Raw genomic sequence first — 53,533 nt, forward strand, 5'->3', positions numbered from 1 at the left:
GTCCGGGAGTCCGGCTCGGCGTCCGGGAGTCCGGCTCGGCGGAGGAACTCGATCAGGTCGTGGTCGTCGTGGGCCAGGCCGAGGATGTGTCCGTACGCGGTGACGCGGCGGCCGGGGCGGGGGTGATCGGGGCGTGCTGGATGGCGGCCGCGGTCTGGTCGGCGAGCTCGATGAGCCCGGCTTCGACGGTGCGGATGGTGTCGAGGACGTCGATGCGGAGGGGCGCTGCGGTCCAGCCGATTTGGTCGGGGCTGCGTTCGAGGGCGCGGAGGGCGGCGGCCCGGTAGCCGGCGGCTTCGCGTTCTTCGTCGCTCTGGGTGCGGGCGGAGATGATGCCGATGCCCATGGCGGGGGGCCAGGTGGTGGGGCGGGTAGCGAGGGCGTCGTTGAGGTCGCGCCAGTGGTAGGCGACGGTGAAGAGGTGCTGGTCGGTGCTGGTTTGGGTGGTGTTCATCGTGCGCTCCGTGGCGGGGTGGGGCGTAGGGTGATGATCACCGTGGGGCGCGCCCGTCCTGGACAGACGTTGTGGGCGCGCCCTTCTCCATGCTCAGCTCTCGGCGGGGTCTGTGCCGGATGCGCGGCGGCAGTCCGGGTAGTCGAGGGACAGGTGGTAGCGCGGTACGAGGTACTCGTCCTCCCCGGGTGCCGGCATGGGGCCGGTCCAGGTGATGCCTTCGCCGGTGATCGGCTGGCCGCAGTGGGCGCAGGCGCGGGGACGGCTGTCGATGTCGGCGATCCACGCGGCGCAGACGGCCGCGAGCTGGATCAGCTCGGCGCGGATCTTCGCGGGGTCTGTCTCGGCGCCGACCTCGTACGCCTCCTCCAACATGATCGTGGTCCAGGAAAGTTCGGCCGGGCTGGCGTTGACCGTGCGCATGGCCTCGGCCAGCTTGGTGCAGAGGCTGACGTTGGTGCTCGTCGATGAACCGTCGGGGTGGTGTTGATCGCCGAACTTGGCGAGCTGGGCCTGGCGCTCGGTGTCGATGAGCCGGGCAAAGCGGAGCAGGCGGGGAGTAGCGAAGCGGAGAGGGTGGTACGTCGTCGATGCCGGGTCGGTGTCGTCCATGTGGTGCTCCTCGAAGGTGAGCTGGTCGGGGCCCGCGGTGCGGCGGCCGCGGGGCGGGTGGAACTTCTCGGCGCAGACGGGGCCGATGCCGGCCGCCCTCGACTCGGGGTCGAGGAGCGGCCGGTGGCACACCCCGCAGGTATCCGTCATGGGGCGAGCGACCCCGTCCAGCTGGCGAGCTCCTCGGTGGTGGCGGTGTGCGCCTGGACCAGGTGATCGCGCTCACGGAGCAGGTCCTGCACAGCGGTCCAGCTGGTGCGGGGGTCCGCGGTGGGCAGCAGCGCCCGGATCTCGGCGAGGCGGACCTCGGTCAGCTCAGGCACCGGCGGTCTCCAGCTGCTGGGTGCGGAGAGCGGCGCGCTGATCGGCCTTGCACCGGCCGCAGTAGGAGCGTCCGTCTGATTCGTACTTGCCGTGCTCCGCCTGGTCGTGGCCGTGGACGCATTCGGCCGGGCGCTTCTCACCGCCGGTCAGGTAGCGCAGCTGCTCGCGGGAGAGCTGGCGGCCGGGCTCGTCGTCCACGTGGGTGGGTTCGACGCAGTGGTTGAACCCGCACTCGGCGAAGGCGTATCCCTCCGGGGCGCGGCCGGTACGCAGCCGGAACGCGATGGCGGCCGCGGTATGGCACTGGCCCTTGTACCGGAGAATCGGAGTACGAGAGGACGATCCGCGCTCTCCCTTCCACGCGAGGTGACCGCCTTCGACGGGCCGCGTCTTGCCCCGCCACTTCTGTTCCAGGGTGAGCGGCTGGCGCTGGTACGCGGGGAGGCCGAGGTCGCGGCGGATGCGGCCGACGCGGTGCTTGTCGACACGGAGGGTGCGGGCGATGCCCTCGTTGGAGAGCGTGCCCTGGCGGAGGAGGGCGGTGATCTCGGTGTCGGTGGCGTTCATCGAGCACCGCCCGGGTCTGCCGTCACGTCGGCGTGAAGGTGGTCGTCGACCGTGGTGGGGGCCGGGTCGTCCTCGTCGTCGTGGACCAGGTGCCAGCGCTTCGTGGGGTAGTCCCACTCGATGCGTTCGTCGCCGGTGCTGTTGCTGATGTGTCCGTCCAGCTCGATGTGGAAGAGCACATCGGCGTCGACGAGGGCGTTGAGTCCTTCGACGGCGCGCTCCCAGGGGCCGGCGGGCGGGAGGCCAAGCTGGATTCGGGCGGCTGCCGGGTAGTGGCCGGTGGCGTCGAGCAGCTGCTCGGCCAGGAGGCGGGTGGTGCGGCGCTCCTTGTCGAGTGCGTCCTCGAGGGCGCGGCGGGCGCGGATCGTCTCGATGTGGGAGTCGATCTCCTCGACGATCAGGTGCTCGGCGTCGAGGCGGGCGCGGATGGTGGTGAGGTGTGCGTCGACCTCGGCGGTGAGGCGGCGGCGGGTGGTGAGTCCGAACATGGTGGGTTGCTCCTGGCTGTGTGTGCCGGGGGCGGGCGCCCTGGTGGCGCCCCAAGTCCGGTCGTGCGGGTGGGTCAGTGCTGGCGGATGATGCCCGCGGCGCGGGCGGCGGTGAGCCAGGCGCCGTACTGGCTGGTGATGCCGTCGTAGAGGTCGGCGTCGGACACGGTCAGCGGGTCGCGGGCGTGGAAGAAGGACGCGTTGTCGACGGCCCGGCCGGGCAGGTCGTCGAGCGTGCTGAGGAAGCGGATGTTGTGGCCGAAGCCGACGAAGGCGAAGAACAGCGGGGCCTTGGACGCGGCGCGGAGGGCAGCCTCGGCGGCGTCGCGGCTGTCGGGTTCGCCGTCGGTCTGGAAGATGACGAGCGCGGGATCCGTGGCGCCGGACGCCGCGTGCTCGGCCAGGACGTAGCTGATCGCGGCCTGGTAGTTGGTGCTGCCCCAGGCGACGTGCGGGTGGGTGCGGTTGATGACCCCGGTGTAGCTGTCGAGTCGGACGTCCTCGGGCTGGTCGACCCGGGAGCCGAAGTAGATCAGCGGGACCGACCCGTCGTCGTCGAGGTTGGCGGAGAGGCCGAGTGCCTGCTCGGCGAGGTGCTGGACGGCGCCGGACTGGTAGTACGGGTGCATGCTGCCGGAGTGGTCGAGGACGAGGTAGACGGCGGCCCGCTCGTTGCCGAGGCCGTGCTTCTGCAGGGAGACGGCTGCGGTCTTGGCGAGGGAGACGAGGCCGGGGGCGGTCTTCGAGAGATCGATCACTGCTGCTCCTGAGTGGTGTCGTGCTGGGTGAGGATCGCGGCGTACTGGTCACGCTCGGCGGTGTACTTCGCCACGTACTCGGGCTTGTCGTGCTCGGTCCAGGTGTCGATGTGGTCCTGCGCGTTCCGCACTGCGACCCTGCACGCGTCGGCGATCGCGGCCGACGTCGACCAGGTGTCGTCGGTGATGAGCGGTGCCCCGGCGTGGACGTGGTCCCAGACGTAGCTGGTCACGCTGACCAGGCGCATGAATGCGCTCCGGTCGTAGAACGCTGCCTTGTAGAACACGGCAACGCGGCGGCGGCCCTGCTCGTCGATGACGTACGACCACATGTCGTGGTCTCCGGCCTGCCGGGTCCAGCCGGTGGGCAGGGTGGCCGGGAGGAACAGCGGGTCGGCCGGGTCCGGCTCGCCGAAGGTAAAGCCGACGGCCTCGAACGCGGCTCGGCCTTCGTCCATCTCGGCCGGCAGGCGGTCGGAGTTGAGCAGCTGCTGCTTGCCGGCCTTCTCCTGGTCGCCGATGAAGGCGTCGTTGCCGCCGGTGATCAGGGCCGAGGCGAGGAACGCGACGGAGGTGACCCCGTTCCTCATGCTCGCGGTGGTGTTCTCGATCACTGCTTCTCCTGGCTGGTGGTGGGTGGCGGAAGTTGGTCGAGGGCGTCGCCGATGTCGTCGGCGATCTGGCGCCAGCGGACGGCGAGGTCCGGGGCGGTGGTGTCCCGGACGGACGCGGCGACGAGGAGGGCCTCGACGATTTCGGATGCGTCGCGGGTTCCGCCGGGGAGGCGGAGGAGCGCGGCCATCAGTCGTTGTCGCAGTCGTCGTAGTCGTCGTAGTGGTGGTGGCTGTGGCTGCCGCCGGTGGTGCTGTGCTGGGTACCGGGCTTCGGCTTCGACGGCTTGGGCTTGGAGCCGCTGCTCCTGGAGCCGGAGCCGCGGCCGCCGCTCGTGCCGCCGGACGGCCGCTCGGGAGCGACCTGGGCGACGGCCACGGGGTGGGTGCCGGCGGCGTTGTCACACGAGTCGTCGGCCGGGCTGCACGCGGTGAGCAGCGAGATGGCGACGCCGAGCGCGGCCACGGTGGGGATGATCCGGTTCATGGTGGGTGATCTCCGGGTTAGAAGGGGGGCTCGTCGCTGTAGCCCTTGGCCTTGTCGACGGCCCAGGGGTCGTCGGCGGGGGGCTGCTGTCCCTGGCGGGTCTGCGGGGGCCGGGCCTGCTGGGCCTGTCCGCGCGGCTGGCTGCCCGCCTGCGCCCCGTTCGTGCTGGTTGCGGCCTTGGTGACCTTGGCGGTGGCGAACGCCAGCGACGGGCCGATGCTGCGGATCATGAGCGCGGTCCGCTCGTGCTTGACCCCGTCCTTCTCCCACGACTCCGTGCGCAGGTCGCCGGTGACCACGACCTCCATGCCCTTGGTCAGGGTCTCGGCGACGTTCTCCGCCAGGCGCTCCCAGGCAGTGCCGCGAACGTAGAAGACGTCGCCGTCCTCCCACTGCTGCGTCTGCTGGTTCAGTCGACGGGAGTTGAACGCGAGGGGGACGGAGCAGACCGCCTTCGAGGACTGGGTGAAGCGGAGCTCGGGGTCGTTGGTGAGGCGGCCGACGCCGGTCAGGGTGGGCAGTGCCATGAGCTGGTCTCTCTTTCGTGAGGGGCTATCGGGGGGTGCTGACCGGAGTGGACTCGCCCGCGGGGGTGTCCTTCTCCGTGGCGCAGGAAACGGGGTCGGGCTCGTTGCATCCGAGCTGGGCCCGCAGGGGGCCGGTGTGCCGTGGGTTCGTGCAGGGCGGCTCGGCCGCGGCGCGACGCTGCTCGGCGCAGCTCTCGCAGAAGTCGCCGGTGCTGTCGCACTGCCAGCGGAGCGTGGTGCGCACGTGGTTGCGGACGACGTCCAGGCGCTCGGCCTTGGACATCGTGTCGGCGACGATGAAGTCGCCCTCGAAGGTGACGCCGCAGGTGTCGCAGTACACGCCGAGTCCGCACGGGTACTTCTGGCCGGTCGGGGTGCCCTCCTCAGCCGAGCCGAAGACGATCGGGTTGCAGTTGCTGCAGCCCCAGGTCTTGTGCTGGAGAGCGGGCTGCTCGGGTACGCCGGGGCAGGCGCTGATCCGTTCGCTGAGCGTCATCGGTTCCTTCTGCGGTTGCGGTGGTCGTCGAGTCGGGTGACGCCGACGGGAAGGGCCAGCTGCTCGCGGCGGGCGGGGCAGGTGGCGATGTGCGGGAGGTGGAGGCGTTCCCACCCGGTCAGCGGGAGGTCGTCGGTCGGGCGGCGGGAACGGAGGGTGCCGGTGCCATCCCGCCAGACCGCGGCGTTCCCGGCGGGGTCTGGGTCGGGATCGACGGCGAGGTTCCGGCCGGCCTCGGTGCGGGTCCAGCGGATCGGGTGGTGGCAGTCGGGGCAGTGCGCGGCTGGTGGGGCCATGGCTGTGTCCGGTTGTGGGTGCGGGTGTGTGCCCGGTCGGCGGCGGTGGTCCGCTCCGGGTGGGGGGTGGCCAGTGCGGTGCGAAGGCTCGGGAACTGGGCCATGCAGGGGCTGCCGGGGGCGGCGGTGCATGCGGGGCAGGTGGCGGTCTCGATGACCCAGGTGATGCGGCGGACATCGTGGGTGGCCGCACGACGCACGGCCCCGGTGGCGGGGTTCGTGCACAGCTCGCCGGCCGGGGCGCTGCACCAGGAACAGACGACGTTGAGCTGAGGGAAGCGGGCGCTGGCGGTCATCAGGTCACGTCCTCGTAGGTCGGGGCCGGCTGCTCGGCGGAGGCGGCGAGCGTCGCGGCGGCGTCGCGGATCCGCTGCTCGGCGGCCAGGTCCTCGGCGGGGTCGGTCGGGGGCAGGCCGGCGGCGAGGCGGCGGGCGTCGTCGAGGCGGGCGGGGTGCACGTCCTGGCGGCGGCGGCCGCGGGTCGTGCAGCTGGTGCCGGGCAGGGCCTGGCAGATGCGGCAGCTGATGGCCCGCGGGTTCGTAACGCCGGCCGTGGCCTTCGGGATGGCCTGGCCGACGGCGGCGCGGACGGCTGCTGCCCGTCCGGTGTACGGGCCGGACTCGCCGGGCGGGAGCGCGAGGCGGTCGGCGGTGCCGAGTGCGGCGGCCGGGGTACGGGGCAGGAGGACACCGTCGGCGGCGGCCTTCGTCAGCGCGCGGATCGACCGGGCGGACTCAAGTCCGGTCTCTGCCGGGTCGCCGTCGTAGACCAGGGTCGCGGCCTCGATGCGGTCGGCGCGGCGGGCCTTGATCTCGGTGATGATCTCGGCCGGGCTGATGAAGGGCTGGCGGGCGGCGACGGCGATGACGGCGCGGCGGGCGTCGTCCACCGAGTACGGCTTGAGGATCTCGCCCCAGACGTCGGGGGTGAACTCGCCGAACTTCTGCGCGGGGCAGGCGGCAGCGACGTACTCGGCGATGTGGATCGCTTCTTCTTCGGTCACTGGGTGGCTCCTTCCTTGCGGGCAGCGGCGCGGGCCTTGGCGCGGGCGAAGAGGTCGCCGTTGGGCGGCGCGGGGTGGCCGGGACGCTGCGGCGTCTGACCGGCGTTCATGACCTCGTTCACGACGCTGGCGAGCGTCGAGGGGTGGAGGCGCTTGGTCATCCACAGGGCGATGCCACGGCGGATGGTGTCGGGGTGGATGCGGTCGTCATCGAGGAGGACGCGGATCTCTCGGGACATCTGGCCGATGACGCGGGACGGCGGGCGGTCGGTGCAGCGCTCCAGCCACTCGCCGACGATCGTCTGCGCGGTGACCGGCTCCGGCCCGGTGGGCTCCTCGATGACCTCGCCGTCGACCACGTCTTCGGGTGCGGCTTGCGGGTCAGCTGTGACGGAGGGTTCGCCGAACGAGAGAGGTCTTGTAGAGAGAGGAGAGAGAGTAGGCGTCCGGGATTCCCGGACACTGACGTCCGGGATTTCCGGACACTGAGACTCGTCAGTGTCCGGGTTTTCCGGACACTGGGAATCCGGCTCAGTGTCCGCAGAATCCGGACGCTGAGACTGGTCAGTGTCTGGGATTTCCGGACACTGAGTTTCAGTGTCCGGAGAACCCGGAGGCTGAGGAGCATCGTCAGTGTCCGCAGAATCCGGACCCTGGTCAGCGTCATCCACGTCCGGAATCTCCGGACACTGAAGGGGCAGCAGCCGGTACTTCGCCGTCCCGTTCTTCTGGCCGGCGGACACCTTCTCCAGGCAGCCCTTCTTCACCAGGGCCTTGATCAGCTCGTAGACCTGGGGGCGGGTGACCTTGCCCCGCCGGAGGTTTTTCGGAGACTCGACGCTGGACCAGGTGATCCGTGTCGTGTCCCGGGCGTCGTCCGCCAGCACCGCGAGGAACAGCTTCTCTCGGTGCGTCAGCGTCGTCGGTGCGTAGTCGAGCACCTCGACGTACAGGCGGCTGCCCACGTGTCTCCTTCGGGTGGTGCGGGGGTGCGGCCGGCTGGGGTTACCGGCCGCACCAGGGGTGGATCAGCGGGAAGCCGGGGCGCCGTTCAGCACGGCCATCGGGACGTCCGAGTCGATGAGCGTCCGGATGTCCTCGAAGGCCGCGGTGAGGGTGTCACCGGGGCGCTCGATCTTGAAGCCGAGGCGGAGCTCGCCCTTCGCCTTGTCCAGGCGGTACTTGAAGCGGGCGGTCACCTTGAAGGGCTCGCAGCCCTCGAAGGGGCGCAGGGCCAGGGTCAGCGTCGCCGGGATGGTGATGTCGCCCTTGTGGCCGGCCTTCCCGGTCTGCTCCTCGACGTAGGAAAACTTCCGGGCGCCGGAGTCGAGCCGCTGGGACGACTGGAACTCTGCGCTCGTGGTCACCTCGAAGGACTCGGCGAGCTCCAGCATGGTGGCGGCGGTCGGCTCGACCAGGTCGACGAGGTTGTCCTCAATGAACTCGGCGAACTGGCCCTGCGGGACCAGCTGGCCGTCCATGGAGGTCCACGCCCGCCAGGCCGAGGTCTCGCGGAGGCCGAGCGTCAGCCGGTGGCTGCCCCAGCGGGCGGCCGCGCCGGTGTGCGCGTCGAGCACCGCGGTGATGGTGCGGCGCTCAACGTCCGCGTACACCTCGGAGTAGTCGTCGCCGTGCTTGTCGAAGTAGGCGAGGAACGAGTCGACGTCCCGGACCGTGGCGTTGCCCGTTTTCCGAGGCGGTGTGCCGGTGTGCTCCGGGCCGGTGAGGTCGACCTGGTGGAGGCGGTCTCCGACGGCGAGGGCGTAGACGTGGCCCGGCTCCAGAGCGGTCGGCTGCGCGGCGCGCTGCGCCACGTCGATAACGGCCTGGGTGCCGTCGGCCCGGCCGTCGATGAGGCCGTCGAGCTTCTGGGTGTGCGAGGGGTACGACATCAGTTGGCGCTCCTGAGCTGGGTGGCGGTGGTGGTGGGCTCGACCTCGCGGAGGCCCGTGATGACGGGCTGGCGCGGGTCGGTGCGGGAGAGGTTGCCGTCGTCCGTCGCGAAGAAGATGCTCTTCGGGCGCTCGGTCTTCGGGAGCCGGGCGGCGACGGTGTCCGTGACGGTGAGCGTCCGGCCGTCCGTCCCGGCGATCGGCTTGATGTCGATCTTCAGCGAGAGCGAACCGGCCTTGCCGGTCTCCCGGATCGCCTCGATCAGCTCGTGCAGCTTCGTGCTGAGCTCGTCATGCAGCTGGCCGCCGGACTGCTCCTGGAGGAACGAGGCGAACGGTCGGACGACCGGCTCGGTCTCCTCGGCGACGGGCTTCGTGGTGGTGCTCATGACTTCCTTTCGCGGACTGCTTGCTGTGCTGCGCGGTAGGTGCGGGCGGAGGCGCGGCGCTTGCCGGAGGCGACCGCCCGCTGGTCGAAGAGCGCACTCGCGCTCTGGGGTGACGGCGTGGACCAGGCGCCCGCCGGCCAGCCCGGCCCCGGCGGCGACTCCGCCCGACCGGCGAGTGCGGCCGGGGTGTGGAGCGGGCACCGGGGACCGGTCAGGTACGGGCGGACCGCGTCGAGCGCGCGGCAGTACCGGCGGACGTCGCCGATCCAGTGCCTGCACTCGGGCGGGGTCTCCGTCACCGGGGGTCCTCTCGGGGTGGTGGGTGAGTAGGTGGCCTGGTGCGCGGCCGGTGTGGGGTGGCACGGCCGCGCACCAGGAGTCAGGCGGCGCGCTGCTGCTTCGGCCGCGCGCCGGGGAGGCGTTGGCTCAGCGCATACCGCTGCTTGCCGGACAGGCCCCCGCGGATTCCGTACCGGCCGGACTCCCCTCGGCCGGCCTCCTCCGCCATGGCGGAGTCCAGGCAGCCGGAGCGGATCGGACAGAGGAGGCAGGTCTGCTTTGCTGCGCGCCGCTCAGCGTTGGCGGTGGAGTCGTTGCCTTCGACGAACCACTTCTCGCGGTCGCAGCCCAGGCAGAGGGCCTTCGCCCACTCGACGTCGGTCATCGGGTGCCGTCCTCTCCCGCGTGGGTGGGGGCGTCGGGCCAGATCGACCAGCAGTCGATGAGGTCGGCCGACGGGCCCCCCGGGGCGGTCTCGATTCGGGCCTCGGCGATCGCGGCGCGAAGCCGGTCGACGCCCTCGACGCACCCGGCGGCGAACAGTGCCGGCTGCTCGTCGGCGTCGTCGGCCTGCAAGGCGACGCGGCACAGACCGACGGCGCAGAACAGGGTCCCGGCCCAACCCACGGCGAGCACGATCCCGACCCACTGAGCGATGCTCATGCGGCCACCGCCGTGACGCTGTCGACCCACGCCAGGGCCTCGCAGTCGAGGACCTGCCGGGCCCGGGTCACGGCGACGTACGCGAGGCGCCCCTCCTCCTTCGGCAGGAGGACATGGCCCGTCTCCGGCTGCGGCTTCGGCGCCCGGAAGTCTGAGTGGATCCGCACCCGGTTCCACTCCCGGCCCTTCGCCTTGTGGGCGGTGGACACGACCAGCTCTGCCCGGTCCTCGGCCACCAGCGCGTCGGCCGCGGTGAGGATCCGGCCGGTGCCGTGCTCATCGATGAGCCGGACCAACACCTTCAGCGAGCCGTCCTCCTCCTCGGCGTACTCGCGGACCGCATCCCACGACGGGAATCCCAGCAGCTCGGGATGGTCGGTGGGCTGGCCGGACTGCAGGGATTCCGCAGCCCAGGCCAATCGCTTGATGTCCGACCCGCCACCGACCAGCGCGACACTGCGGCCGGCAGCCAGGCCCTCCAGCACGATGCCCATCGCGCCGCCGTTCGTACGGCACAGGATCGCGTCCGGATCCGCGACCGGCCCCACGGTGGAGTCCGCCTGCTCGTAGCCGGTGAGGCGGAGCGGGGCGCCGATGACGTGCAGCCACCGGTTCGCCTCGTCCGCGATCGCCGGGCCGAACCGGAACGACTGGGAGAGCGTGAGCTCCGGGGCGCCGAGCTCCCGCACGAAGGTGGCGAGGGCGTCGTTCGCGCCGCGCCAGCTGTAGATCTGCTGGGCGGAGTCACCGACCGCGATCCGCTGCGCGTGCTCCTGGTCCAGGAGGACGGCGGACAGGACGTCGTTGGTGTCCTGCGCCTCGTCGAGCAGCACCACATCCGTGGCCAGCTTGGGCCCGGACAGCGCCCACATCTTCAGGTAGTGGTCGTGGCTGAGCTTGAGCACACCGGCCTCGTCGCAGAGGTCGGCCCACGCGGCGTGCGCGACCGGGAGGACCAGGCCGAGCAGGGCGCGGCGCGGCTCGTCGGTGGTCAGGCCGTCGTACTGCGGGACGTGTCGCGCCAGGATCTCGGGGTCGGAGCTGTGGCACCAGCGGGTGATCGTGTCGAGCACGACCCGCATGATCAGCTTCGACGTCATCGCCTTCGGCGCGGTGCCGGCATCGGTCGGGATCGCCGGGGGCGAGCCGATGATGCCGAGGATCTTCCTGACGTCGAGGGCCTGGCCGGCTGAGTGCGCGGTCTGGCGGGGCATGTTGAGGCGGGGCAGGTGCCGGGCGTCGAATGCGAGGCCGTGACCGGTCTTGCACAGCACGGTCGACGGGAACGAACGGGCCGCGTCGGCGGCGATCGCCTTGTTGTACGCGACGTACGTCATCCGCCGACGCGGGTCCGACTTCGCGATCATATTCAGCGTCGAGCTCTTGCCACATCCGGCACCGGCCTGGAGCACCAGGTCGATACCGTCGCCGTACGTGTCGATGGCGTCGCGCTGTTCCGGGGTGGGGTCCACCACTGGGGGTCCTCCTCTCTGGGGTGGTGCGGGCCCGGCCGGGTGACGGCGGCCGGGCCCGCGGATCGTGGTGGATCAGGCGGTGACGGACTGCATGGCAGCGACGTACAGCTCGTCGCCTGCGGCCTTGATGGCGTCGTCCTCCAGGCGCTGGACCATGGCGGCGAACTCGTCGGCCGGGTTCGGCCTGTCGCCGTAGGCGCTGAGCGTGTCGAGGAGCGTCGCGGCCTCGTCGAAGCTCAGCTCGTTCGCGGACTCCACCTGGCGGCCGATGATGAGGCCGGTCGCGTGCAGCCGCTGGTCGCGCTGGTCCTTCGCCCCGAGGCCGACCTTCGCGAAGCAGGCGTGCATCATCCGCATCTGCGGCGCTGACACAGGCGACGTGCCGGACGGTGCAGCAGGCCGCTCGGGCTGTGCAGCACTCGGCGCGGGCGAAGCCGAAGCCGCTGCCGGCGCAGGGGCGGCGGGCTGCGGGCGGAGAGCCGCCCCGTACTCCGCGATCACCTCACCGAGCGTCGACGGCTCCCCCGACTTCGGGTGCAGGAGGTCAGCCCCGAGGAGGTTCCGCGCCTTGGCCTGGCCGTGCAGCTCCAGCGCACGGCTATACGTCAGGCCCGCGCCGATCAGCTCGTCCGTGATCGCGGTGATCGGGTCGACGCCCTGGCCCAGCTGCTCAAGGATCACCTCGGCGAAGTCCTCGCCGGGGTGGTGCACGCTGACGTTGTAGAGCGGCTCGTACCGGGTCTTGGTGACGGTGCCCGTGCCCTCGATCATGTCGATCACGACGTCGAACTCGTACTCAGATCCCTCACGCTGGACGGTTTTCACACCGATTTTCGTGACGGTCTTGCCCTCCATCGAGTAGTCGTTCTTCGTCCGCATCGTGACGATGACGTGCCCGGGGAAGTTCAACAGGGCATCGAGCATGTCCTGTTCGAGGTCGTTGACCGGCGCCCAAGCAGTGAACTTGCCGCCCCTGTTCGTGGACTTCTGGGACTCTGCCTCGACCCGGGCGAGGAGGCCGCCCTTCCCCGCCCAGAAGTGCGACCAGGAGTCGAGGACGAGAACGGAGATCCGGGCTTCCTCGGCGGCGCGGACAGCCGCGATCAGGTTCTCGGGTGAGCAGAAGGCCATCGGCATGTGGCCGAACTCGTGCCCGCCCAAGTCGGGGCGGCCGGGGACGACGGCGTACTTCTTCGCGGAGCCGCGCTCGGTGTCGACGACGCCGATGCTGCCGCCGTCTGCGAGACGCTCGGCCATGCGAAGCGCGGTCTTGGTCTTCCCGGACCCGCCGGGCCCCTGAAGGGCGATGCGCGCCTTGGCGGTTTCGCGGGTGGCGGGGGCGAAGGTGAACGTGCTCATGCGGTGCTCCGGTTGTCGCGCTGCTGCGGGGTGTTGGTCAGGCGGCCGGTTGTGGTGGCGGTGATCAGCCAGGCGGCGGCGTCCCTGGCTGCGCCGTACCGGGCGGTGCGGCGGCGGTTCACGGAGTGGGACTCGTTCGGCTTGGCTCCGTACTGCTCGGCGGACCGGGCGAGGAGGCCGGCGGCCAGTTCCTCGCCGAGCTCGCGCCGGAGGTCGGCAAGCAGCTGGGCGGCGTCGGGGGCGGGCAGGCCGCCCGCGACGAGACCGCGGTACGCCTGCGAGTACGCGCTCACTGGGCACCGCCGACGCGGAGCTCGGCGAGCGCGGACCCGTACGACGCGCAGTCCCAGGAGCAGAACAGCCGCGTCGGCTCACTGCTCCCGACGACCTCGATCACGACCCAGCCCGGGATGCGGCGCACCCCGCCCGGCCGCGCGCCGCAGCCGGCAGTCGTGCACCGGGCCGTGGTCTGCACGGTCGGCGGCGGCTTCGGCTCGCCGGTCATCCCCATGTTCCAGGCCTTCGCGGTCTTGCTGGCAGCCATCAGGCACCGTCCTTCTGGGCGAGGAGGAAGTACCGGCCGTCGTGCGGGCCATGGACGGTGAGGAGGTCGAGCGCGGCGAGCTCGTGGAGGCAGGCCCGTGCGCTCGTGCGGCGGCCGCGCTTCGGGTAGCCGAGGTCGGCGTAGACCCGGTCCGCCTTGCCGGTCGTCCACCGGTGGGTGGGCAGGTCGCGGATGTGCGCGAGCAGCTGCTGCGCCTGATAGCTCAGGCCGCTGCTGTCCGGCGCCGCCGCAGTAGCCGACTTCGAGCTGATGGGGGCGGGCAGCTTCCCCGTCTCCCGCAGCGTCTCCAGCCACGTGGCCGGGTACGACAGATGCCGCCACTGGATCTTCATGAACTGCTGCGGGCCGCCGTAGCCCGTGGTCTCGACGGTGACGTTCACCGCCTGCGCGACGTCGGCGACGCCCGGCAGGTCGGCGCGCACCATGTGGTTGGTGCCGTGCGCGACCGTCGGCTCCCAACCCGCGGGCAGCCATCCGCCGATCTGCATGTAGCTGTGCCCGTAGTAGTCGGGCGCGAGCTCGGTCAGCGACCAGCCGGTGAGGGTGACCGTGCCGTCGAACAGCTCCACCGTGGCGGCGGTCATCCGTGCTCACCGCCCGCAACGCTCTGCAGCTCGCGGACCGGCGACAGCGGCCCGGAGAACTCGACGATGTTCGCGAGCGAGCACCGCTCCGGCCGGCCGTCGACCGACAGCAGCGGCATCCCCTCGGACGTCTCGCCTTGGAAGTACCAGGTGTCGCCCTTGATGTCGCGGTACGGGACCGCCAGGTCGTAGACCACGCCGCCGTACCGGCACGGCCGCTTCGACTGCACGGCCGCCGCGACGTCGAGCTCGGGCACGTCGTACGCCAGGACGCTGAGAGGCACCCCGCCCCACGACGTCCGCCCGCACGACACGTAGTCGAGGCCCGTCACCTGCGCCTCGGTCAGCCCGAGCGTCTCCATCCACGCCACCCACCGGGCAGGGTCCGTGATGTGGAGACTCATGACGACGGTGTCGCCGTCGACCGTCACGCCGGTGACGTCCGGCTCGGCCGCGTACTGCGTGACCATGGCGGCGGCCAGCTGACGGGCCCGGCCGCACGCGTTGTCCCACGCACGGGCCTGGTCCTCCAGGCCGGCGGCCGACTCGGCCGAGCTTGGGGCCGGCGGAGTCACCGGCACCCAGCCCTCCGGGGTACGACGCAGGACCGCACCGTACGTACGCTCCGGGTCGACGAGCAGGTGCTGCTGGTCGAGAGCGTGGGCGATCGCCTGCGCAACGTCGCCCGTACCGGAGAGCAGCTCGCGGACAACCTTGATCGTCTGGGGCAGATTCTTGTTCATGCGGCCACGACCATCTGGCGGCGCATCGTGGCGATCGCCCTGTACGCGAGCATCTTCACTGCCGTCGGCGTACGGTCCGCCCGGTCCGCGGCGTCCTGCACGGAGAGCCCGTCCAGGTACCGCAGCCGCACCACCTCAGCCTGCGCGTCGGTCAGGCCCGCGAGTGCGGACTCAACGGTCCGGCCGGCCTCGGCGATGGACAGGACCCGCAGGCCCTCCTCCTCCGCGCTGGCCTCCGACGCGAGCGACGGCAGAGTGCCCATCGACAGGGCGTCCCCCACCGAGATCTCGCACCGGAACCGTGCGGACTTGAGGTAGTCCACGATCAGGTTGCGGGCGATGGTGACCAGCCATCCGGCGAAGGGGGTTCCCTGCCAGACGAACGTTTCGATGCGGCGCAGCGCTCGGAGGAACGTCTCCTGGACCAGATCCTCGGCGAGCTCGCGGTTGCGGACGCGGCCGAGGAGGTACCGGTACACCTCAGGGCGGTGCTCGTTGTAGAGGGAGGCGAAGGCCTCCCGGTCGCCAGCTCGGGCGCGGGTCAGGAGCTCCGGCTCCTGGTCCGTCCCCGGCGGGGTGATCTTGGGGCTAGCCTGTGTGGTCAAGGCCTGCCTCCATTTCTCTGGTGATGGGGTTGGTCTGTTGCGGGGTCGGTCCGGGTGCATCCGGTCGGCCCCGTTGTGCGTCAGGCGGGGATCTGCTCGCGGTGCTGGCGCATCGCGGCGAGTACGGCCCGCGGGTCGAAGCGGCGGCTACGGCCGACGTAGATCAGGCCCGGCCAGATGTGGCCCGCCTGCTCCGCCTCCTTGATCTGCCGGTCGATCCACGACATCGACTTCCGCAGGAAGTCGGCGAGCTCGCGCTGGTCGAGCAGCCGCTCGGGCAAGTCGGTGGGTGCCGACTTTCGCGAAGCTCCGATACGCGGTACGCGTGTAGATGTAGATTCGTTGAGCGTCAGAAAGACCGTCTCGAAGAACGCGTCGACCTCCTGGTCGAGCGCCTGGGCGATCAGGCCGGCGGCCCGGTCGCTGGTCTCTTCGCGGGCGGTCTTGCCGGTCCCGACGATGAAGCCGACGTATGCGGGGCTCAGCCCCTTGCCGGTGGGGTCGAGCTCCCTCGTTCGGGCGGCGAGATGCGGGATGTCCAGCCCGGCCGCCCGTATGGCGGCGCGGAGCGGGGCTCCCTTGTCCAGTCGTCGCATGGTGGTGTCCTCCGGCGCATGGCCGAATAGGGGTGCCGCTGGTCGGGGTGACCTGCGGTGTCTACAGTCTGCATGTAGATGCATATCGAGTCAAGGGGGCTTGTTGGGGGTGTCGCGACGCTGAGCGGGGGCGCACGGGGGTGCTGTAGATGCGCCGGGGCACGGTCAAATACAGGTCACGGTGCCCGCATCTACTTGCGGATGTAGATGCGGATAGTCGACACTCACCGATGTGACTACAGGCCCGAGCAACCCCGGCGACGATGCCGCCGAGGACCCCGCCCCCACCGGCGAGGACCTGGCAGCCATCCTCACCCGTCTCCTCGAAGAGACGGGGCACACCCAAAAAGAACTGGCGGCCCAGGCCGGCATCAAATACCCGACCTTGAACGCATGGGTGAATCGCACGCGCGGCACGTCGCGCATCGATGCGGATGACCTGCGCGCCATGGTCAACGTCCTCCGCCTCTGGCGGGCAGACGTGACCCCCGCGCAGATGTTCAAGGCGGCCGGGCGCAGAGTGCCCGGACCCAGCAGCGAGGAGCGCGAGCAGCGACTGCTCCGTCTCTACCGCGACCTGCCAACCGATGGGCAGCGAGCGCTAATCCAAACCGCCGAGGCGATGCGTGCTGCCAGCAGAAGCTGACTAAGGGTTGCCTAAGACAGGGGGAATAACTTCTTCCGATTGCATATGCCTAAACCCCTCCACAACTTCTACACACGAAGGTAGATTCGACTACCCGCTGTCCTCCCGTAGCGGCTCAACGCAACTGCGCAGCCCTGGGGGATACCTGTGTGCACTCTCATCGCCGTGGCCGACTCCCAGTCGGAGACCGCCATTTGGGACCCGGACGAGATCACCATCTCCGTCCAAGGGGGCACCCACCCACACGACCTGATCAGAGACCTCGCGGCTCTCCTGGCCGACCTCGGCGCACCCACCACCACCGCCACCGGCGGCGGCCTCGCCTGCTTCTGCGGCGACCCCATCACCATCCCGCACGAAGCGCTCGCCGCCGGCACGCTCTGATCAGGAGTCCGCCGTGCAGAAGACGCAGACCCGCAACCCGCGCCCCAACCCGTCCATGCGGTGCGGCTGCCCGCCGTGCCTCGCGAAGTACCCCGGCAACCGCGAGCCCACCGACGAACACATCGGTTCGTGGGAGGCCCGGTACACCGACCCGCAGGGCAAGGGCCGCAGCAAGAACTGGGCCGACGAAACTGCGGCCATCGAGTTCCTGGAGCAGACCCGCACCGAGATCCGCCAGCGCACCTGGCTGGATCCGGCCCGCTCCGAGATCACGCTCTGCGCGTGGCACCGGCTGTGGTGGCCGACGCAGACCGGTGAGGAAACCACCCTCGACCGGGACGGCCGCAGCTACCGCAACCACATCGAGCCCCACTGGGGTGCGCTCAAGTTGTACGAGTTCAGCTGGCTCGGCATCCAGACCTGGGTGAACCAGCTGCACGACGAGAACGGCGGACCGCTCGCCGCGTCCTCCGTGGTGAAGGTCTTCCAGATCCTGGACCGGATGCTCGAAGCGGCGAAGCGGGACCGGCGCGTCCCCTTCAATCCGGCCGAGGGGGTCAAGCTGCCGAAGGTGAAGAAGAAGCACCCCGAGGATCGGCGGCCGCCGTCGTACGCACAGCTGTGGCTAATCCGCGCGCAGCTTCCCGACTACATGCACACCCTCCAGATCGTGGCCCAGGAGACCGGTCTCCGCTGGGGCGAGCTCGCCGGGCTGCGCTGGTGCAACGTCGACTTCGGCCGCCGGGTCATCCATGTCCGCGAGGTGCTCACCGAGGTGAGGGGGAAGATCAGGCGGAAGGTCTACCCCAAGTCGGACGCTGGCCTGCGCACCGTGCCGATCACCGGCCTCGCGCTGCGCGTGCTGCGCGAGCTCCTGGCCGACGAGCCCGACGCCAGCACCGCACGATCCGAACCCGAGGCCGGTCTCTGCGTGAACGAGCTCGTGTTCCACGGGAGGAACAAGGTCCGGCGCGGATCGAAGAAGGCCGGGACCGCGGGCGAACCGTACCGGGCGCCGCTCCGCCGCTCCGCGTTCCGTCGCCTGTGGACGGACGCCCTCACCCAGTCCGGCGTCGGCCGGAAGAAGACGAAGAAGGTCACGGTCGAGGAGCGGGACCCCGAGACCGGCCGCGCGCGGAAGGTGCAGAAGGACCGCACGGAGTGGTGGCCGGCCTTCCACGACCAGCGGCATTCGTTCGCGTCCCGGCTGCACGACCGCGGTGTCCCGGAGGTCATCGCGCAGGAGATCCTCGGGCACGAGCGCGCGGGCAAGGTCACCTGGCTCTACACCCACGCCGCGGCCGACTACGCGGGCCAGGTCCTCGCCGCCCTGGAGGACAAGAAGCCGGGCCGTACCGGAGCGAAGAAGCCTCTGCGCCTGGTCGCGTAGGTCACATAATCCCTGCCCCTGCTGGGCGTTGTCCCCTACCGTCCCCCTATGCATATGGACGTCCGAAGGCTCGCTCACTCATCACAGAAGTGGATGGCGGCCGCATTTGCGGCGCTCTCTGAAGGACCGTCGTCGGAAGACCTGGCGGTTCATCACGCAGGTGTGGCCACCGAGCATCTCCTCAAGGCATTCCTGGTCTCGCTCCATCCAGCACTGATAGCCGACGGCAGGGATTTCGAGTCGGTCCTCTACGCCACGGGACATGGCGCACTTCTTCAGGTGCGAGGGTCCCAGGTCAAGACGATCCAACTGGGCGAGGCGTATGTCCGCGTGGAGAAGATCCTGAGGGGCAAGATCCCTCCGAAGCCCAAGGTCTGGCCGCTTGCCGATGCGCGCAACGGCGTGGCTCACTGCGGGTTCCACGATCGGACCGAGGTGACCGCGGTCTTCACCAGCTGCCTGAAGGTGATTGATCCGCTGCTCGCCGAGCTGGGGCTCGGGTCGCGGTACTGGGGTCCCTACAAGTCGATGCACGACAAGCTGCTCGACCAACACGTCGAGGCCGCGCGCATTCGATTGGAAGGGAAGCTGGTCAAGGCGCGTAGCACCTTCGAAGATCGATACGGCTATCTCGACGACAAGGAGCGCGAGCTCGTGCTCGTGGCGATCGCCAACGTCGCCTCGCCCGAAACCATCGAGCACGATGAGCCTGCCGCCTGCCCTGCCTGCTCGACGCAGGGATGGCTCGGTGGAGCTTCGCATGTTCCCGAACACGCGACCACGGTCTACATGACGCCGGAGGTATTCGATTGCCGGGCGTGCGACCTGCATCTGCAGCTGGAGGAGCTCGACCTGTTGAAGGAGCCGCTCGGAGGTGACATCGACCTGAAGGTGTCGCCCGAGGACTACTACGCGGACTACGAGCCGGAGTGGTCACGCGAGGACTTCGAAGACGATGGACCGGACGAGGACGCGATGGTCGATGCCTACATGAACCGATGACGCTCGCAGTCGCCGGGAGCCCGGCAGCGCTACCCCGGGACTACCCCAGGACTACCCCAGCAGCCGAGTAAGCCAGGGGAGGGTCTACGAATGCTTGCGGATGTAGATTTCTGTAGGGCCAGGTGAGGCGGGTACCGGCGGTGACCTGGGGGTCTCCTCCATATAGGGCCGGGTCCTGATAAGGATGAGGCCACAGGTTCAAATCCTGTTAGCCCCACAGCGGCGTAACGCCAGGTCAGAAGGCCGGTAGATCCTCAGGATCTACCGGCCTTCTGCGTATGTGGGCCACGGTGCCGATACGGCGCGCGCCCCAATCGACCAAGGTGTGGGGGACCGCGCGGAAGCCGTGACCGGACTGCTCTCCCTGGTAGACCTCGGGATCTCTCCGCTGCCGTCGCTGACCGCCTGCGACCGGGGAACGGGCAAGCGGTGGCTGGTTCCGGTCGTCAACGTCGTTCTCGGTGCGACGTTCCTGGACTGGGCGGTGGCCCTCGTGCCGGCCCCGCGCAAGCCCAAGGTCCCGTCCGCGGCGTGAGGCCGGTCCCGCAGGACACCCGCCGGGCCTGACACCGGTCCGCGGGGCAGCCTGCGGGCATGAAGAAGGCCCCTGCCGGGGATCCGGTCCAGGGGCCTCGCGTGGTCGGGCGCGGTGCGCTCAGGGTGGCAGGGGGACGCCGTCCCGGGCCTGGGCGTTGCCGAGGGCGGTGCGSGTGCCGTGGGGGGCGCGGGCGGTGTCCAGGGTGTCAGGGGCGAGCGTCCGGGCGGCGGGCGAGGAACCGTGGGCCTCGGCGCGGATGCGCTGCTTCATCGTGGGCGGCAGGGCCCGGTCACGCGGGAGGGTCCATCGCACCGAGGGGGCGGTCGGAGTTGCGGCGGTCCGGGCGCTGTGCTCGTGGCTCGTGGTCGCCGGCTCCGTGACCGTGGCTTCCGTGGCCGCCGCGGTGGAGCTTGCGAGGCCCAGCGACGCGAGTAGTGCGAAGAACGCGGTGATGAAGGCGGTCCAGATGCTCTTGGCCTTGAAGGTGCTCATGGCCCCTCACTTTCAGGTGGTCCGGTTTGCTTACCTTTCTGATGATGTGGATCCGGCTCGCGATTCCGTGGAGCGACGCCACCGATATGCCGTTCTTCAGATGAACACCACTCGTATGGTGCAACCGGTGCGGATATGAGGCGTCCGGGCGTCGCGCCGGGGTCCATCGGCACCCCCGTCCGCCGATGCACAGTCCGGCGATGATCGCTCTTCTGTAGGCGCCAGTTGGGTTGCGGGGAGGTCACCGGTCGATATCGGCCGATGTGTATAGTCGGGCAGCAGAACTCCCCAATGCCAAGGAAAGACGAGGTCGCGCGGTGAAGAAGCTTCTCCTGGTCGCACTGGCCGCCATCGGCGGGCTCCTCGTGTACCGCCAGATCCAGGCGGATCGCGCCGAGCAGGATCTGTGGACGGAGGCGACTGACTCCGTGCCCGCAGGTTCGGGTGTGTGAGACAGAACAGCCTGTCGCGGGCCCCGGTCGCAGATGCGGCCGGGGCTTCGTGCTGTTGCGGGACCGTGACACCTGTGCCCTTGAGTTCCCTTAAGCAAATCAATAACTTGCTTGAGCAAAGGAACCGGGGTTCGGGTCGAGGGGGCACGGGTGACCGCACGCATTCACCACCGCACCGCGCGGGTGGGGACATTGATCGGCGGGGCGCTGTTCGCCCTGGTGGCAGGCGCGCTGCCGGCCCTGGCGGACCCGCCGGCCGCCCCTGACGCACCGGCCGCGGCCCGGTCCGACGGGAGCGGCAGCCTGGTCATGGTGCTCGACTCGTCCGGCTCCATGGCGGACGACGACGGTACGGGGCACACCCGGATGGAGAGCGCCCGGACCGCCGTCGGCACGGTCGTGGACGGGCTGCCCGACGGCTATCCGACGGGGCTGCGCGTGTACGGCGCCGACCGGCCGCAGGGCTGCACGGACACCCGGCTCGTACGCCCGGTGCGCCCCCTCGACCGGGCCGCGACGAAGCAGGCCGTGGCGGCGGTACGGCCCCGGGGGGACACCCCCATCGGCCTGTCGCTCCGGAAGGCGGCGCAGGACCTGCCGCGACCCACGGACGGCTCCATCGGCACGCGCACGATCCTGCTGATCTCCGACGGTGAGGACAACTGCGGTACGCCGCCGCCGTGCGAGGTCGCCGAGCAACTCGGCAAGGAGGGCGTCGGGCTGCGCATCGACACCGTCGGCTTCCAGGTGAAGGGCGCGGCCCGCAAGGAGCTGGAGTGCATCGCCCACGCGGGCAACGGCCGCTACTACGACGCGCCGGACGCCGAGGCGCTGGCCCGTCAGCTCCAGCGCGCCTCCCGGCTCGCCGCCGACGGCTACCGCCTGCGGGGCGAGCGGGTGACGGGCGCGGCCACCGCCGACCGGGCCCCCGCGCTCGGGCCCGGGCAGTATCTGGACACCATCGGGCCGGGTGAGAAGCGGTACTACGCGGTCGACCTGGACGCCGTGTCCACGGCGGACTTCGCGGCGACGGCGGTGCCGCAGCCCGGCGCGGCCGTGGACACGTTCGACGCGTTGAGCACCAGGATCGAGTACGACGAGCACGGCTCCTGCGGGACGCACACCGCGCGCTTCCTGCAGAAGGAGGGTGCGGTCCCGCTGACTTCGGCGGTCGCCCGGATCCGTTCGGCGGAGGGCACCCGCACCTGCGACCGGGCCGGCCGCTACCGGCTGGTGGTGGAGCGCGAGAGCAAGCAGGGCTCCGACGCGGCGCGTTGGCCCCTGGAGCTCGTGTACGGGGTCGAGGCGCCGCCGGCGAAGGGTGTGACAGCCGCCCGGTCGCAGCCGGAGTACGGCCGGGGCGGCAAGGAGGCCGTCCTGCCCGCGGGCGATCCCCGGGACGTACGGGGCGGCACCGGTTTCAACGACGCCGAGACGATCGGCGAGGGCGTGTGGCGCGACCGGATCCTGCCGTCCCAGACGCTCTGGTACAGGGTTCCGGCGGGCTGGGGCCAACAGGTGCGCTACGACGTGGAGTTCGCCAACGAGCCCACGGTGGACGGCGGCACGGCCACGTATTCGTACGGCGCGACCGAGCTGTACACGCCGGCCCGCCACCCGCTCACCGGCGGTGGCGAGTTCCACCCGCGCGCGATGTACAACGGCCGCCCTGCCGCGGTGGCGATGGGCGGGGTGCCGGTCGCCTGGACCAATCGCTACGAGGACCGGACCGATGTGTGGCCGGTGCACGCCGAGGGGGGTTTCTACCTCGCGGTGACGCTGGGCGCGCGGGCCGCCGAGATCGCGGAGAACCCGCGGATCGGCATGGTGCTGCGGGTGTCGGTGCTCGGCGACGAACGGGCCGGCCCGGAGCACGGCGCCCCCGCGGTCAAGGAGGACAAGGCGGGCGATTCGACCGCGTCCGCAGACAGCGGTGGTGCGGGAGGGGCAGGATGGACCGGCATCGCGGCTGCTGCCGGGGCTGCCGTCATGGCCGCGCTGGTCGCCGTGTTCGTATATGTACGCAGCCGCCGCGGGTCAGCCGCACGGACGACGAGGGGAAGCGCGTGATGAGGCAGCGCAGCAGGGGCCGGGTGACGCTGGCCGCGGTCGCGGCGATGTGCGCGGTGGCGGCGCTGCCGGGACCGGCGTGGGCGGACGGTGAGACGGCTGCGTACACCTTCGATCCGGGTGCCGAGGCGGTGGCCGGCGCGGTGGTGAACACCGACGCGAAGGCCCTCGAGGCGGGCTCGGTCTACAAGAGCTCGATCAAGGCCGGCGAGAAGCTGTACTACCGGCTGAACCTGGACGCGACGACGAACGCGTACGTCTCCGCCGTCGCCGTACCCGCAAGCGGCGGCAAGGTCGCCTACGGGGACGGCATCACGGTGAGCGTCAGGGACTCCTCGGATCTCCGGTGCAGCTCCGAGGACGCCCGGTTCGAGTCCGCGGAGTATCCGCGTCCGATCGCCGCGTACGCCTACCGGGTCGTGGAGAAGGACAGCAGCATCTGCCAGGGCCCCGGTACGTACAACGTCCTCGTCGAGCGGGAGAGCAAGGCCACCTCGGGGCCGGAGGACTGGGAGCTGGAGCTGCGGTACGCGACGGAGCCCGAACTCGCCGACGACGCCGCGATGCCGACCGAGGCACCGGAGGACTGGCCGTCCGCGTCACCCGCGCCGCCCACACCGGCCACCGACAACCGCAGGCAGGGCGGAACCGGTTACTACGACGCCACCAGCCTGGAGACGGGCGAGTGGAAGGACGAGATCACGCCCGGGCAGACCCTCTTCTACCGGGTTCCGGTGGACTGGGGCCAGCAGATCTTCGCCACGGCGGGCCTCGGCAACAGCACCGCCTCCGACGAGTACATCAGCGGCGCGCTCGCGATGGCCCTCGACAACCCCGCCCAGGGCCATGTCGACAACGCGTCGCCCATGGCGTACTCGGGCAAGCCGGCCTCCGTCTCCCTGGACCCGGTGCCTCCGGTCGCGTACCGGAACAGGTTCGACGCGAGCAGCAGCGTCAGCGCCATGCGCTTCGCGGGCTGGTACTACCTGTCCGTCACGCTGAGCCCGGAGGTCGCCGAGGCCTACGGCACCAAGCCGTTCCCGCTGACGCTGTCCGTCAAGGTCGAGGGCAAGGCCGAAGGGTCTCCGTACGAGGGCGACGCAGGGATCTTCGCGGTCACGGACAAGGACAAGGACCTGGCCAAGAGCGGGAAGAGCGGTCCCCAGGCGGCCGAGAGCGAGAGCGACACCATGAAGCTCGTCGGCGCTGCCGGCATCGGCGCGGGTGCCGTGCTGGTTCTCGCGCTGGGCGTGTGGACCCTGCTCGCACGGCGTCGCGCGGCCACCACTGACGCCGGCGCCGGTCAGGCTCCGTACGGAAGCCCGCCGCAGGCCTGGTAGTTCAGGCCTGGGTCAGTGCCCAGATGCCCACGGCGAAGCAGATCAGCGCCACCAGCAGGACCGGGACCGCCACCTTCGGGGGCGGTCCCGGACGCGTTCGCGGCGCCTGCGGGACGGGCGCCGGGGCGGGCGGGCGGTGCGCCGCGGGCGCCTGCGGGTGCTGGGCGGTGTAGGCGCGGGTGAGCGGCTGTTCGTGCCGCACCGCGGAGGTGGGGGCCTGCGTGACCGGCGCCGGCGTCAGTGGTGGCCGCGCGACGCCGTGCGAGCAGGGTCGACGCCGTGCGAGCAGGGTCCACACGCCACGGGCGCCCGCAAGGCCCTGACGGCCGCCGTCGAGATGCTGCCCGAGCCAGGGACCGACGACGAGCCGGTGGAGGTCTTCGACCAGATCGGCCCGCTGCCCGCCGGCGCTCCGGCCTCCGCGGCCTGCTGGTCCGTTACCGGCCCTGCCGGGCCGAATCCGGCGGGCAGCGGGCCGATCTGGTCGAAGACCTCCACCGGCTCGTCGTCGGTCCCTGGCTCGGGCAGCATCTCGACGGCGGCCGTCAGGGCCTTGCGGGCGCCCGTGGCGGTACGGAACCGGGCCTGCGGGTCCGGCTGCAGCAGCCCCGCGAGGACCTGCCACAGCGGTTCGGGGATGCCCTGCGGCGCGCTGGGCGTCCCGTACGAGGCGAAGTGCTCCACGAGCGCCTGGGAGTCGGGCTTCTGGCCCTGGAGCAGATACAGGGCGACGAGACCGACCGCGAAGAGGTCCGCGGGGAAGTCGGGCTCGGCGCCCATCATCTGCTCGGGTGCGAAGTAACCCGGCGTCCCCACCACGTAGTTCGTCTCGGTCAGGCGGGGCTCGCCCTTGCGCATGGAGATCCCGAAGTCGGACAGCCGCAGATGCGGCCGGCCGGTGCCGGTGGCCTCCATCAGGATGTTCGCCGGCTTGATGTCCCGGTGCACGACGCCCTCGGCGTGCACCGTCGAGAGACCCGACAGCAACTGGTCGAGCAGCGTGCAGACGAACCTCGGGGGCAACGGGCCGTAGTCACCGATGACATGGGCCAGCGAACCGCCGCTGACCAGGTCCATGGTGAACAGGACCTTGTCGTCGTCGGCGGCCCAGCTCGCCGGGGCGAGCACATGCGGGTGCTCGATGCGCAGCGCCTGCTCGCGGACGAAGCGCAGCAGCGTGTGCGCGTCGCTCTGCTGGAGGACCTTGGCCGCCACGTAACGGCGGCGCCGGTGATCCCAGGCACGCCAGACAGCACCGACCCCACCACGTCCGATCGGATCGATCAGTTCGTACCGACCAGCGAAGACCTCACCCATTGCGCTGCGCCCGCTCCCCGTTCCTGTGTCGGCCCGTGCCCGTCCCTGTTCCCGCGCCCGGACCCGGATGCTCCGGTTGCCGGGCGGGTGCCCGGTCCTGTCCGGCCGTCTAGCTCTGGTGGCCCTCGTAGTGCGCCACCGCTTCGGCGGTGCGCCCTGCGCCGTACACCCGGAGGAACTCTGCCAGTTCCGGGTGGGCCGGGGCGAGGGAGTCGGCGGCATCGATGATCTCACCGGCCGCCGCGACGGACCGCAGCAGCGACTGGATCTCGCGGACCACGCGGCGCACGGTGGGAGCGCCGCCGGTCGTCGTGGTCTGGCCGGTGCCGGTGAGCACGGAACCCCCCTGGGACTTCTTGATCTCTTCCATGCGGTCGGTCGCCTCTCCCGCGCTGACGCTGCCGTCCGCCACCTGACTGGCCAGTTCCTGGAGCGCCTGGACCCGCTGGACGACCGCCGGATTGCCGATCTTCGCCCGCTGGCCGCTCATGAGCTGGGAGAGCATGGGGGCGGACAGTCCGAGCACCGCGGCGAGCCGGGCCTGGTTCAGACCGAGGTCATCTATCAGCCGTCGGAAGAGCGCGCCCAGCGGCTCCCCGTACCAGCTGCGCTGAAGATCCCTGGCTCTGGCCGTTGCCTCTTGCTGCGCTGCATCCATGGCGTCTCCCCTTCGCTGCGGCTTCGCTGCTGCGAACCTCGTCGTGCATCTTACGGAGAGTGGTCGCCTACCGGGAGTCCCTATCTTTTTGGAGGTTTCAGGGGGTCACCCGGTACTCTGGTCTGCGGCGGTGGCCCACGGCGCGGAGCGTCGGGTGCTGCCTGCTTTTCGGGGCCTTAGCTCAGTTGGTAGAGCGCTGCCTTTGCAAGGCAGATGTCAGGAGTTCGAATCTCCTAGGCTCCACATCAAGAGACCCCTCTGACCTGCAGACATGCAGACAGGGGGGTCTTTTTGTCCCGATATTCCGTGCTGACGTGTCAGCACGGCTGTGCTGACGTTTGGCTCCGGATGACTGCTGTCCGGGGCGCGGGAGTGTCTGTGCTCTCTTGCTGATCTCCTAGGACCGGCGGGCGACTGCGGTCCGGCCCTGATAGTGGTCATCATGCTCAGCCGGCCGAGGCGGTGCGCTCCTAGGCGAGTAGGACGCTTCGTCTGCTGGCGACTCTAAGCTTGGTGATCGATGACAGTCCGGGCGCAGGCCCGCTTGTCAGGGATCGTGGACGATGGCTCTTCTAGACTCCGCGGCGCTCTTCAGGGCGTGGGTTTCTGCTGCCTCGGGGTTGTCGGGGGTGGTGTGGCGTGGATAGCCTGGCTGGAAGTAAGGAGTTCGGGACAGGACCTGAACCACCGCTGATCTCTTCGAGGCATGGAGCGTCGGAACGCGCCTTCGCCACCGCCTCTTTCCCTGTTCTCTTCCGTTGCCGCCGGGATGTCAGTGCTCCGGGGGCCGAAAGGCGTCTGCATGACTATCTACTGTCAACACGCGAACCGTGGGAAGACGCAGATTCTGGCGGTCTACCGGCGTGAGGACGATGCCGTGTCGTCCACCGTGACGAGCCTCGGTTCTGCAGAGCTTGCGGCACCGATCGTCGAGGCACTCAATCGGATCTCCGCCCTTGCCACAGTCCCCTTGGGCCTCTTTGACGAGCGGGGTAGGCGGGTGGCTCGTTATCCCACTGAGCATCTGACAGCGCTCAACGACCGGGCGGCGCGTGCTGGACTCCTTAACGGAGCGCACAGCCTCTGGTACGAGTGGGTCTGCTGGGATCTTCACCAGGCGCTGGTCGATCTGGACGCGGCTGTTGCGGCCGCACCCGCTCCGATCCGGATTGCGATCGAGGCGGAGCTGGAGACAGAGGAACGTGAGCTGCGCGATGCGCTCGCCGAGTACTCAGAGGCAGTCCCTGTGCCTGAGGAGAACCAGCGTTCCTGGGATTCCGGGTTCCCGTTCGTTCCGTACAAGGGTGGTATGCACCTCCTGACGCGTGAAGCGCGGAAGGAGTTGGACCGTCTTGAGGAAGGCATCACCCGCGAGAAGCGGGAGGCGGCGGTTTCGGACTTGCGGCTGCTGGTCACCGCCTTCGACCAGTGGTCGGCCGCGCAGGCGGACGACGGGATGTTCTCGCTTGAGTACCCCGAGATCTTCGCTGAGCCGTACGACGTGGATCACTACTTCCTGACGGTCTCCGCCCCAGATCCTGGTGGTGAGGGCATGGACGCTTGGCATGTCGATGTGTGCCAGTGGGTGCCCGATGATCCTGAGGAGAAGGACGAGGAGGAGTACAGCAGCGCCACCGGTGAACACCTCCTCCGGTGCGTGCTGCCCGGGACTCCGAGTGCCGAAGACGTCGCCCAGTTGTTGTCCAGAGTCGCTTCGGAGCCAGGAGTACTCACGGAGTGGGCTCAGACGACTGTGGGGAGCCCACTGGAGGGGACGAACCTGGTCGTCACCTCATGCATGGCCGAATGAACCTTGAGATAGCCCGCGCCGGGGGCAGCCTCTGCTGTTTCAGCTGGGCAGTGTTCCTGGGGGGAGGAGAAGGGCTGACGGGAGGGGCTGCCGTCCCAGGTCGGCGGGCGGACCTACACCCTCGATCTGTACATGCCGCCCCGCCCCGAGCCTGAGAACAGCCCTGCCTGACCTGCTTGTATTGCGATCGAGCCGGACTAAAAAAGATGTGAACGGGGAGTTCCCAGTTCTGCAGCAAAATCGCAGGTCAGGAAGGTATCGGGGCTGGACCTACTGGGCTGTGGTGCGGGTTTTGCTCTGCTGCCGGATCCCCTAAGCCCAGGCGGTGCTACTTCGTCGGAGGTGTGCCGAGTCGGGGGGAGGAGTGGTTAGCGGCGTTGAGTCTGCCCGTACGTACCTCTTCGGAGGCGCGACTCTCTCTATACTTCAGATATGGATCAGGAACTGGAGCGAGCTGCGCTCGTCGCGCTGCTGCGGCGTGGGGGTCGCTCCTGGTCCGAGATCACGGACCAGGTTGAAGTTGTAGGCAGCGCTCGCACCGTGCTTGAGGATGTGCTCGACACCACGGGGCAGGGTTCTCTCTTCGATACCCAGCCGCCCGCAGACCTAGAAGCCGGCGTTGCTGAAATCGCTGCCTGGGAACGTGAGGGCATGCGGTTGGTCACCATCCTTGATGAGGACTACCCGCTCTATCTGCGGCTGGTCCACCAGCGTCCGCCTTTCCTCTTTCTGCGCGGTGCATCTGTCGAGGACGATCTGCGGGTTGCTGTGGTGGGAACCCGTACTCCGACGCCGGAGGGCGTCGCGCACGCGCGTGCAATCGCTGGCGGACTTGCGGAGCGTGGTGTCACCGTGGTCAGCGGCCTGGCTGCGGGAATCGACACCGCAGCGCACGGCACCGCGCTTGCTGTCGGTGGCCGAACCGTAGGAGTCATCGGTACCGGTCTCCGACGTTCCTACCCTGCGCAAAATGCCCGGCTGCAGCAGGAGATCGCCGAGCGGGGGCTGCTACTTTCCCAGTTCTGGCCGGATTCGCCTCCCTCGAAGGCGTCATTCCCCATGCGCAACGCGGTGATGAGTGGCTACAGCCTGGCGACTGTCGTTGTGGAGGCTGCCTACCGCAGCGGGGCCCGCATGCAGGCCCGACTCGCGCTGGAGCACGGCCGAAGAGTCTTTCTCATGCGATCTCTTATGACACACGAGTGGGCGCGAGAGTACGCGTCCCGGCCGAACACCACCATCATCGACGGCCCCGACGACGTCTTCACCGAACTCGACTCCCTCGTCCCGGTTACGGGCGAGCTCACCTGGGCGTAGAGGGCGGCCGCGGGTGGCATCCGTCGTTGGGCTGTCCGCCAGGTATGCCAACTTCCTCGTCCACCCTTTGGCGGCTGGTCCAGGCGTATGTCAGACGTGCCGAGGCCCGGCGAACGCTGGATACCCCACCTGTTGGCCCTGTCAGCGGGCCGCCGAGGTTCTCGGCACCGGCGCAGCGGACACGGTGGTACCGATCAGCCTGGCCCTCAAAAGGGAGCAATACGCCAACGAGCTATGGCGGTACAAGAACGCCCAGGGCCCGCAGCAACAGTACTTCCGCATGGGATTGGCAGCCGTATTGTGGCGCTTTCTCGCCGCACATGAAGCCTGCATCAGTGCCAGCTGCGCCGTTCCACACTTCGACACCGTCACCACTGTTCCCAGCACCAGTGGGCGTAGTGCTCATCCGTTACGCGACATGGCGGCCGAGATAGTCGGCCCTACTCGTGCTCGCTACCGAGACCTGCTCACGGCGGCCCCGGAAGCGGCGACCCTTGGCCGTGCAGTCTCGCCCGCCCGATACACCTCAGCCGGCCTGTGGGGCGACAACATTCTGCTCATCGATGACACCTGGACCACCGGCAACCATGCCCAGTCCGCATCCGCCGCGCTGAAGGCAGCCGGGGCGGGCTGCGTGGCCATCGTCGTACTCGGCCGCCACCTCAACGTGGACTATGGCGACACCGCCTCTCACGTCGAACAGGCGCGACTGCGTCGGTTCTCCTGGGACGTCTGCGTGCTGCGGCGAGGGGCACACGGATGAGGAGCGGGTTCTCCCGTGAGCCGTAGGACGAAATGCTCGTGAGCTCGATGGGAGTCGGCAAAGAAGGCGGCTGCCGAGGTGGCCGCAGGTAGGGTTTGGGATCCGGGGAATCGTGGCGTGGGGGAGAGTATGAGCGAGCCGTTTTCCGAGATCGAACTCACGCAGGCAGTCGCCGTTCTGCGGCAGCAGTTGGTTGCTGCCGCGACAGCGGCCAGTGGCCAGGCACCTCTCTTTGATGTACGGGAACTGACCATGGAGTTCTCCGTTGAGCTGCGCAGGGATGCCCAGGCCAAGGCGGGTTTTCGCGCCTGGGTGGTGTCTGGCGAGAGCAGTGCCGCTGTGAGTAAGCATAAGTCGCACCGGGTCACGCTCACTCTTGCGCCGAAGAACGCAGTGGATGGGAGCAGCTGGGTCATCGGCAACCCCGAAGCCGCTGATCTTTCGGAGTTCGATGACGGGCAGCGGCTGCCGTAGGGGTGGGGGCACTCATGGGAACCTCTGCGCGGCTGAACATCGCAATCGTTGAGGGTGAGAGTCAGGGCACCGGGTTCCTGCTAGGGGCCAGGCTTGTGCTGACCGCAGCACATTTGTTGGGCGACAAGCCTGTGCGTGTCGCGGTACCACGCGGGCTGGGGTCCCGTATCTGCTATGTGCTGTGGCGCGGCGATGGCGAACGATGTGACGCTGCACTGCTGTTGGCGGAGTCAGACCTTGTCGGTGACGGACCTGAAGCCGTTCGGTGGGGTGAGCCGGGAGACATGAACCCATGGTCTGGATGTGAAGTTCTTGGCTTTCCTCGGGTGCAGCGCCAGGAAAACCGGCCGGACACGGAGCAGTTTGTCGGCACGCTCAAGCCGGGTTCGGCCCTATTACGGGGACGCTACGTTATTGATGGGGAGCACTCCGCCCCGCGGCCGGTAGCGGACGGCTCGCCGTGGCAGGGCATGTCAGGAGCTGCTGCGATGCTGCACGGCCACGTGATTGGTGTTGCCGTCCAAGACCCAGGGGGATGGGACATGGCCGACTAGAAGTCTTGCCTGCTCGTCTGCTGTTGGAAGACGAAGTGTTCGTTGATCTCGTACAGCGCCATACGGGATTACACCCGACGCTCGAATCCTTGGTACGGAGTGCGACCGGCGGTTCGTTGCACGAGGTAACCGATTCCGTCAACGTTGCCACGGCCATAGGCGGGACGATCGATTGGGAAGAGGTGTCGGCAGCTTCAGCTGCCCACTTTGGGGTGCACCGAGTACGGGAAGTGTCCGGATTCCCCAGGATGGTGGACTGTCTTCCGCGAGACTTCGACAACGAGTTGCAGAGTCACCTTGCCGAGGTGGTTGAGAGCGGAGGCCTTGTTCTGCTCACCGGCCCTTCTGCAGCGGGCAAGACCCGGTCGGCCTTCGAAGCCGTTCAGCGAGTCTGTCCGGACTGGCTTGTCTGCCGTCCTGAGCCAGCCACGGACTTGAGCGGACTGACTGCGGCCTGTCGTACTGGCGCGCGGCACTTGGTGTGGCTCGATGACCTGGAGGGGCACCTGCATAGCGCAGGCCTTACGGCGAGCCTGCTGGCGGAGCTTCAACGGCGAGGTGTGGTCGTGGTGGCCACACTGCGGTCGCATCTGTACGACGATCTGCTGCAGCTGGACAGTGCTGCGGTTTCACTGGGCGGGCCCACGTACGGCTCAAGGGCGGCTGGTCGTCTTCTGCGTCAGGCTCGCCATGTACAGGTACCACGTACGTGGTCCGAAGCTGAGCGGGTGGAAGCGGGGCGGTCGAAGGACCCGCGGGTCATTCAGGCTCTTGAAGCGGGTGAAGGGTACGGACTCGCTGAGTATCTCGCTGCTGGTCCACAGCTGCTGGAGAGGTGGAAGGCAGGTGGCGACCGTCATCCCCGAGGGGCGGCACTGGTGGCTGCTGCGGTGGATCTCGCGCGTACCGGCCTTGCGGGCCCCTTGCCTGCTGGTGCCATTGAGGAACTGCACGGTGCCTGTTTGCAGCGAGCCGGCGGCGCAGCGTTGCGGCCCGAGCCCATCAAGGAAGCGTGGGAGTGGGCAACTCGTGAATCTCTCGGCATCACAAGCTTGCTGGTTCCCTCAGAGGGCGGTGGGTGGCGCCCCTTCGACTACCTGGTCACTGGAGCCACCCAGGGACAGGAGCCGTCCGGAAAACTGGACGAGTCGGTATGGCGCAAGGCGTTGGATCTTGCAGAGGGACAAGGCCGGTCCTTGGTTGCCTGGGCGGCGCTGACTGCGGAACGCTCTGACATCGCGAAAGAAGCGCTGCTGCCTCTGGCGGCAGCGGGCGAGACTGCGGCGATGGTGAACCTTGCGGCCGTACTCATTGAGAGCGGGGAGCGGAGCGCTGGGGAGCGGTGGCTGAGAGAAGCCGCTACGCATGGTGATGGAACCGCCATGCTGCATCTCGGTGCTCTCCTCGTGGCCGCAGACGACTCCAGTCAGGGCAAGGAGTGGCTTGAGAAGGCAGTCGAGTCGGGCCGGACGCAGGCACTCCGGCTGCTCGGTGATCTGGCTTCGCAAGACGGTGAGGACGAAGCCGCCGCCGAGCTTTGGGAACGTGGCGCGGAGCAGGGCGATGATGAGTGTGCAGTGAAGTATGGCAACTTGCTTCGGCAGCGATACATGGTGCTGGACGATCGCGGGACCTGGCTGCAGAAGGCGGCCGATCGAGGCTTGTCCGCAGCGGCGCTGTCATTTGCTGGCTGGCTTGCGTACCGGAAGCAGAAAGAGGCAGCGGCTTACTACCTGATTCAGGCACGGGAAAGAGCCTTGGCCGCCGCTAAGGAGGGTGACCCTGATGCCATGATCACGCTTGGCACCGTATTGGCCTGGGAGGGCGATGCGGCGAGCGCCGAGTCATGGTTCCGCAAAGCACGACAGCGTACACCTTTGTTGATGCCGGACTGGCGGATTGTCCGCGCGCAAGCCGATAGGGGCGGGCTCCAAGCCCTGGCAGTTAGCAGGAGCACCGAGGAGCAGTTGGCGGAAGGGCAACTGGCCGACGTAATGGAGGGGTTGTGGCCTCTTGACTGTCAGTACTGCGGGCTTTCGCTAGGAGCGGGGGTGCCCGCGCTTCGTGTGTTCGAGCAACCTTGGGGTGCCACCGCCAGCCTCTACCACTTGGGTATGTGCCGCTACCCCGAATGGACTGACAACGACGGTACTCGTCGCGACAGTAGCGTCGGCATCTTCAAGATCATCGGCTCGTCGGAGCCTCGTCTGACCTGGACGGCGAGTGCGGCTCACACGCCTCAGATCACCTTGGACGACAAGAGCCCATTGATCCTGCTGGTGAACGCGGGCGCGGAATCCGTAGGGCTGGTTCAGAGCGAGGACGCGCAGTGGCGTATGGCGCCGTCTGCCATCCATCAGCGCCAAGGAATGATGCCTGCCGGACATGCGCTCAACGTCGTCGCAGGGGCGGCGACCGTGCTTCGAGGGCAACTGACCGTGAAGCTGGGCCTCGAGGAGTGGTCGTCCGAGGTCTCGCGTGACATGGAACGCTTGTGCAAACGGCAAGGTGGAGTGCTGCTCATCATCACATCGGGACTTGCTCCTGTGGAGCCGAGTGCAGCGGTCCTGAATATGGCTTTGTCGGCTCCGGATGCCATCGCTGGATGGGTGCCAATAGTTCAGGGCGAACGTAAGTGGTCGCCTCGGTGGAGAGAGCGGTCTTAGCTCGATGTCTCCGGTCGTGCGACTGTCGGTAGGCGCTTCTCTCCTTGTGCTGGATGGGTGGCACCCGAGTGGTGGGAGGTTCTATTCGCTATAGCAATGCTCTCTGGGTCGTGCTGACATGTCAGCACGGGAGCCCGATCTAGGCGGATAGAGCAGTACGCAGGAGGATGGAAACAGAGCCTAATGTCCGATTCTCCGGCGTTTCCGCAGGTCAGAAAGGTAACAATTTCGGGTTCGAATCTCCTAGGCTCCACCTGAAAGCCCTCTCCGAACTGCGGAAACGCGGTTCGGAGAGGGCTTTTTCGATGCCGGGCGGGGTGGGCCCGGTCCTTCAGGCACTCACGAACTCCTTGGACCAGAAACTGCGGTAGATCAGCTTCCGGGACACCTCCATGAGGTACGTGATGGCCCGCACCTCGACCTCGCTGAGATCGGGGTGCCAGAGGTCGAAGAGCAGCACGGCGCGTCCGGCGCCGGTGCTGTTCCACACCTCGTGCTCGAAGGAGTCGTCGAAGACGAACGTCCTGCCCTGCTCCCACTGCCTCGACTCGTCGCCCACCCGGATGCTGGGGCCCTCGGGGGTGACGAGGCCGAGATGGCACCGCAGATGGGCGTTCGTGTAGCCCGTGTGGGCCGCGATGTGGGTGTGGGGATCGAGGACCGAGAAGTACGTCATTCCGCAGCCCAGCGCCCCGGGGATCGGCCCGAGGGCGGCCACGGTCTTCGGGCAGGCCTTGATGTTCCTGGGGTACGCCTTCGCCGTGTAGTAGAGGTAGTGCGCGGACCAGCGGCCCTCGTCGGCGAGTTCGGTGGGGTTGCCGCTCAGGGTCCGCTTGCCCCGCAGGCCGCCCAGCGCCTCGAACTCGGCGATGATGTCGGGCGTCGCCGCCTCCAGGCCGGCCGTCCACGGGAAGCGGTCGTTCTCCCACCACGGCGTCGCGGTGAGGCCGGGGATGAAGAGGTTCGGCTGCTGGCCACCGGTCGTGTGCAGGCCGACCTCGTCCCGGACCGCGATGTCCAGGCCCTCGATGACGCGTGCGACGGACGACCGGTCGATCTCCTGTTCGTCGATCCACCGCTCCAGGTAGGCGGGGCTCTGCGTGATCCATGGCTGCATGGGGGCCTCCATTCGTACGGGTACGGTGCGGTCGGCACCGCTGTCAGTCGGCGAGGATCGCCGTGAGCTTCTCGCGGGCGCTTCCGACGGCAGCCGTGCGCTCGGGGCTCAGGGACACGAAGCCGGTGAGCGAGCGGCGCAGGGTGTCGCCGGCGGTCGGGTCCACCCGCCCGATGGTGTGGACGGTGTCCGACTTCACCAGGACGAGCCGGTTCGGCCTGGGCACGATGGCCACCGGACTGGTCGTGCTCCTGTCGATCCGCCGCTCCATCCGCCGGACCAGGTCGCTCTCCACGTCGTCACCGGCGTCCGGCGGCGGCGGGTCCTCGTCGATCAGCTTGAGTTCGCCGCCCCACGACGGGCGCCACCGGTCGTGGAGGAACAGGATGAATTCGCCCCTGCGACCACGGCCCGCGTCGTTGTGCCAGCCGAGCCGGCTGCCGGCCGGGTACTTCCAGAACGCGAAGGCGATCCTGTTCCAGTCGGTGCTCGCCTCGCCGTAGAAGTCGCTGTACGCGCGCACCGTACGGCCCAGTTCCTCGTACGCCTTCGGCCGGCCGCCGGCGTCCAGGGAGCCGAGCTCCTCCTTGAACCGCACGCCCTTCGAGCGGAATGCAGGGCCGTCCTCGTCCGATATGACGCTCTCGCGCCGGGTGAACGCCGCGCGGTCCATCAGATCCCGGGCGGCGGAGAAAACCGGCTCACTCAGGAAGTCATCGATGATGATGAACCGCTTTCCGCGCTGAATCTCCCTCATGCGTCCCAGCCTTTCTTTTCCTGCGCGTTCGTTTTCTCGGGCACGAGGTTCCGGGCGGCGAATACGGCCTCGCCCCACCCGGCCACACAACGGCTCTCCGGCCGTACGAGGACCTGGTCGGGTATCTCCGTACCGCTGGCCTCCTCGATCCTGGAGGCGAGGGCTGTCCAGTCGAGGGAGCTCAGGCCGAGCAGGGCGAGGTCGAGGGAGCGCAGTTCGGCGTTCCCGACCAGCTCACCGGCATCGGGGGCGGACACGCCCCGTTCGGTCAGCGCCTCGACGACCAGGTCGGCGACCAGGCGGTCACAGGCGTCGCGCCCGGGCGAACCAGGAGAGTTCATGCTGCCTCGATTCCCTTCCGTACCATGTCGGTCAGAGCATTCCGGTCAGGCTTTCCCACCACGGTGCGGGGCATTTCCCGGCATACGAGGACGCGCGGCACAGGTGACCCGTCGGAATTCCCGGCCAGTGCCGCGATCAGATCCGTCCCGGCCGGATTTCCCTCGACCACCGCGTGGAAGTCCTCGATCTCCGGGCTGTCGGCGCGGGGAAGAACGAGCAGGAACACATCCCGTACACCGGTGACGGCCTGGAGGGATTTCGTGATGCCGTCCGTACGGACGAATCTCCCGTTGAGGCGGAGCGGTCCGCGGACCCTTTGCACGAAATGCACGGAGCCGTCGGCGCCGTGCCGGACGATGTCCCCGCTGCGCCACTCCCGGGTCGGCGGCGCGGGGTCGCCGAGATAGCCCTCGACCGGTGCGGGCAGTCGCAGGACCAGCTCGCCGCGGGCCCCCGGACGGGGCTGGAGGATGTCGACGCCGGAGACCGGCCGGCCCATCCCGCGGTCGCCGAAGAAGGTCCCGCCGGTCTCCGAGCAGCCGTATCCGCGCAGGAGCGGTACGCCGAACCGTTCACGGAACGCGGTGTCGAGCTCGTCACCGATCCGGCCCGCCCCGGCCATCACGGCACGCGGCCGGCACTCGCCCCGGCGGCGGGTGCCGGTCAGCAGCCGGGCCAGGGGCGGGGTGAGGGCGAGGACCGACACCTCGCCGGAATCGAGCCCGCGGGCCAGGGTGCCCGCGCGGACGAAGGGGGTGACCTCGATGTCGCCGCCGGCGAGCAGCGTGCTCATCGCGACGCCCCAGCCGAACGAGTGCACCAGTGGAACGGGCACCGCGACGCAGTCGCCGGGCGTCAGGGAGAGCCCGATGCGGTAGCCCTCGGCCTCGCAGAGCAGGCTCGCCACGCCGCGCCTGGCCGCCTTCGGGCGATCGGTGCTGCCCGAACTCAGGTGCAGGACCGCGGTGGTGGCCAGGCCGAGCTCGCCCTGCTCCCCGGTCCGGGGGACCACGGTCAGCTGCTCGGTGACGCGACAGGCGCCACGGGTGGCCTGCCCGGCCGGCTCGTCGGTCCCCGGCACCGGCAGCGGGACCGCGTCCAGCCGCCAGGCCGCCACGGCGGCCGCCACCAGGTCCCGTCCCGCGAGGCCGCCCAGCACCACCACGTCACCGGGGCGCACCCCGGCGGAGCCCAGACGGTCGACGAGGGAGTGGAAGGAGGAGTCTGCCACGTCGAGGGTCTCACCGTTGACGCGTACGCCCTGGGACAGGATGCGCCGGGCCAGTTCCGTACGACCGCTGCTCATCGCATGCCCTCCGTCACCACGGGCCGTTCCTCGCCCGCGGCGAGGACCTTGTCGATCGTGAGGATCGGCAGGACGGTGACGACGCTTCCGACCACCCCGATCCACAACGTGGGAACGACGCCGATCGCCGTGCCCAGCCAGCCCGCCGCGATCGCGGCGACCGGCATGCTGCCCCACACCACGAAGCGGATGGAGGCGTTCATCCGGCCGAGCAGGTTCCTGGGGCAGAGCTTCTGCCGCAGGCTGACCTGGGTCACGTTGTAGAGCAGCGCCCCGACCGTGAGCCCGAACTCCCCGACCAGCAGGACCGCTCCGGCCAGGACCTTGCCGGAGTCGGCGGCCAGGACCGCCAGCGGGCTGGCCGCGGTGAAGAACGCGGCGGTGAGCAGCCCTGCCGCCATGACCGTGCCGAGGCTGAACCGCTGCCGGGCGCGGGGGGCGAGCATGGCTCCCAGTACGCCGCCGACGGCACCGCAGGTCATGATCAGCCCGAGCATGAACGCGTCGAAGCCGAGCGTGCTCATGACGAGGACGGGGACCAGGGTGGCCACCATCGTGGCGAAGAAGTTCGATACGCCCATGGAGACGGCGAGCCGCCTGATGACCGGCTGGTCCCGGACGAAGCGCAGACCCTCCCCGATGTCGGCCGCCAGCCGGCCCCGGGCCCCGGGCGCCAGATCGGACTTCTGCTCGCCGTCCTTCGTGGCGGTCAGGCAGAGGAAGCTGAAGAAGTAGGCGAGGGAGTCCATGAGCAGCACCACGGGCGCGCTCACGACACGCATCAGCAGCCCTGCCAGCGCGGGCCCGGCCAGGGTGGACACCTGGGCCGTCGCTTCAAGGCGCGCGTTGGCCGGGGCGATGTCCTCCTCCGGTACGAGGACGGGGATGTAGGACTGGTAGCCGACGTCGAAGAAGACCGTCACCACGCCGACGACCAGGGCCACCGCGTACAGCGCCCCCATGCCCAGCTGTCCCGTGAACCACAGGAGGGGCAGTACGAGGACGGCCAGCGCGCGGACGAGAGCGGCCCACATCATCGTCCGGCGTTTGAACATCCGGTCCACCCACGCTCCCGCGGGCAGCCCGATCAGGAGATAGCAGACGGTCGACGCGGCACCGAGGAGGCCCACTTCGCGGCTGTCCGCGTGCAGGAGCTCGATCGCCGTGACGGACATGGCGAGCGTGCCGATACGTGCCCCGAACTGGGAGAGCGTCTGCCCGAACCAGAACCGCGCGAAGTTCATGGACGTGACGGAGTACGTGCTCACGAGGCGTACTTCAGCGCATCGATGGCGGCCGGTGCGTCCAGGAAGACGGATCCCCTGGTCCGCAGGCCGGCCTGGGCGACCAGCTCCTGGACGTGCTGCTTGCGGACGACGTAGCGGTCCTTGCCGTAGATCAGATAGCGGTTGAGGTCGGCCTCTCCGGTGAAGTTCACCGTCATGACGTTGGCACCGGCGGCGAGGCCGCGGGACTGGCCTCCCTGCGAGGTCTTCTCCAGCGCGCTCACCGAAGGGATGAGCAGGGAGGGGAGGTGGACCCGGAGTGCGGCGAGCGCGTTGAGCGCGAGCTCGTTGGATCCGATGGGGGCGAGTTGCAGGGGGGTGTTGGGGGCGGGYACGAAGGGACTCACACTGCACATGTGGACGCCGAGCGAGGCCGCCAGCTCGATGTCGTCGACGATGCTGTCGAGACTCTGGCCGGGCAGGCTGGAGATGAGTCCGGTGCCCACCCGGAAGCCGAGATCCAGCAGGTCCCGCATGCAGCGCAGGCGCTCCTCCAGCGATTCGTGCCGCAGCGCCTCGTGCAGCCGGGGGTCGCTCGTCTCGTGCTTGAGGATGTAGCTCGTCCCGCCGAGTTCCCTCAGACGCTCGTACTGTCCCCGGCGCATGTTCCCGAGGTTGAGCAGGATCTCCACGCGCCCGTCGAAGAGTTCCCGGATCCGGGGCATGGCCTCCTCGACCGCGGAGAGGTTGCGCGGGGTCTCGCCGCCCTGGAGGAGGATGATGTCGATGCCCGCGTTCCGGATCTCACGCGCCCTGGCGACGATGTCGTCGCTCGTCATGAAGTAGCGGTCGTTGTCACTGGTGTTGTCGCGTCGCATCGGGCAGTAGTCGCAGTTCACCCGGCACACATTGGTGATCTCGATGACGCCGCGCAGGACGACGGCCGGTCCGAAGTGTTCTTCCCGGAGCCTCCTGGCCTCGGCGAACAGTTCTTCCTGGGCCGGGCCCCGGGCTGTCAGACACCCGCGGATCTCGGATCGCGTGAGCATGTCGCACCTTCTTCCTGTCGGTCGGTCGGTTCAGCACTCGGGGACGGCGCAGTGCACGATCTGTTCGGCGACGAGGCCGGGGTCCGCCGTCTCGCGGTAGGAGTCGACGACGGTCGCAAGATCCGGGGCGAACCGCACCGGCGAGGCCGTGCCGTTGACCGTGATCCGGCAGACATCTCCCGGAGCGAGGCGGTCGCCGCGGAGATGCAGCGTGACCCGGCGGGCCCCGCTGACCTCCACCTCGACGCGGTCGGGGGACGTCCTCACCGCGTGGATCTCCGCGGCCCGGCCCGGCGTGATGCCGCCGGCTTCCACCCAGTGAGCGCGGCCGTGCCGGTCCTCGTCGGCCCGGTGACGTATCTCGGCCGGCTGCGCGGTGCGATGCGTACGGGCCAGCCATTGTTCGAGGCGGGTGAAGAGCGGACTGTCCGGCTCCAGACCGAGCGTCTCCAGGCCGTGGCCGCCACCGGCCACCTCCTCGTACCGGAGGTTCTCGTGGCCCAGCGCGCGCAGGGTGTCGACGGATTCACGGTCGAACCGTGCCGGGATCTGTTCGTCGGCGCTGCCGTGCACCACGAACAGGGGCAGCGGAAGGGTGTTGGGGAGCAGAGCCCTGGTGCGCGTGTCGGTGCCGAAGGACTCCCAGACCGACAGGGCTCCGTTGACGGGGACGGCGGCGGAGAAGGAGTGCCGGAACCGCATGCCCATGTTCCAGGTCGCCAGCCCGCCCATGGAGACCCCGGCCAGGACGCACCGGTCCGGGTCGGCATCGAGCGTGGTCCGTGCCCACCGGAGCGCCGCCGGAAGGAAGTCCGGGCCCGAGAGGTCCCAGCGCGGCATCCGGAACCGGCTGCCGAAGAGGCCCGCGACATCGAGGTTGTGCGACTGCCGGGCGGGGAACTGCGCCGTCGGGCAGAGGACGGCCAGGCAGAGCCTCTCCCCGAGTGCGGCGAAGTGCGGGAGTATCTGCTCCCCGCTGCCTCCGGCACCGTGCAGGACGATGAGGACACCCGGGCGCCGGCCCGCGGTGCGGGGGACCCGGACGGCCATGTCCGTACGCCGGCCTTCGCCGTCGTGCAGTTCCACGGTCCCGGACCAGGCCTGTCGCGGGCGTTCCCCGGACGTCTCCAGCAGCTCGCGCAGTGCGGTCGCGCCGATCTTCCGGTCCCGCAGTCCGGCGAGGGCGGCTGCCCGGTCGGGAAGCAGGCACAGCGCGCGTGCTTCGTGCGGCGGCATCATCTCCGGGCAGCCCCTTCTGTGACGGTGTCGGGTGCGAAACGCAGGAGGCCCAGGCGGACGGGGGTACGGCTCAGCCGCCGCGCCTTGGCCGCCGCCAGGCAGAGCGCGGCGGAGAGGTCCGCCGCAGGCATGGGGAACTCCAGGAAACGGGCCCCCCGCGCCCGCGCCGTCGGCGCGGCGGCCGCGACCAGTTCCCCGAGGTCCGCGACGGAGTGCCCGGGGAATCCGCTCAGTACGAGGCGGTGCCGGTCCAGCACCCAGTGGGCGCCGGCGGACCGGTGGCCGGGCCCGTGCTCGTCGTCATCGGCGACCACGTCGGCCACGAGCGGCGTGGCCGGTGCCCGTCCCGGCAGGGTGAGGACGCGGTCTCGATGGGCGGGCAGCGGTACGTGGGCCGCGCTGTCCGGGACCGCGATCTCGAACCGGTGGAGCAGCGGGCCGGAGGTCCGCAGCCGCAGCATGCGCGCGAGGGCTGCCTCCGGCTTGTGCGGTTCGACCCAGGCGGCGACGCCCGCGTACCCGCTGTCGCGTGCGTGATCGCGCATCGCGAAGCCGAGCTCCAGGGCGGCGCCGCTGCCGCGTACGGATGCGTCGACGAAGACGCCCTTGAGCAGGAGCCGGCTGCCCCACCGCATGGCGCGGTGCACCGCGCCGAGCCCGCCGGTGGGCGAGGCGAGCCCCATCCAGAGGTAGTCGTCGCCGGTCAGCTCCCGGGTCAGCACGGTGGGGTCGAGCCCTTCGAGCGTGACGATCCGGAGGATCTCGTCGGCATCGGCCGGTGTCAGCCGGCGTACGCGGCCGGTGGTCATGAACATTCACCTACAGATGAGGGGGCGATCACACGAGCGGCAGTTGCCGGCTCAGCGCGAGGTAGGGGAACTCCGTGGGCGCCGCGTCCTGCAGCTCCGAGGGAAGCGGGACCTTGGTCATCCGCTTGCTGGCGCTGCGCGTGGCCATGAAGTTGATCAGCACCCGGGCCGGCATGAAGCGGCTGTCCAGGTCCTTGATGATCCAGGAGAACAGGTCGGGATCGAACGGGTAGAACGTCGGGTCCACCAGCTCCCGGTCCGCCATGCCGAGCTGTCGGGCCATTCCGGTTTGCGGCAGCACCCGGTATCCGACATGCATGACCAACTCGCCGTCCTCCAAGCGGGAGTTGATGTATTCGACACTGTTGCGGACGCTCTCGCGGTCCTCGCCGGGGCCGCCGAAGACGACGTTCACCCGCGCGGGGATGCCGTGCCGGCGGCACCGTTCGAGGCACCGGTCGACATGGCGGGTGCCGAAGGTCTTGCCCAGCAGCTTCATGACGCGGTCGTCGAGGCTGTCGGGCGAGATGACGACGAATTCGACATTGCTGAGCGAGAGCAGTTCGGCGAACTCGTCGTCGAACGGCTTGGGAGTGAAGTACGCGGACCAGGTCAGTCCCGGCAGATTCAGTTCGATGAGCAACCGGACGACGTCCTTGGCGTACCGGAGTTCACTGTTGAAGATGCCGTCGGTGAAGAACACCCGGCGGATTCCGGAGGCGTGGATGGCGCGGAGCTCGGCCGCGAGGAGTTCCAACGGCTTGAGATCGCCGGAGTTCTCGCCGGTGATGTAGGCGTACGGGCAGTAGACGCAGCCCTGGTAGCAGGTCTTGCGCCGGGTCTCCACGCCGATCATGGCCTCGTCGAACTGTGTGTAGGTCTCCATCAGCGCCCGTGGGTGCTGGAGTTCCTTCGTCATGAAGGCGTTGTACTGCCGGCCGGTGAGGTTCTGGTGCGAGCCCCGGTAGAGGTCGGGGGCGGCCAGGATGTCGAGCATGCTCTGTTCACCGGGGCCGACGACGCCGACGTCGAACCCGAGCCGTTCCATCAGCTGGTCGGCGAAGAGGCTGTAGCCCGGTCCGCCACCGACCAGGAGGGGAGTCCGGTCGCCGAGTGCCTGGCGTACCCGGCCGAGAAAGGCCTGGTAATGCGTGACATGGCCGTCGCAGGACATGTCGATGGGGTCGATGTTGCGGATCGTGAACCCGATGACGTCCCACGGTTCGGTGACCCAGGACAGATCCTCGATGGCCGCGGGGTTCTCGACGAAGTCGATCAGCCGGGTCTCGTGGCCCGCGTGGTCGAGGGCATCCTGCACACACCGCAGGCCGATGGGGAAGATCGGTTCATTGCCCGGCATGGGGAGACTGGCCAGATTGACGAGGGCGACGCGGGCCATCTTCGGTCCTCCGGAATCTTTTCTGCGAGGGATGGTCAGGTGAACAGCGGGGATAGGCCGCGGGAATGCGACCTATCCCCGGCAAGGGTTTTTCACCCTACGCATCGATGACCGCGAAATGACGCGCAGAATTTCTGTGACTCCCGAATCACGCCCTGGCAGGCGCGACCATCCCGATCACGCGCAGGAAGGCGCGACCATCTGGTGCAGGAAGTCGGAGTCGACGAGGTCGAAAAGCGCCTCGCAGAGCTTGTCGAAGCGCTCCGGGTCGGTCGCCATCAGGACCTCGATCGCGTTCTTCTCCATCAGCATGCCCGCGCCGTCGAGGGCCTCACGGGGGTTGTTCGCCAGGCGGCTCGCGAAGTTCTCGTCGTAGCTGAGACGGCCGATCATCGCCTCCATGGTGTGTGCAGCCTTGTTCGCGTCAAGGATCTGCTCGGCGGTGTACTCGGCAACCTGCTGAGACATTCTCTGTCTCCTTTTCTTCCCCGAGTCCGGGGATAGGCGGGCTGGACGAGGAAGAAGCTGACACGGAGGAAGGTGTTCAGTCAACGCATACGATTCCCACGAACCTGCCCCCCGCCCGGGCGGAATCCACGGACGGCCGGACGCCGGTGTGTTCAACCGGAATTCTTGAGCGGTTGGAAGCCGGTGTGTTCAACCGGAAGGCGTGAGCGGTTGGACGCCTGTGTTCAAGCGGAAGGCGTGAGCGGTCGGACGCGGGACACGACGGCAGAAAGCCGTGCCCGGCCGGACACACGGTGTCCGGCCGGGCACGGCTCCGTCGGTGTCCGTCAGCCGGCGTCCTCTGCCAGGAGGCGCCTTTGGACGGCGCGGACGCCGGCCTGGAACCTGCTCTCCGCCCCCAGGTGGGCGAGCAGGCTCGCCGCGGTCCTGCGTACCGTCCGGGTCGAGACCGCCAGGCGGTGGGCGATCGCCTCATCGGTACGCCCCTGGGCCATCAAATGCAGTACTTCGGTCTGCTGCTTGGTGAGCCCGGATTCCGAGCACGGCTCGGGACGTACGCCGAGAGGTTGCGCGGACTGCCACACGCTCTCGAAAAGCGTGCACAGGAGCGTGATCGTTCCTGGATTCTCGACCAGGACCGCACCCGTTCCCGTGTTCTCGCTGTCTGCCGCTATCAGGGCGGTACGCCGGTCGATGACGATGAGCCGGTTGGGCAGCGTGGGCGTGGTACGGATGTGAGCGCCCTGATTTACCAGCCATTCGGCATGGGCTACCGTGTGCGCATCGCGTCGAATGCTGTCGAGATATATGGTGCGCATCCGCACCCCTCGGCTGAGGAGTCTCGTATTGAGAGGGCGGGAGGATGCCGTGTTCTCCGGGGTCTGCGCGCCACCCGGGGCGAACGTCAGGAACTCTTCCCGAACCTGATTGTTAATGATTTCGAGCTGTTCCCTGATGGCCTCGATCCCTGAAATGTACCGGAATCCTGAGCCTGCCCCGGGAGCATAGTTGTGGCCGTACATGGCGATGGCGTCCGCAACGGCCGCACGGCTGGATTCGACATGCTGCTGGTGTGCCATCAGTTCGGCCTGCTGCCGTGCAAGCAGGGCTTCCAGGCCCAGAAGGGGATTCACCGCACGTATGTGTGTCCGGTAGGCCGTCGATTGCTGGACCAGGGCGAGACGGCTCAGCCGGTCCAGCGCCTCACGTGCGGCGTGCTCCGTGATTCCGAGCATGGTCGCCCAGTCGGCGACATCCGCTTCCGGGTGGGCGAGCATGGTCTTATACACGGCTTCAGCGGTCGGATCAATACCCAATTCAGAAAGCAAGTGGAATCTCCCCCCCGGGGAACCTGTCCATGTGGGCTCACTCGAGAGTGCATGCTACATGAACCACTAATTAGCGCGGAGTGAGAGAAATGGTCTATCTCGTTCATATTCATCTTCTGCCGCATCCGTCCGGCGCGGGGCTCCCCGGCGGCACGGCCGCGGCCATTGCCGGGGTCCTTCCCGGGGACATGGGGATCCGTCATATCTCCTTACACGCCACGGAACAGCCGGCCCCGGTCCTCGGTGTCTACCTGGAGTCCCGGACACTGGCGCATGCGGAGTCCTCGGCGCGGACTCTGTGGGAAACCGCGGCCGCCGCACTGCCGTGGCTGCGCGAGTGGTCCCTTCTCCGCGCGGAAGTCCCCTTGATGCCCGCCTTCCACTGAGTCCTTGTCCCCTTGCGGACATGGCCGCTTTGCTCACCCCTGAACCCATTCTCATCCGCCTTGCCCGAGGCCAGAATCGATCACGGTTCGAGCAGTGAACGAGGGCTTACGACGCAGGGGGAAGAGAACGATGACCGCACGTCGAATGGTGCTTTTCACGGCAGCGATTGCCACCGTCGTGTCCGTGGCGGGCGGTGCGGCGGCCACTCAGCCGGCGCACCCGGGGGCGGTCCAGGCCGACTCGGGCTGGCAGGCGCCGGTGCCCGCGATGCATTCCGCTTCCGTCCCGGAGGACCCGGCCGTGCTGCCGGGAGACGACTCGGGCTGGCAGTAGTGGCCGGGCCGGCGCAGCCGAGGGAGAGCGACTCCGCTTACCTGCTCGGGCTCAGGGACGGTCTGCACAGCATCCCGGTGGTCGATGTCCCTCTCCGCGAACTGCGGGTCGGATCCTCTCCGCGCAGCAGCCCGGAGACCCCGGAACACACCCGCACCCTCGTGGAGGCCGGAGCGGACCTGCCGCCCGTCCTGGTGCACCGCGCGTCGATGACGGTCATCGACGGTATCCACCGGCTGAGAGCCGCGCAGGTGCGGGGTGCGAGCAGGATCGCCGTCCGCTACTTCGAGGGAAGCGCGGAGGACGGCCTGCTCCTGGCCGTGGCCGTGAACGGCGTTCATGGACTGCCTCTGTCGGTCGCCGAACGCACCGAGGCCGTGAAGCGGATCGTGACGGCGCATCCGGAGTGGTCGGACCGGTCCGTGGCCAAGCTGGCAGGTCTGTCCCCGGCGAAGACGGCGGAGATACGGCGCACCCTGTGCGGGGAAGCCCCTCCCGGCGGCGTACGGGTGGGGCGCGACGGCCGCGCCCGGCCTCTCGATCCCGCCCGGCGCCGTGAACGGGCCGCCGAGCTTCTGAGGGCGAACCCGAAGGCGTCCTTGCGGCAGATCGGCAAGGAGGCGGGGCTCTCCCCCGCCACGGTCGCCGACGTCCGGGACCGGATCAGGCGGGGTGACCGCGTGGTCACACCCCTGCGGGCCTCCCGCGCCGCGGTGACCACGGCCCGCGCGGTGCGGGAGGCTGCGGAGCCGGCGGCCGTGGACCCCGTGGAGATCTGCAGCCTGCTGCGGCGCGATCCCTCCCTGCGGCTCAGCGAGGCCGGGCGCGCGTTCCTGCGCCTGCTCGACGCGGGGGCCGTGGTCGCGAGGAACAGGGAGGACATCGCCGCCGGTCTTCCCTCGCACTGCAGGGCATCGGTGGCCCGGCTCGCGCAGGTCTACGCGGAGAGCTGGCAGCTCTTCGCCGCGGAACTGCAGCCGGCCGACGGCCGCCCGGCGGACAGCCGATTCCGCGCCGGCGGCCGTCCCGTCCGGGACGGGGCGGCGTCGTAGGAACACCGGACGGGCCTGACACGACGATGGGCGCCGAAGGACCTGAGGGTCCTTCGGCGCCCATCCGCCGCGTTCTGTCCGGCTGCAATGCCGCCGACCGGTCAGGCGCGAGGCCGGTGGCCGGTCAGGGGCGAGGCCGGTGGCCGGTCAGGGGCGAGGCCGGTGGCCGGTCAGGGGCGAGGCCGGTGGCCGGTCAGGGGCGCTCGTCCGGGTCCTGGCCGTCCAGCGTGCCGTCCGCCTCGGCGTCGGCCTGCTTGGCCTGGACCTCCGGGTCCAGGGCCGCCGGATCGCTGCCGTCGACCGAGGTCAGCGGGGCGCGGTCGTCGACCTCGGTCGGGGCGGGGGGCTCGACCAGCCAGTCGGGGTTGGCCTGCTTGTCCCACCACCGCCAGGCGGCGTAGGCGGCGCCCGCCAGGAGACCGGCCACGGCCAGGCCCTTGAACGCGCGGCCGCACCTGGCCCGCCGTTCGTGCTTCCGGGTCAGCTTCCTGATCTCCTTCGGCGTGACCTGTCCGCGCAGAGCGGCCAGCGCGGCCGTGCTGCGAGCTGTGGCCTCCTCGGCCACGGGCCGGCCGGCGGCGATGGCGTTCTCGACGCGCGGGACGGTGTAGTCCGCGGCGCTCCGGGCGGCCTGGCGGGTGCGCACCGCCGCGCGCTGCGCCGCCTCGTCGACCTTGGGGGGTACGTGTGCGAGGGCGAGTTCGAGTCGTGGTGCGAGGTGCGCGTCGTACTGGACACGGGCCTGCTGAGCTGCCTTCGACACCTTCGGCGCGAGCAGTGTGCGGGCCTCGTGCGCATAGTGAACGGCCTGTTCCTTGGCCGAGTCGGCGTAGGGCGCCACCACTACCGCGGCGTGCTGCACGCTGTCCCTCGCCGAGTCGGTTGCGGCGCGCACGCTGTCGATGCGGGTCACGGGATCCTCCTCCTTGGTGGCGGGTAGGTACTCCGCCTATCCACCCAGTTCGAGATCATGCCTGCAGGGGACCTGTGCGGCACGCGGAGCGGGCATCCGGGTCATTCAGTTCATCAGGGATGCCCCGGGGCAAGCAGGTGCAAGGGGAGCCTGCCGACGACAATGCCATGGTTCGGTCCGCCTCGCGCTGGTTCGGCACGCACTTGGCCGCATCTGTGCCCGCACGGCTGTCCGCCGGGGGGAGGCCGTGAGGGCACAGATGCGGCCAAGTGCGACCAGCACCGCGGCACAGGTGCCGAACTGCACGAGGTTCCGCCGCTCCCGTGGCGCGTGCACCATGCCGATCCCGATCAGCACGCCCGCGATCAGTCCGCCCACATGCGCCTGCCAGGCGATTCCGCCCCAGGGGTTGAAGGTGATGACCAGGTTGAGCGCGAGGATCGGCTGACGTCAGATCAGACTTACGGAAGGCAGACCGTGGCCGAGCAGCTTTACGCCACCTTGAAGACCAACCAGGGCGACATCGAGATCCGGCTTCTGCCGAACCACGCGCCCAAGACGGTCAAGAACTTCGTCGAGCTCGCCACCGGTGAGCGTGAGTGGACCCATCCGGCGACCGGCGCCAAGTCCAAGGACCGGCTGTACGACGGCACCGTCTTCCACCGGGTCATCAGCGGCTTCATGATCCAGGGCGGCGACCCGCTGGGCAACGGGACCGGTGGTCCGGGGTACGAGTTCGGCGACGAGTTCCACCCCGACCTGGCCTTCACCAAGCCGTACCTGCTGGCGATGGCCAACGCCGGCCCGGGAACCAACGGCTCGCAGTTCTTCGTGACCGTGTCGCCGACCGCCTGGCTGACGGGCAAGCACACCATCTTCGGTGAGGTGGTGGACCCGGCGAGCCAGAAGGTGGTGGACGCCATCGCGGCCACCCCGACGAACGCGCGGACCGACCGCCCGGTGCAGGACGTGGTCATCGAGTCGGTCGTCGTCGAGAAGCGCTGATCGCCCGACGTCCCTGATCGCCCGACATCCCTGATCGCGCGACGTCGCCGACCGCCTGACGTGCCCGATCGCCTGAAGTCACCGTCCGGTCACTCTCCGGTCCTCCTGTCGGGAACCAACCGCCCTGTCCGTCCGTACTTGTTATGAGGGCGGATGCGCAGGGCGGTGCCGTGTGCGCTGTCGCCACGACGAGGACCGAGGGGACCGCGCATGGGACCGATGGACCAGCAGCCGCCGGCCGGGCAGGGCCCGACCCCGCCTGTGGACGGCCCGGTCAGCTGCTACCGCCACCCCGGCCGTGAGACGGCGATCCGCTGCACCCGCTGCGAGCGGCCCATCTGCCCGGACTGCATGGTCAGTGCGTCGGTCGGCTTCCAGTGCCCGGACTGTGTGCGCCAGGGGTCGGGGACGGGGCACCACCCGGCCGCCTCCCGGCCGCGCACGATCGCCGGCGGGGCGGTCGCGGCCGACCCCCGGCTGATCACCAAGATCCTGCTGGGGATCAACGCCGCGGTGTTCCTCGCCGTGCTGGCCAACGACGCGCTGCTCAATGACCTGACGCTGCTGGGCCAGGCTCCGTACTACCCGTACGGCCCGGTCCAGGGTGTCGCGGAGGGCCAGTGGTACCGGCTGGTCACGTCGATGTTCCTGCACGAGGCGGTGTGGCACTTCGCCTTCAACATGCTGGGGCTGTGGTGGCTCGGCGGACCGCTGGAAGCGGCGCTCGGACGTGCCCGCTATCTGGCGCTCTATCTCGTCTCCGGGCTGGCGGGCGGCGCCCTGACCTACTGGCTCGCTCCGCAGAACCAGCCCTCGCTGGGTGCCTCGGGCGCCATCTTCGGCCTGCTGGGAGCCACGGTCGTCCTGATGCGCCGGCTGAACTACGACATGCGCCCGGTGTTCATGATCCTCGCGCTCAACCTGGTCATCACCTTCAACCCCTGGGGCGGAATCGCCTGGCAGGCGCATGTGGGCGGACTGATCGCGGGCGTGCTGATCGGGATCGGCATGGTGCACGCGCCACGGGAGCGGCGGAACCTCGTGCAGTTCGGCACCTGTGCCGCGGTGCTGGTCGTGGTGGTCGTGATCGTGGTGGCGAGAACGGCCGCGCTGACGTAGGCGGGCACGGTCAGCCCGATATGGACCGTTTGTGATCGAAGTTGTCCACAGCGTGCACCCGATCTTGTGCATGAGGCGGGTACAACTGTGCCCCTTGCCGCTGAGCTGGGTTTTTCCAGCCAGGGCAAGGGGCGTGCCACCTGCGTCGAGGGGTGGTCGCAGTCACACCGGCGTCAACGGCCGAGGAGTTATCCACAGATCGTCTGACCTTTTCCCCCGCCTGTGGATAACGCTGTGGGTAACTCAGGGCAAGGGTTGCGGGACCAGGGTCCGCTGTGGTGCTACGCGGTCCGTGGAGCTACTTCCACTGGGTCGAGACGCCGAAGCCGCCGGCGATGAAGCCGAAGCCGACGACGATGTTCCAGTTCCCCAGCGAGTCGATCGGCAGGTCGCCGTCGGTCACGTAGAACACGACGATCCAGGCCAGTCCGATCAGGAACAGCGCCAGCATCACCGGCGCGACCCAACTGCGATTGGTGAGCTTTATGTTGGTTGCCTGCTTCGCCGGAGGCGGCGTGAAGTCGGCCTTCTTGCGGATACGTGACTTCGGCACGAGGAACTCTCCTGTCGATGCGCTGCGTGACCGCGCAGGGAACTGTGGCTTGCGCCGGGGCTGGGCGCGAGGGGGAATGCTGCCTCCCCGGGGCGTCCGTTAGCGTAGTGCTTCCGTGGCGCCGAAGGAGATAAGGGTACGTTGAGCAATTCTGCCGACTCTCCCCCAGGTCCGGTCCGGCGCACCTTCCGGCATCCGGCCAAAGTGCTCACGGCTGCCGTTTTCGCCCTGGCGGGCCTCATCTTCGTCACGAGCGCCAATACCGCCAAGGGCACCAATATCCGTACGGACTCCTCGCTGCTGAAACTCTCCGATCTCATTCAGCAACGCAGTGAGAAGAACGCCGCCCTGGACGAGTCCGCGGCCTCCGTGCGCGACGACATCGACACCCTCGCCCAGCGCGACGGCGGCAGCACCGAGGCGGAGGACGCCCGGCTCAAGGCGCTGGAGCGGGCCGCCGGCACCTCGAAGCTCTCCGGCCGCGCCGTCTCCGTCACACTGAACGACGCCCCGCAGAACGCCACGGCGAGCCCCGGCTATCCCGATCCGCACCCCAATGACCTGGTGATCCACCAGCAGGACCTCCAGGCCGTCGTCAACGCCCTGTGGCAGGGCGGCGCCCGTGGCATCCAGGTCATGGACCAGCGGCTGATCTCCACCAGCGCGGTGCGCTGCGTCGGCAACACCCTGATCCTCCAGGGCCGGGTCTACTCGCCGCCGTACAAGATCACCGCTGTCGGTGATCCCGGGAAGCTGGAGCAGGCGCTCGACGCCTCGCCGGCGATCCAGAACTACCTGCTGTACGTGAAGGCGTACGGGCTCGGCTGGAAAGTCGACGAGCGCAAGGCGGTGACTCTTCCCGGCTACTCGGGCACAGTGGATCTCCACTATGCGGAGCCGGTGAAGTAGCGAGCAGCTGCGGGGAGGCCGACCGGTGTCGGTGCGACTGATCGTCAGGACGTTCAGCGAGCTGTGTATCACCGTGGGCGCCCTGATCATCCTCTTTGTGGCCTACATCCTGTTCTGGACCGGGGTGAAGGCGGCGGGCGCGACCGAGGGGCAGATCGACGACCTGCAGAACCAGTGGGCCCACGGAGCGGTGACCGCACCCGAGCCCGTGCCCCTGCCGTCCGCCTCGCTCCTGCCGGCCGACCCGAAGCCGTCCGCACCGGCACCGGCCCCGAAGGCGTACCGCGACGGGAAGCCGTTCGCGATGCTCTACATACCCCGCTTCGGGAAGGACTGGGAGTGGCCCGTCCTGGAGAACACGAAGGTCAAGACCCTGCAGAAGGGGCTGGGCCACTACCGGGGCACCGCGGCGGCCGGCGCGACCGGCAACTTCGCGGTGGCCGGGCACCGGCGCACCTACGGCGATCCGTTCAAGGACTTCCCGAAGCTGCGGCCCGGTGACGCGGTGATCGTGACGGACGGGACGACGTGGTTCACGTACCGCATCGACAGGAAGCCCTACCGGACCGTGCCGAGCGATGTCGGCGTCATCGACCCGGTTCCCCGCAAATCCGGCTTCGACGGACCCGGCCGCTATCTGACGCTGACCACCTGCGAGCCCGAGTGGGGCAGCAGCCACCGGCTGATCGCGTGGGCGCACCTGGACGCGACCCAGCCCGTCACCGACGGGAAGCCCGCGGCTTTCCACAGCTGACCCACGGCGATGCCCCGGCCCTTTAGTCTGGTCCCGTACCGAATGGAGGGGTCAGCATGTACGGCTGGATCTGGCGGCATCTGCCGGGCAACGCGTGGGTGCGCGGGTTCATTTCGCTCGTGCTCGCCCTGGCGGTCGTCTACGTCCTGTTCCAGTACGTCTTCCCGTGGGCGGAGCCGCTGCTTCCGTTCGGCGATGTGACGGTGGACGGCGACGGCACGAGCGCGATGGGGGCCGGCCGATGAGCGCCCGCATCCTCGTCGTCGACAACTACGACAGCTTCGTCTTCAACCTCGTCCAGTACCTCTACCAGTTGGGCGCCGAGTGCGAGGTGCTCCGCAACGACGAGGTGACCACGGCCCACGCCCAGGACGGCTTCGACGGCGTCCTGCTCTCGCCGGGTCCCGGCACCCCCGAGCACGCGGGCGTCTGCGTCGACATGGTGCGGCACTGCGCGGCGACCGGTGTCCCGGTCTTCGGTGTCTGCCTGGGCATGCAGTCGATGGCGGTGGCGTACGGCGGCGTGGTGGACCGTGCGCCGGAGCTGCTGCACGGCAAGACGTCCCCGGTGATCCACGAGGGCCGGGGCGTCTTCGCCGGTCTGCCCTCGCCCTTCACCGCGACCCGCTACCACTCGCTCGCCGCCGAACCGGACACGGTTCCCGCGGAGCTGGAGGTCACCGCGCGGACGGCCGACGGCATCATCATGGGGCTGCGCCACCGGGAGCTGGCGGTCGAAGGGGTGCAGTTCCATCCGGAGTCGGTGCTCACCGAGCACGGCCATCTGATGCTGGCCAACTGGCTGGCGCGGTGCGGTGACACGGGAGCCGTCGAGAGGTCGGCGGGACTCGCGCCGGTGGTGGGCAAGGCCGTCGCGTGACGCCACCCCGCCATGGATCCGACGCCGGACAGGACGGCCCGTACGAACCGGGCGGGTTCGAGGCGGCGGTGGATCATCTGGCGGACCCGCTGAACGACCCGCTGCCCGGGCGGCACGCCTCCCCGTGGTTCCGGGCGGAGAACATCCCCGGCGGGCAGGCGGTCGCGGCCGGGGACGGGGCGTCGCCGGCGCAGGCGACACACGGGCCACAGGCGGCTCAGGATCCTCCGCCTGAGTGGTACGACCCCGAGGGATACGAACGGGACTGGTACGGCCGCCAGGAGCCCGCGCAGGCCCCGCCGTCTGTCGTCCCGCCCCCCGTCACCGCGTCGCCCGCTCCGCCCGCCGAGCCGCTGATCCGCCACGACGAGACCGTCGCGCTGCGGAAGGCGGTACCCCGGCGCGTAGTCGTCGCCGACCAGGCGGCGACCGCGGTCCTGCCGGTGACGACGACCCGTCCGCGGCAGGACCCTGAGCACGACGGGGGTCCCGGGGCCGCCGACGGAACGGCCGTCTCCGCTCCCGCCCCCGGCGGACGGGCCGAGCGGCGCCGGGCGGCGAAGGGCCGCGGGCGCAGGCACGGCGACGGACAGCCGGAGACCGCGACGGCGGCGGGGGTCGGCGGCACGGACGCCACGCCCCCGAAACCGCTGTCGCGCGTCGAGGCACGGCGGGCGGCCAAGGCGGCGAAGGACAGCCCCGCGGTCGTGGTCAGCCGGGTGGTCGGCGAGCTGTTCATCTCGCTGGGCGTCCTGATGCTGCTCTTCGTCACGTACCAGCTGTGGTGGACGAACGTGCGCGCCGACCAGATAGCCGGCAAGGAGACGCACAAGATCCAGGACGACTGGGCCAAGGGCAAACGCAGCCCCGGCGTGTTCGCACCGGGTGAGGGCTTCGCCATCATCCACATTCCGAAACTCGACGTGGTCACGCCGATCGCCG

General features: G+C 69.3%; 66 protein-coding genes, 1 tRNA gene and 3 pseudogenes (1 of these 70 only partly in view). 25 read left to right on the forward strand and 45 right to left on the reverse strand.

Translation table 11 applies throughout. From position 1 onward, the window contains the following. Positions 1–52: 52 nt before the first annotated feature. From EAO72_RS26475 to EAO72_RS42210, 28 genes and pseudogenes are all read right to left on the reverse strand, one after another. Positions 53–454: a hypothetical protein gene (locus EAO72_RS26475; RefSeq protein ID WP_148019703.1), complete on the reverse strand. Its 402-nt coding sequence runs from the start codon at positions 452–454 to the stop codon at positions 53–55. 93 nt (positions 455–547) lie between these two features. Further along, a complete protein-coding gene (locus EAO72_RS26480) occupies positions 548–1,216 on the reverse strand; it encodes a DUF6011 domain-containing protein (RefSeq protein ID WP_148019704.1) in 669 nt (222 codons plus the stop codon). Next, complete coding sequence (locus EAO72_RS42205) at positions 1,213–1,389, reverse strand: hypothetical protein (RefSeq protein WP_187285222.1); 177 nt, start codon at positions 1,387–1,389, stop codon at positions 1,213–1,215. The genes EAO72_RS26480 and EAO72_RS42205 overlap by 4 nt, the downstream gene beginning before the upstream one ends. Then, positions 1,382–1,957, reverse strand: coding sequence for a hypothetical protein (locus EAO72_RS26485; RefSeq protein ID WP_148019705.1), 576 nt, complete (start codon positions 1,955–1,957; stop codon positions 1,382–1,384). The genes EAO72_RS42205 and EAO72_RS26485 overlap by 8 nt, the downstream gene beginning before the upstream one ends. After that, positions 1,954–2,445 carry a hypothetical protein gene (locus EAO72_RS26490; RefSeq protein ID WP_148019706.1) on the reverse strand — a complete coding sequence of 164 codons (492 nt, stop codon included), beginning with the start codon at positions 2,443–2,445 and terminating at the stop codon, positions 1,954–1,956. The genes EAO72_RS26485 and EAO72_RS26490 overlap by 4 nt, the downstream gene beginning before the upstream one ends. Positions 2,446–2,519: 74 nt before the next feature. Next, the gene (locus EAO72_RS26495; protein ID WP_148019707.1) at positions 2,520–3,203 is read right to left on the reverse strand and encodes a VWA domain-containing protein; all 684 of its coding nucleotides are present in this window, start codon (positions 3,201–3,203) and stop codon (positions 2,520–2,522) included. After that, entirely contained in the window at positions 3,200–3,817 is a 618-nt protein-coding gene (locus EAO72_RS26500) for a hypothetical protein (RefSeq protein WP_148019708.1), read from the reverse strand. Before EAO72_RS26500 ends, EAO72_RS26495 begins: the two co-directional genes overlap by 4 nt. Then, complete coding sequence (locus EAO72_RS26505) at positions 3,814–4,005, reverse strand: hypothetical protein (RefSeq protein WP_148019709.1); 192 nt, start codon at positions 4,003–4,005, stop codon at positions 3,814–3,816. The genes EAO72_RS26500 and EAO72_RS26505 overlap by 4 nt, the downstream gene beginning before the upstream one ends. Next, positions 4,005–4,301 (reverse strand): hypothetical protein, encoded by a 297-nt coding sequence (locus EAO72_RS26510; protein ID WP_148019710.1) that lies wholly within the window; start codon positions 4,299–4,301, stop codon positions 4,005–4,007. Before EAO72_RS26510 ends, EAO72_RS26505 begins: the two co-directional genes overlap by 1 nt. Positions 4,302–4,318: 17 nt before the next feature. Then, on the reverse strand, positions 4,319–4,828 hold the full coding sequence (gene ssb, locus EAO72_RS26515) for a single-stranded DNA-binding protein (RefSeq protein ID WP_148019711.1): 510 nt from the start codon (positions 4,826–4,828) through the stop codon (positions 4,319–4,321). Positions 4,829–4,853: 25 nt separating this feature from the next. Next, entirely contained in the window at positions 4,854–5,324 is a 471-nt protein-coding gene (locus EAO72_RS26520; RefSeq protein WP_148019712.1) for a hypothetical protein, read from the reverse strand. Then, positions 5,321–5,620 (reverse strand): prepilin peptidase, encoded by a 300-nt coding sequence (locus tag EAO72_RS26525; protein WP_148019713.1) that lies wholly within the window; start codon positions 5,618–5,620, stop codon positions 5,321–5,323. The genes EAO72_RS26520 and EAO72_RS26525 overlap by 4 nt, the downstream gene beginning before the upstream one ends. 14 nt (positions 5,621–5,634) lie before the next feature. Beyond that, positions 5,635–5,916 (reverse strand): annotated as a pseudogene (locus tag EAO72_RS44325) (zinc finger domain-containing protein); the annotation flags it as partial. After that, on the reverse strand, positions 5,916–6,623 hold the full coding sequence (locus EAO72_RS26535; protein ID WP_148019715.1) for a zinc finger domain-containing protein: 708 nt from the start codon (positions 6,621–6,623) through the stop codon (positions 5,916–5,918). The gene EAO72_RS26535 and the pseudogene EAO72_RS44325, both read right to left, overlap by 1 nt. Then, complete coding sequence (locus tag EAO72_RS26540) at positions 6,620–7,588, reverse strand: hypothetical protein (RefSeq protein WP_148019716.1); 969 nt, start codon at positions 7,586–7,588, stop codon at positions 6,620–6,622. Before EAO72_RS26540 ends, EAO72_RS26535 begins: the two co-directional genes overlap by 4 nt. A 63-nt stretch (positions 7,589–7,651) precedes the next feature. Next, positions 7,652–8,515 carry a DUF2303 family protein gene (locus EAO72_RS26545; RefSeq protein WP_148019717.1) on the reverse strand — a complete coding sequence of 288 codons (864 nt, stop codon included), beginning with the start codon at positions 8,513–8,515 and terminating at the stop codon, positions 7,652–7,654. Beyond that, the gene (locus EAO72_RS26550; protein WP_148019718.1) at positions 8,515–8,904 is read right to left on the reverse strand and encodes a hypothetical protein; all 390 of its coding nucleotides are present in this window, start codon (positions 8,902–8,904) and stop codon (positions 8,515–8,517) included. Before EAO72_RS26550 ends, EAO72_RS26545 begins: the two co-directional genes overlap by 1 nt. After that, positions 8,901–9,203, reverse strand: a complete 303-nt coding sequence (locus EAO72_RS26555; protein WP_148019719.1) for a hypothetical protein — start codon at positions 9,201–9,203, stop codon at positions 8,901–8,903. Before EAO72_RS26555 ends, EAO72_RS26550 begins: the two co-directional genes overlap by 4 nt. 80 nt (positions 9,204–9,283) lie before the next feature. Further along, the gene (locus EAO72_RS26560) at positions 9,284–9,568 is read right to left on the reverse strand and encodes a WhiB family transcriptional regulator (protein WP_148019720.1); all 285 of its coding nucleotides are present in this window, start codon (positions 9,566–9,568) and stop codon (positions 9,284–9,286) included. Next, on the reverse strand, positions 9,565–9,846 hold the full coding sequence (locus tag EAO72_RS26565) for a hypothetical protein (protein ID WP_148019721.1): 282 nt from the start codon (positions 9,844–9,846) through the stop codon (positions 9,565–9,567). Before EAO72_RS26565 ends, EAO72_RS26560 begins: the two co-directional genes overlap by 4 nt. Continuing rightward, the gene (locus EAO72_RS26570; RefSeq protein ID WP_261991644.1) at positions 9,843–11,318 is read right to left on the reverse strand and encodes a UvrD-helicase domain-containing protein; all 1,476 of its coding nucleotides are present in this window, start codon (positions 11,316–11,318) and stop codon (positions 9,843–9,845) included. The genes EAO72_RS26565 and EAO72_RS26570 overlap by 4 nt, the downstream gene beginning before the upstream one ends. A 75-nt stretch (positions 11,319–11,393) precedes the next feature. Further along, entirely contained in the window at positions 11,394–12,680 is a 1,287-nt protein-coding gene (locus EAO72_RS26575; RefSeq protein WP_148019723.1) for an AAA family ATPase, read from the reverse strand. Then, entirely contained in the window at positions 12,677–12,973 is a 297-nt protein-coding gene (locus EAO72_RS26580) for a hypothetical protein (RefSeq protein WP_148019724.1), read from the reverse strand. Before EAO72_RS26580 ends, EAO72_RS26575 begins: the two co-directional genes overlap by 4 nt. Then, a complete protein-coding gene (locus EAO72_RS26585; RefSeq protein WP_148019725.1) occupies positions 12,970–13,224 on the reverse strand; it encodes a hypothetical protein in 255 nt (84 codons plus the stop codon). The genes EAO72_RS26580 and EAO72_RS26585 overlap by 4 nt, the downstream gene beginning before the upstream one ends. After that, positions 13,224–13,829 (reverse strand): hypothetical protein, encoded by a 606-nt coding sequence (locus EAO72_RS26590; protein ID WP_148019726.1) that lies wholly within the window; start codon positions 13,827–13,829, stop codon positions 13,224–13,226. Before EAO72_RS26590 ends, EAO72_RS26585 begins: the two co-directional genes overlap by 1 nt. After that, entirely contained in the window at positions 13,826–14,572 is a 747-nt protein-coding gene (locus tag EAO72_RS26595) for a BN159_2729 family protein (RefSeq protein WP_148019727.1), read from the reverse strand. Before EAO72_RS26595 ends, EAO72_RS26590 begins: the two co-directional genes overlap by 4 nt. After that, complete coding sequence (locus EAO72_RS26600; protein WP_261991645.1) at positions 14,569–15,177, reverse strand: sigma-70 family RNA polymerase sigma factor; 609 nt, start codon at positions 15,175–15,177, stop codon at positions 14,569–14,571. The genes EAO72_RS26595 and EAO72_RS26600 overlap by 4 nt, the downstream gene beginning before the upstream one ends. A gap of 80 nt (positions 15,178–15,257) precedes the next feature. Beyond that, positions 15,258–15,773 carry a hypothetical protein gene (locus tag EAO72_RS42210; protein ID WP_187285223.1) on the reverse strand — a complete coding sequence of 172 codons (516 nt, stop codon included), beginning with the start codon at positions 15,771–15,773 and terminating at the stop codon, positions 15,258–15,260. Positions 15,774–16,005: 232 nt separating this feature from the next. Between EAO72_RS42210 and EAO72_RS26610 the strand changes: the two genes are divergently transcribed. The 5 genes from EAO72_RS26610 to EAO72_RS26630 all read left to right on the forward strand — a co-directional run bounded on the left by EAO72_RS26610 (position 16,006) and on the right by EAO72_RS26630 (position 19,730). Next, complete coding sequence (locus EAO72_RS26610; protein WP_148019729.1) at positions 16,006–16,419, forward strand: helix-turn-helix domain-containing protein; 414 nt, start codon at positions 16,006–16,008, stop codon at positions 16,417–16,419. A 165-nt stretch (positions 16,420–16,584) separates the two neighbouring features. Beyond that, entirely contained in the window at positions 16,585–16,803 is a 219-nt protein-coding gene (locus EAO72_RS26615; protein ID WP_261991646.1) for a hypothetical protein, read from the forward strand. 13 nt (positions 16,804–16,816) lie between these two features. Further along, positions 16,817–18,193: a tyrosine-type recombinase/integrase gene (locus EAO72_RS26620; protein ID WP_148019731.1), complete on the forward strand. Its 1,377-nt coding sequence runs from the start codon at positions 16,817–16,819 to the stop codon at positions 18,191–18,193. A 48-nt stretch (positions 18,194–18,241) separates the two neighbouring features. Beyond that, entirely contained in the window at positions 18,242–19,195 is a 954-nt protein-coding gene (locus EAO72_RS26625) for a hypothetical protein (RefSeq protein WP_187285224.1), read from the forward strand. A 346-nt stretch (positions 19,196–19,541) separates the two neighbouring features. Further along, positions 19,542–19,730, forward strand: a complete 189-nt coding sequence (locus tag EAO72_RS26630; RefSeq protein WP_222724124.1) for a superinfection immunity protein — start codon at positions 19,542–19,544, stop codon at positions 19,728–19,730. Positions 19,731–19,850: 120 nt separating this feature from the next. Here the strand turns inward: EAO72_RS26630 and EAO72_RS26635 are convergent, their stop codons facing one another. Beyond that, a complete protein-coding gene (locus tag EAO72_RS26635) occupies positions 19,851–20,225 on the reverse strand; it encodes a DUF6344 domain-containing protein (RefSeq protein WP_148019733.1) in 375 nt (124 codons plus the stop codon). Between the two features lie 317 nt (positions 20,226–20,542). Between EAO72_RS26635 and EAO72_RS42560 the strand changes: the two genes are divergently transcribed. The 3 genes from EAO72_RS42560 (at position 20,543) to EAO72_RS26650 (ending at position 24,087) form a co-directional block, all read left to right on the forward strand. Beyond that, positions 20,543–20,677: a DLW-39 family protein gene (locus EAO72_RS42560; protein WP_003958712.1), complete on the forward strand. Its 135-nt coding sequence runs from the start codon at positions 20,543–20,545 to the stop codon at positions 20,675–20,677. Between the two features lie 150 nt (positions 20,678–20,827). Beyond that, positions 20,828–22,747 (forward strand): vWA domain-containing protein, encoded by a 1,920-nt coding sequence (locus tag EAO72_RS26645; RefSeq protein WP_410090503.1) that lies wholly within the window; start codon positions 20,828–20,830, stop codon positions 22,745–22,747. After that, a complete protein-coding gene (locus EAO72_RS26650) occupies positions 22,747–24,087 on the forward strand; it encodes a hypothetical protein (RefSeq protein ID WP_187285226.1) in 1,341 nt (446 codons plus the stop codon). Before EAO72_RS26645 ends, EAO72_RS26650 begins: the two co-directional genes overlap by 1 nt. A 1-nt stretch (position 24,088) precedes the next feature. On the opposite strand, the pseudogene EAO72_RS26655 reads toward EAO72_RS26650, so the two are convergent. Both EAO72_RS26655 and EAO72_RS26660 read right to left on the reverse strand, forming a co-directional pair. Next, a pseudogene (locus tag EAO72_RS26655) lies at positions 24,089–25,404 on the reverse strand (serine/threonine-protein kinase). Between the two features lie 109 nt (positions 25,405–25,513). Further along, positions 25,514–26,062: a helix-turn-helix domain-containing protein gene (locus EAO72_RS26660; protein WP_148019736.1), complete on the reverse strand. Its 549-nt coding sequence runs from the start codon at positions 26,060–26,062 to the stop codon at positions 25,514–25,516. 170 nt (positions 26,063–26,232) lie between these two features. Between EAO72_RS26660 and EAO72_RS26665 the strand changes: the two genes are divergently transcribed. The 7 genes from EAO72_RS26665 to EAO72_RS26695 all read left to right on the forward strand — a co-directional run bounded on the left by EAO72_RS26665 (position 26,233) and on the right by EAO72_RS26695 (position 33,646). After that, positions 26,233–26,305, forward strand: a tRNA-Ala gene (locus tag EAO72_RS26665). Positions 26,306–26,864: 559 nt separating this feature from the next. Next, complete coding sequence (locus EAO72_RS26670; protein WP_148019737.1) at positions 26,865–27,872, forward strand: hypothetical protein; 1,008 nt, start codon at positions 26,865–26,867, stop codon at positions 27,870–27,872. Positions 27,873–28,304: 432 nt separating this feature from the next. Continuing rightward, a complete protein-coding gene (locus EAO72_RS26675) occupies positions 28,305–29,189 on the forward strand; it encodes a DNA-processing protein DprA (RefSeq protein WP_148019738.1) in 885 nt (294 codons plus the stop codon). Between the two features lie 184 nt (positions 29,190–29,373). Continuing rightward, positions 29,374–29,952 carry a hypothetical protein gene (locus EAO72_RS26680; RefSeq protein WP_261991647.1) on the forward strand — a complete coding sequence of 193 codons (579 nt, stop codon included), beginning with the start codon at positions 29,374–29,376 and terminating at the stop codon, positions 29,950–29,952. Between the two features lie 129 nt (positions 29,953–30,081). After that, complete coding sequence (locus EAO72_RS26685; protein ID WP_148019740.1) at positions 30,082–30,426, forward strand: trypco2 family protein; 345 nt, start codon at positions 30,082–30,084, stop codon at positions 30,424–30,426. A gap of 14 nt (positions 30,427–30,440) precedes the next feature. Then, complete coding sequence (locus tag EAO72_RS44145) at positions 30,441–30,980, forward strand: trypsin-like peptidase domain-containing protein (protein ID WP_148019741.1); 540 nt, start codon at positions 30,441–30,443, stop codon at positions 30,978–30,980. Then, positions 30,962–33,646, forward strand: a complete 2,685-nt coding sequence (locus tag EAO72_RS26695) for a tetratricopeptide repeat protein (protein ID WP_148019742.1) — start codon at positions 30,962–30,964, stop codon at positions 33,644–33,646. The genes EAO72_RS44145 and EAO72_RS26695 overlap by 19 nt, the downstream gene beginning before the upstream one ends. Positions 33,647–33,977: 331 nt before the next feature. Here EAO72_RS26695 and EAO72_RS26700 read toward each other — a convergent pair whose 3' ends face one another. The 11 genes from EAO72_RS26700 to EAO72_RS26750 all read right to left on the reverse strand — a co-directional run bounded on the left by EAO72_RS26700 (position 33,978) and on the right by EAO72_RS26750 (position 44,686). Next, positions 33,978–34,763 (reverse strand): aspartyl/asparaginyl beta-hydroxylase domain-containing protein, encoded by a 786-nt coding sequence (locus EAO72_RS26700; protein WP_187285227.1) that lies wholly within the window; start codon positions 34,761–34,763, stop codon positions 33,978–33,980. Positions 34,764–34,806: 43 nt separating this feature from the next. After that, positions 34,807–35,520, reverse strand: coding sequence for a 2OG-Fe(II) oxygenase (locus EAO72_RS26705; RefSeq protein ID WP_148019744.1), 714 nt, complete (start codon positions 35,518–35,520; stop codon positions 34,807–34,809). Continuing rightward, a complete protein-coding gene (locus EAO72_RS26710; protein WP_148019745.1) occupies positions 35,517–35,861 on the reverse strand; it encodes an acyl carrier protein in 345 nt (114 codons plus the stop codon). Before EAO72_RS26710 ends, EAO72_RS26705 begins: the two co-directional genes overlap by 4 nt. After that, positions 35,858–37,168 (reverse strand): class I adenylate-forming enzyme family protein, encoded by a 1,311-nt coding sequence (locus tag EAO72_RS26715; RefSeq protein WP_148019746.1) that lies wholly within the window; start codon positions 37,166–37,168, stop codon positions 35,858–35,860. Before EAO72_RS26715 ends, EAO72_RS26710 begins: the two co-directional genes overlap by 4 nt. Further along, positions 37,165–38,436: an MFS transporter gene (locus EAO72_RS26720; protein ID WP_148019747.1), complete on the reverse strand. Its 1,272-nt coding sequence runs from the start codon at positions 38,434–38,436 to the stop codon at positions 37,165–37,167. The genes EAO72_RS26715 and EAO72_RS26720 overlap by 4 nt, the downstream gene beginning before the upstream one ends. Then, on the reverse strand, positions 38,433–39,443 hold the full coding sequence (locus tag EAO72_RS26725; RefSeq protein WP_148019748.1) for a biotin synthase BioB: 1,011 nt from the start codon (positions 39,441–39,443) through the stop codon (positions 38,433–38,435). The genes EAO72_RS26720 and EAO72_RS26725 overlap by 4 nt, the downstream gene beginning before the upstream one ends. A 30-nt stretch (positions 39,444–39,473) precedes the next feature. Continuing rightward, positions 39,474–40,682: an alpha/beta hydrolase gene (locus EAO72_RS26730; RefSeq protein WP_148019749.1), complete on the reverse strand. Its 1,209-nt coding sequence runs from the start codon at positions 40,680–40,682 to the stop codon at positions 39,474–39,476. Next, a complete protein-coding gene (locus EAO72_RS26735) occupies positions 40,679–41,491 on the reverse strand; it encodes a hypothetical protein (protein ID WP_148019750.1) in 813 nt (270 codons plus the stop codon). Before EAO72_RS26735 ends, EAO72_RS26730 begins: the two co-directional genes overlap by 4 nt. Positions 41,492–41,519: 28 nt before the next feature. Then, the gene (locus EAO72_RS26740) at positions 41,520–42,890 is read right to left on the reverse strand and encodes a B12-binding domain-containing radical SAM protein (protein WP_148019751.1); all 1,371 of its coding nucleotides are present in this window, start codon (positions 42,888–42,890) and stop codon (positions 41,520–41,522) included. Between the two features lie 177 nt (positions 42,891–43,067). Beyond that, positions 43,068–43,358 (reverse strand): hypothetical protein, encoded by a 291-nt coding sequence (locus EAO72_RS26745; RefSeq protein ID WP_148019752.1) that lies wholly within the window; start codon positions 43,356–43,358, stop codon positions 43,068–43,070. A 326-nt stretch (positions 43,359–43,684) separates the two neighbouring features. Beyond that, a complete protein-coding gene (locus EAO72_RS26750) occupies positions 43,685–44,686 on the reverse strand; it encodes a helix-turn-helix transcriptional regulator (RefSeq protein ID WP_148019753.1) in 1,002 nt (333 codons plus the stop codon). An 89-nt stretch (positions 44,687–44,775) separates the two neighbouring features. On the opposite strand from EAO72_RS26750, the gene EAO72_RS26755 reads away from it, so the two are divergent. From EAO72_RS26755 to EAO72_RS26760, 3 genes are all read left to right on the forward strand, one after another. Then, positions 44,776–45,072 (forward strand): hypothetical protein, encoded by a 297-nt coding sequence (locus EAO72_RS26755; protein WP_148019754.1) that lies wholly within the window; start codon positions 44,776–44,778, stop codon positions 45,070–45,072. Between the two features lie 130 nt (positions 45,073–45,202). Then, on the forward strand, positions 45,203–45,406 hold the full coding sequence (locus EAO72_RS42215) for a hypothetical protein (RefSeq protein WP_187285228.1): 204 nt from the start codon (positions 45,203–45,205) through the stop codon (positions 45,404–45,406). A gap of 77 nt (positions 45,407–45,483) precedes the next feature. Continuing rightward, a complete protein-coding gene (locus EAO72_RS26760) occupies positions 45,484–46,458 on the forward strand; it encodes a ParB N-terminal domain-containing protein (protein WP_187285229.1) in 975 nt (324 codons plus the stop codon). Between the two features lie 193 nt (positions 46,459–46,651). Here EAO72_RS26760 and EAO72_RS26765 read toward each other — a convergent pair whose 3' ends face one another. Together EAO72_RS26765 and EAO72_RS26770 are read right to left on the reverse strand one after the other, a co-directional pair. Continuing rightward, complete coding sequence (locus EAO72_RS26765) at positions 46,652–47,371, reverse strand: DUF5324 family protein (protein WP_148019756.1); 720 nt, start codon at positions 47,369–47,371, stop codon at positions 46,652–46,654. A gap of 267 nt (positions 47,372–47,638) precedes the next feature. Then, positions 47,639–47,812 (reverse strand): annotated as a pseudogene (locus tag EAO72_RS26770) (rhomboid family intramembrane serine protease); the annotation flags it as partial. A 36-nt stretch (positions 47,813–47,848) separates the two neighbouring features. On the opposite strand from EAO72_RS26770, the gene EAO72_RS26775 reads away from it, so the two are divergent. Further along, on the forward strand, positions 47,849–48,376 hold the full coding sequence (locus tag EAO72_RS26775; RefSeq protein ID WP_148019757.1) for a peptidylprolyl isomerase: 528 nt from the start codon (positions 47,849–47,851) through the stop codon (positions 48,374–48,376). Positions 48,377–48,595: 219 nt separating this feature from the next. Continuing rightward, on the forward strand, positions 48,596–49,495 hold the full coding sequence (locus EAO72_RS26780) for a rhomboid family intramembrane serine protease (RefSeq protein ID WP_148022054.1): 900 nt from the start codon (positions 48,596–48,598) through the stop codon (positions 49,493–49,495). A 298-nt stretch (positions 49,496–49,793) separates the two neighbouring features. On the opposite strand, the gene crgA is transcribed toward EAO72_RS26780, so the two are convergent. Next, positions 49,794–50,048, reverse strand: a complete 255-nt coding sequence (gene crgA / locus EAO72_RS26785; RefSeq protein ID WP_136326732.1) for a cell division protein CrgA — start codon at positions 50,046–50,048, stop codon at positions 49,794–49,796. A gap of 141 nt (positions 50,049–50,189) precedes the next feature. Between crgA and EAO72_RS26790 the strand changes: the two genes are divergently transcribed. The 5 genes in view from EAO72_RS26790 to EAO72_RS26810 are tightly spaced (at most 56 nt apart) and all read left to right on the forward strand, a layout consistent with a single transcriptional unit that may run on beyond the window. Continuing rightward, positions 50,190–50,957 (forward strand): DUF881 domain-containing protein, encoded by a 768-nt coding sequence (locus EAO72_RS26790; protein WP_148019758.1) that lies wholly within the window; start codon positions 50,190–50,192, stop codon positions 50,955–50,957. Between the two features lie 25 nt (positions 50,958–50,982). Further along, a complete protein-coding gene (locus EAO72_RS26795; RefSeq protein WP_148019759.1) occupies positions 50,983–51,711 on the forward strand; it encodes a class E sortase in 729 nt (242 codons plus the stop codon). A 56-nt stretch (positions 51,712–51,767) separates the two neighbouring features. After that, on the forward strand, positions 51,768–51,956 hold the full coding sequence (locus tag EAO72_RS26800) for a hypothetical protein (protein ID WP_148019760.1): 189 nt from the start codon (positions 51,768–51,770) through the stop codon (positions 51,954–51,956). Next, positions 51,953–52,591, forward strand: coding sequence for an aminodeoxychorismate/anthranilate synthase component II (locus tag EAO72_RS26805; RefSeq protein ID WP_148019761.1), 639 nt, complete (start codon positions 51,953–51,955; stop codon positions 52,589–52,591). The genes EAO72_RS26800 and EAO72_RS26805 overlap by 4 nt, the downstream gene beginning before the upstream one ends. Continuing rightward, positions 52,588–53,533: the 5' portion of a class E sortase gene (locus EAO72_RS26810; RefSeq protein WP_148019762.1), read on the forward strand. It continues 422 nt past the right edge of the window; the window shows 946 of its 1,368 coding nt (coding positions 1–946); the start codon lies at positions 52,588–52,590; its stop codon lies beyond the right edge, outside the window. Before EAO72_RS26805 ends, EAO72_RS26810 begins: the two co-directional genes overlap by 4 nt.

It is taken from the genome of Streptomyces sp. OR43 (genome assembly GCF_008042275.1).
Classification (GTDB): Bacteria; Actinomycetota; Actinomycetes; order Streptomycetales; family Streptomycetaceae; genus Streptomyces.

Coding starts and splice junctions, on each gene's coding strand:
- EAO72_RS26475 (WP_148019703.1), bottom strand. CDS start 454: ATGAACACCACCCAAACCAGCACCGACCAGCACCTCTTCACCGTCGCC.
- EAO72_RS26480 (WP_148019704.1), bottom strand. CDS start 1,216: ATGACGGATACCTGCGGGGTGTGCCACCGGCCGCTCCTCGACCCCGAG.
- EAO72_RS26485 (WP_148019705.1), bottom strand. CDS start 1,957: ATGAACGCCACCGACACCGAGATCACCGCCCTCCTCCGCCAGGGCACG.
- EAO72_RS26490 (WP_148019706.1), bottom strand. CDS start 2,445: ATGTTCGGACTCACCACCCGCCGCCGCCTCACCGCCGAGGTCGACGCA.
- EAO72_RS26505 (WP_148019709.1), bottom strand. CDS start 4,005: ATGGCCGCGCTCCTCCGCCTCCCCGGCGGAACCCGCGACGCATCCGAA.
- EAO72_RS26510 (WP_148019710.1), bottom strand. CDS start 4,301: ATGAACCGGATCATCCCCACCGTGGCCGCGCTCGGCGTCGCCATCTCG.
- ssb (WP_148019711.1), bottom strand. CDS start 4,828: ATGGCACTGCCCACCCTGACCGGCGTCGGCCGCCTCACCAACGACCCC.
- EAO72_RS26520 (WP_148019712.1), bottom strand. CDS start 5,324: ATGACGCTCAGCGAACGGATCAGCGCCTGCCCCGGCGTACCCGAGCAG.
- EAO72_RS26525 (WP_148019713.1), bottom strand. CDS start 5,620: ATGGCCCCACCAGCCGCGCACTGCCCCGACTGCCACCACCCGATCCGC.
- EAO72_RS26545 (WP_148019717.1), bottom strand. CDS start 8,515: ATGTCGTACCCCTCGCACACCCAGAAGCTCGACGGCCTCATCGACGGC.
- EAO72_RS26550 (WP_148019718.1), bottom strand. CDS start 8,904: ATGAGCACCACCACGAAGCCCGTCGCCGAGGAGACCGAGCCGGTCGTC.
- EAO72_RS26560 (WP_148019720.1), bottom strand. CDS start 9,568: ATGACCGACGTCGAGTGGGCGAAGGCCCTCTGCCTGGGCTGCGACCGC.
- EAO72_RS26565 (WP_148019721.1), bottom strand. CDS start 9,846: ATGAGCATCGCTCAGTGGGTCGGGATCGTGCTCGCCGTGGGTTGGGCC.
- EAO72_RS26575 (WP_148019723.1), bottom strand. CDS start 12,680: ATGAGCACGTTCACCTTCGCCCCCGCCACCCGCGAAACCGCCAAGGCG.
- EAO72_RS26585 (WP_148019725.1), bottom strand. CDS start 13,224: ATGGCTGCCAGCAAGACCGCGAAGGCCTGGAACATGGGGATGACCGGC.
- EAO72_RS26590 (WP_148019726.1), bottom strand. CDS start 13,829: ATGACCGCCGCCACGGTGGAGCTGTTCGACGGCACGGTCACCCTCACC.
- EAO72_RS26595 (WP_148019727.1), bottom strand. CDS start 14,572: ATGAACAAGAATCTGCCCCAGACGATCAAGGTTGTCCGCGAGCTGCTC.
- EAO72_RS42210 (WP_187285223.1), bottom strand. CDS start 15,773: ATGCGACGACTGGACAAGGGAGCCCCGCTCCGCGCCGCCATACGGGCG.
- EAO72_RS26625 (WP_187285224.1), top strand. CDS start 18,242: ATGCATATGGACGTCCGAAGGCTCGCTCACTCATCACAGAAGTGGATG.
- EAO72_RS26650 (WP_187285226.1), top strand. CDS start 22,747: ATGAGGCAGCGCAGCAGGGGCCGGGTGACGCTGGCCGCGGTCGCGGCG.
- EAO72_RS26660 (WP_148019736.1), bottom strand. CDS start 26,062: ATGGATGCAGCGCAGCAAGAGGCAACGGCCAGAGCCAGGGATCTTCAG.
- EAO72_RS26670 (WP_148019737.1), top strand. CDS start 26,865: ATGACTATCTACTGTCAACACGCGAACCGTGGGAAGACGCAGATTCTG.
- EAO72_RS26675 (WP_148019738.1), top strand. CDS start 28,305: ATGGATCAGGAACTGGAGCGAGCTGCGCTCGTCGCGCTGCTGCGGCGT.
- EAO72_RS26685 (WP_148019740.1), top strand. CDS start 30,082: ATGAGCGAGCCGTTTTCCGAGATCGAACTCACGCAGGCAGTCGCCGTT.
- EAO72_RS44145 (WP_148019741.1), top strand. CDS start 30,441: ATGGGAACCTCTGCGCGGCTGAACATCGCAATCGTTGAGGGTGAGAGT.
- EAO72_RS26695 (WP_148019742.1), top strand. CDS start 30,962: ATGGGACATGGCCGACTAGAAGTCTTGCCTGCTCGTCTGCTGTTGGAA.
- EAO72_RS26700 (WP_187285227.1), bottom strand. CDS start 34,763: ATGCAGCCATGGATCACGCAGAGCCCCGCCTACCTGGAGCGGTGGATC.
- EAO72_RS26705 (WP_148019744.1), bottom strand. CDS start 35,520: ATGAGGGAGATTCAGCGCGGAAAGCGGTTCATCATCATCGATGACTTC.
- EAO72_RS26710 (WP_148019745.1), bottom strand. CDS start 35,861: ATGAACTCTCCTGGTTCGCCCGGGCGCGACGCCTGTGACCGCCTGGTC.
- EAO72_RS26715 (WP_148019746.1), bottom strand. CDS start 37,168: ATGAGCAGCGGTCGTACGGAACTGGCCCGGCGCATCCTGTCCCAGGGC.
- EAO72_RS26730 (WP_148019749.1), bottom strand. CDS start 40,682: ATGATGCCGCCGCACGAAGCACGCGCGCTGTGCCTGCTTCCCGACCGG.
- EAO72_RS26735 (WP_148019750.1), bottom strand. CDS start 41,491: ATGACCACCGGCCGCGTACGCCGGCTGACACCGGCCGATGCCGACGAG.
- EAO72_RS26740 (WP_148019751.1), bottom strand. CDS start 42,890: ATGGCCCGCGTCGCCCTCGTCAATCTGGCCAGTCTCCCCATGCCGGGC.
- EAO72_RS26745 (WP_148019752.1), bottom strand. CDS start 43,358: ATGTCTCAGCAGGTTGCCGAGTACACCGCCGAGCAGATCCTTGACGCG.
- EAO72_RS26755 (WP_148019754.1), top strand. CDS start 44,776: ATGGTCTATCTCGTTCATATTCATCTTCTGCCGCATCCGTCCGGCGCG.
- EAO72_RS42215 (WP_187285228.1), top strand. CDS start 45,203: ATGACCGCACGTCGAATGGTGCTTTTCACGGCAGCGATTGCCACCGTC.
- EAO72_RS26780 (WP_148022054.1), top strand. CDS start 48,596: ATGGACCAGCAGCCGCCGGCCGGGCAGGGCCCGACCCCGCCTGTGGAC.
- EAO72_RS26800 (WP_148019760.1), top strand. CDS start 51,768: ATGTACGGCTGGATCTGGCGGCATCTGCCGGGCAACGCGTGGGTGCGC.
- EAO72_RS26805 (WP_148019761.1), top strand. CDS start 51,953: ATGAGCGCCCGCATCCTCGTCGTCGACAACTACGACAGCTTCGTCTTC.